This is a genomic window from Streptomyces sp. NPDC001492, assembly GCF_053597275.1.
In genome coordinates this window covers 54,326-110,427 of record NZ_JBSFHW010000022.1, presented here as the reverse complement: position 1 = coordinate 110,427, position 56,102 = coordinate 54,326, and the positions used below count along the sequence as shown (strand labels likewise).

General features: G+C 71.5%; 52 protein-coding genes and 2 pseudogenes (2 of these 54 running past the window's edge). 33 read left to right on the top strand and 21 right to left on the bottom strand.

All coding sequences use genetic code 11. The features are described from left to right. Window positions 1-1,511, bottom strand: partial view of a molybdopterin cofactor-binding domain-containing protein gene (locus ACWC1K_RS26995; protein WP_450835033.1) — the 5' portion only. The gene continues 577 nt to the left of window position 1, outside the view; 1,511 of the gene's 2,088 nt are visible here — the first part of the coding sequence; its start codon is at window positions 1,509-1,511; the stop codon falls past the left edge of the window. Between the two features lie 305 nt (window positions 1,512-1,816). On the opposite strand from ACWC1K_RS26995, the gene ACWC1K_RS26990 reads away from it, so the two are divergent. The 4 genes from ACWC1K_RS26990 to ACWC1K_RS26975 all read left to right on the top strand — a co-directional run bounded on the left by ACWC1K_RS26990 (window position 1,817) and on the right by ACWC1K_RS26975 (window position 5,410). Further along, complete coding sequence (locus tag ACWC1K_RS26990) at window positions 1,817-3,094, top strand: YhgE/Pip domain-containing protein (RefSeq protein WP_450834970.1); 1,278 nt, start codon at window positions 1,817-1,819, stop codon at window positions 3,092-3,094. A gap of 12 nt (window positions 3,095-3,106) precedes the next feature. Continuing rightward, a complete protein-coding gene (locus ACWC1K_RS26985; RefSeq protein WP_450834969.1) occupies window positions 3,107-3,640 on the top strand; it encodes an N-acetyltransferase family protein in 534 nt (177 codons plus the stop codon). 66 nt (window positions 3,641-3,706) lie between these two features. Beyond that, window positions 3,707-4,066, top strand: coding sequence for a DUF779 domain-containing protein (locus tag ACWC1K_RS26980; protein ID WP_450834967.1), 360 nt, complete (start codon window positions 3,707-3,709; stop codon window positions 4,064-4,066). A 192-nt stretch (window positions 4,067-4,258) separates the two neighbouring features. Next, window positions 4,259-5,410, top strand: coding sequence for a phosphodiester glycosidase family protein (locus tag ACWC1K_RS26975; RefSeq protein ID WP_450834965.1), 1,152 nt, complete (start codon window positions 4,259-4,261; stop codon window positions 5,408-5,410). A gap of 31 nt (window positions 5,411-5,441) precedes the next feature. On the opposite strand, the gene ACWC1K_RS26970 is transcribed toward ACWC1K_RS26975, so the two are convergent. The 6 genes from ACWC1K_RS26970 to ACWC1K_RS26945 form a co-directional block, all read right to left on the bottom strand. Further along, on the bottom strand, window positions 5,442-5,636 hold the full coding sequence (locus ACWC1K_RS26970; protein ID WP_351479258.1) for a hypothetical protein: 195 nt from the start codon (window positions 5,634-5,636) through the stop codon (window positions 5,442-5,444). A gap of 111 nt (window positions 5,637-5,747) precedes the next feature. After that, complete coding sequence (locus tag ACWC1K_RS26965) at window positions 5,748-6,608, bottom strand: phosphatidylinositol-specific phospholipase C/glycerophosphodiester phosphodiesterase family protein (protein WP_450834963.1); 861 nt, start codon at window positions 6,606-6,608, stop codon at window positions 5,748-5,750. Between the two features lie 181 nt (window positions 6,609-6,789). Then, window positions 6,790-7,872, bottom strand: coding sequence for an acyl-CoA dehydrogenase family protein (locus ACWC1K_RS26960; protein ID WP_450834961.1), 1,083 nt, complete (start codon window positions 7,870-7,872; stop codon window positions 6,790-6,792). Further along, the gene (locus tag ACWC1K_RS26955) at window positions 7,869-9,050 is read right to left on the bottom strand and encodes an acyl-CoA dehydrogenase family protein (protein WP_450834959.1); all 1,182 of its coding nucleotides are present in this window, start codon (window positions 9,048-9,050) and stop codon (window positions 7,869-7,871) included. The genes ACWC1K_RS26960 and ACWC1K_RS26955 overlap by 4 nt, the downstream gene beginning before the upstream one ends. Beyond that, entirely contained in the window at window positions 9,047-10,024 is a 978-nt protein-coding gene (locus ACWC1K_RS26950; protein WP_450834957.1) for an NADPH:quinone oxidoreductase family protein, read from the bottom strand. The genes ACWC1K_RS26955 and ACWC1K_RS26950 overlap by 4 nt, the downstream gene beginning before the upstream one ends. Window positions 10,025-10,367: 343 nt before the next feature. After that, window positions 10,368-10,865: an Lrp/AsnC family transcriptional regulator gene (locus ACWC1K_RS26945; protein ID WP_450834955.1), complete on the bottom strand. Its 498-nt coding sequence runs from the start codon at window positions 10,863-10,865 to the stop codon at window positions 10,368-10,370. A gap of 98 nt (window positions 10,866-10,963) precedes the next feature. On the opposite strand from ACWC1K_RS26945, the gene ACWC1K_RS26940 reads away from it, so the two are divergent. After that, window positions 10,964-12,193, top strand: coding sequence for a trans-sulfuration enzyme family protein (locus tag ACWC1K_RS26940; protein ID WP_450834953.1), 1,230 nt, complete (start codon window positions 10,964-10,966; stop codon window positions 12,191-12,193). 43 nt (window positions 12,194-12,236) lie between these two features. On the opposite strand, the gene ACWC1K_RS26935 is transcribed toward ACWC1K_RS26940, so the two are convergent. Beyond that, complete coding sequence (locus tag ACWC1K_RS26935) at window positions 12,237-13,952, bottom strand: IlvD/Edd family dehydratase (protein ID WP_450834951.1); 1,716 nt, start codon at window positions 13,950-13,952, stop codon at window positions 12,237-12,239. A gap of 47 nt (window positions 13,953-13,999) precedes the next feature. Here ACWC1K_RS26935 and ACWC1K_RS26930 point away from each other — a divergent pair, with 47 nt between their 5' ends. The 6 genes from ACWC1K_RS26930 (at window position 14,000) to ACWC1K_RS26905 (ending at window position 20,067) form a co-directional block, all read left to right on the top strand. After that, window positions 14,000-14,824, top strand: coding sequence for an IclR family transcriptional regulator (locus tag ACWC1K_RS26930; RefSeq protein ID WP_450834949.1), 825 nt, complete (start codon window positions 14,000-14,002; stop codon window positions 14,822-14,824). 67 nt (window positions 14,825-14,891) lie between these two features. Next, entirely contained in the window at window positions 14,892-15,752 is an 861-nt protein-coding gene (locus ACWC1K_RS26925) for a fumarylacetoacetate hydrolase family protein (RefSeq protein WP_450834947.1), read from the top strand. Window positions 15,753-15,763: 11 nt separating this feature from the next. Continuing rightward, window positions 15,764-16,780 (top strand): zinc-dependent alcohol dehydrogenase, encoded by a 1,017-nt coding sequence (locus tag ACWC1K_RS26920; protein ID WP_450834946.1) that lies wholly within the window; start codon window positions 15,764-15,766, stop codon window positions 16,778-16,780. Between the two features lie 106 nt (window positions 16,781-16,886). Then, on the top strand, window positions 16,887-18,515 hold the full coding sequence (locus ACWC1K_RS26915) for a serine/threonine-protein kinase (RefSeq protein ID WP_450834944.1): 1,629 nt from the start codon (window positions 16,887-16,889) through the stop codon (window positions 18,513-18,515). A gap of 122 nt (window positions 18,516-18,637) precedes the next feature. Next, the gene (locus ACWC1K_RS26910; RefSeq protein WP_450834942.1) at window positions 18,638-18,781 is read left to right on the top strand and encodes a hypothetical protein; all 144 of its coding nucleotides are present in this window, start codon (window positions 18,638-18,640) and stop codon (window positions 18,779-18,781) included. Window positions 18,782-18,924: 143 nt separating this feature from the next. Then, window positions 18,925-20,067: a LacI family DNA-binding transcriptional regulator gene (locus ACWC1K_RS26905; protein WP_450834940.1), complete on the top strand. Its 1,143-nt coding sequence runs from the start codon at window positions 18,925-18,927 to the stop codon at window positions 20,065-20,067. A 98-nt stretch (window positions 20,068-20,165) separates the two neighbouring features. Here ACWC1K_RS26905 and ACWC1K_RS26900 read toward each other — a convergent pair whose 3' ends face one another. After that, window positions 20,166-20,945: a hypothetical protein gene (locus ACWC1K_RS26900; RefSeq protein ID WP_450834938.1), complete on the bottom strand. Its 780-nt coding sequence runs from the start codon at window positions 20,943-20,945 to the stop codon at window positions 20,166-20,168. Window positions 20,946-21,054: 109 nt separating this feature from the next. Then, window positions 21,055-21,636: a helix-turn-helix domain-containing protein gene (locus ACWC1K_RS26895; protein WP_351479306.1), complete on the bottom strand. Its 582-nt coding sequence runs from the start codon at window positions 21,634-21,636 to the stop codon at window positions 21,055-21,057. 80 nt (window positions 21,637-21,716) lie between these two features. Here ACWC1K_RS26895 and ACWC1K_RS26890 point away from each other — a divergent pair, with 80 nt between their 5' ends. From ACWC1K_RS26890 to ACWC1K_RS26870, 5 genes are all read left to right on the top strand, one after another. Continuing rightward, on the top strand, window positions 21,717-22,658 hold the full coding sequence (locus tag ACWC1K_RS26890) for an NAD(P)/FAD-dependent oxidoreductase (RefSeq protein WP_450834936.1): 942 nt from the start codon (window positions 21,717-21,719) through the stop codon (window positions 22,656-22,658). A gap of 51 nt (window positions 22,659-22,709) precedes the next feature. Beyond that, on the top strand, window positions 22,710-24,248 hold the full coding sequence (locus tag ACWC1K_RS26885; protein WP_450834934.1) for an ATP-dependent DNA ligase: 1,539 nt from the start codon (window positions 22,710-22,712) through the stop codon (window positions 24,246-24,248). Beyond that, window positions 24,245-24,730 carry an NUDIX domain-containing protein gene (locus tag ACWC1K_RS26880; protein WP_450834932.1) on the top strand — a complete coding sequence of 162 codons (486 nt, stop codon included), beginning with the start codon at window positions 24,245-24,247 and terminating at the stop codon, window positions 24,728-24,730. Before ACWC1K_RS26885 ends, ACWC1K_RS26880 begins: the two co-directional genes overlap by 4 nt. Window positions 24,731-24,808: 78 nt before the next feature. Then, complete coding sequence (locus ACWC1K_RS26875; RefSeq protein ID WP_450834930.1) at window positions 24,809-26,203, top strand: NADP-dependent succinic semialdehyde dehydrogenase; 1,395 nt, start codon at window positions 24,809-24,811, stop codon at window positions 26,201-26,203. A 25-nt stretch (window positions 26,204-26,228) separates the two neighbouring features. Then, window positions 26,229-26,465: a DUF6213 family protein gene (locus ACWC1K_RS26870; RefSeq protein ID WP_351479321.1), complete on the top strand. Its 237-nt coding sequence runs from the start codon at window positions 26,229-26,231 to the stop codon at window positions 26,463-26,465. 6 nt (window positions 26,466-26,471) lie between these two features. Here ACWC1K_RS26870 and ACWC1K_RS26865 read toward each other — a convergent pair whose 3' ends face one another. Beyond that, window positions 26,472-27,137: a thiaminase II/PqqC family protein gene (locus tag ACWC1K_RS26865; RefSeq protein WP_450834928.1), complete on the bottom strand. Its 666-nt coding sequence runs from the start codon at window positions 27,135-27,137 to the stop codon at window positions 26,472-26,474. A gap of 171 nt (window positions 27,138-27,308) precedes the next feature. Between ACWC1K_RS26865 and ACWC1K_RS26860 the strand changes: the two are divergent. From ACWC1K_RS26860 to ACWC1K_RS26850, 3 genes and pseudogenes are all read left to right on the top strand, one after another. Then, window positions 27,309-28,385, top strand: a pseudogene (locus tag ACWC1K_RS26860) (type III polyketide synthase); the annotation flags it as partial. A gap of 7 nt (window positions 28,386-28,392) precedes the next feature. Continuing rightward, a complete protein-coding gene (locus tag ACWC1K_RS26855; RefSeq protein ID WP_450834926.1) occupies window positions 28,393-29,607 on the top strand; it encodes a cytochrome P450 in 1,215 nt (404 codons plus the stop codon). Between the two features lie 7 nt (window positions 29,608-29,614). Beyond that, complete coding sequence (locus ACWC1K_RS26850; protein ID WP_450834924.1) at window positions 29,615-30,136, top strand: cupin domain-containing protein; 522 nt, start codon at window positions 29,615-29,617, stop codon at window positions 30,134-30,136. 91 nt (window positions 30,137-30,227) lie between these two features. Here the strand turns inward: ACWC1K_RS26850 and ACWC1K_RS26845 are convergent, their stop codons facing one another. Then, complete coding sequence (locus ACWC1K_RS26845; RefSeq protein WP_450834922.1) at window positions 30,228-31,457, bottom strand: acyl-CoA dehydrogenase family protein; 1,230 nt, start codon at window positions 31,455-31,457, stop codon at window positions 30,228-30,230. Between the two features lie 185 nt (window positions 31,458-31,642). Between ACWC1K_RS26845 and ACWC1K_RS26840 the strand changes: the two genes are divergently transcribed. Continuing rightward, window positions 31,643-32,287, top strand: a complete 645-nt coding sequence (locus tag ACWC1K_RS26840) for a TetR family transcriptional regulator (RefSeq protein ID WP_450834920.1) — start codon at window positions 31,643-31,645, stop codon at window positions 32,285-32,287. Window positions 32,288-32,291: 4 nt separating this feature from the next. On the opposite strand, the gene def is transcribed toward ACWC1K_RS26840, so the two are convergent. After that, window positions 32,292-32,831 carry a peptide deformylase gene (def, locus tag ACWC1K_RS26835; protein ID WP_450834918.1) on the bottom strand — a complete coding sequence of 180 codons (540 nt, stop codon included), beginning with the start codon at window positions 32,829-32,831 and terminating at the stop codon, window positions 32,292-32,294. A gap of 113 nt (window positions 32,832-32,944) precedes the next feature. On the opposite strand from def, the gene ACWC1K_RS26830 reads away from it, so the two are divergent. From ACWC1K_RS26830 to ACWC1K_RS26800, 7 genes are all read left to right on the top strand, one after another. Next, window positions 32,945-34,183 carry a MurT ligase domain-containing protein gene (locus ACWC1K_RS26830; RefSeq protein WP_351479341.1) on the top strand — a complete coding sequence of 413 codons (1,239 nt, stop codon included), beginning with the start codon at window positions 32,945-32,947 and terminating at the stop codon, window positions 34,181-34,183. A gap of 16 nt (window positions 34,184-34,199) precedes the next feature. After that, window positions 34,200-34,928 (top strand): type 1 glutamine amidotransferase, encoded by a 729-nt coding sequence (locus ACWC1K_RS26825; protein ID WP_351479344.1) that lies wholly within the window; start codon window positions 34,200-34,202, stop codon window positions 34,926-34,928. A 180-nt stretch (window positions 34,929-35,108) separates the two neighbouring features. Continuing rightward, window positions 35,109-36,134: a 6-phosphofructokinase gene (locus ACWC1K_RS26820; protein ID WP_450834916.1), complete on the top strand. Its 1,026-nt coding sequence runs from the start codon at window positions 35,109-35,111 to the stop codon at window positions 36,132-36,134. 120 nt (window positions 36,135-36,254) lie between these two features. Continuing rightward, window positions 36,255-37,205, top strand: coding sequence for a cytochrome c oxidase assembly protein (locus tag ACWC1K_RS26815; protein WP_450834914.1), 951 nt, complete (start codon window positions 36,255-36,257; stop codon window positions 37,203-37,205). Window positions 37,206-37,272: 67 nt separating this feature from the next. Beyond that, window positions 37,273-38,676 carry a DUF6777 domain-containing protein gene (locus ACWC1K_RS26810; RefSeq protein WP_450835031.1) on the top strand — a complete coding sequence of 468 codons (1,404 nt, stop codon included), beginning with the start codon at window positions 37,273-37,275 and terminating at the stop codon, window positions 38,674-38,676. 28 nt (window positions 38,677-38,704) lie between these two features. Next, a complete protein-coding gene (locus tag ACWC1K_RS26805) occupies window positions 38,705-40,492 on the top strand; it encodes a protein kinase domain-containing protein (protein ID WP_450834912.1) in 1,788 nt (595 codons plus the stop codon). 13 nt (window positions 40,493-40,505) lie between these two features. Then, window positions 40,506-40,676 (top strand): hypothetical protein, encoded by a 171-nt coding sequence (locus ACWC1K_RS26800; protein WP_030928253.1) that lies wholly within the window; start codon window positions 40,506-40,508, stop codon window positions 40,674-40,676. A 21-nt stretch (window positions 40,677-40,697) separates the two neighbouring features. Here the strand turns inward: ACWC1K_RS26800 and ACWC1K_RS26795 are convergent, their stop codons facing one another. The 4 genes from ACWC1K_RS26795 to ACWC1K_RS26780 are packed head-to-tail and all read right to left on the bottom strand — an operon-like array spanning window position 40,698 to window position 44,732. Continuing rightward, window positions 40,698-41,912 (bottom strand): sensor histidine kinase, encoded by a 1,215-nt coding sequence (locus ACWC1K_RS26795; RefSeq protein ID WP_450834910.1) that lies wholly within the window; start codon window positions 41,910-41,912, stop codon window positions 40,698-40,700. Then, on the bottom strand, window positions 41,909-43,621 hold the full coding sequence (locus tag ACWC1K_RS26790; RefSeq protein ID WP_450834909.1) for a sodium/solute symporter: 1,713 nt from the start codon (window positions 43,619-43,621) through the stop codon (window positions 41,909-41,911). The genes ACWC1K_RS26795 and ACWC1K_RS26790 overlap by 4 nt, the downstream gene beginning before the upstream one ends. Continuing rightward, window positions 43,618-43,980 (bottom strand): hypothetical protein, encoded by a 363-nt coding sequence (locus ACWC1K_RS26785; protein WP_450835029.1) that lies wholly within the window; start codon window positions 43,978-43,980, stop codon window positions 43,618-43,620. Before ACWC1K_RS26785 ends, ACWC1K_RS26790 begins: the two co-directional genes overlap by 4 nt. A gap of 2 nt (window positions 43,981-43,982) precedes the next feature. After that, window positions 43,983-44,732, bottom strand: a complete 750-nt coding sequence (locus tag ACWC1K_RS26780; protein ID WP_450834907.1) for a LytR/AlgR family response regulator transcription factor — start codon at window positions 44,730-44,732, stop codon at window positions 43,983-43,985. 78 nt (window positions 44,733-44,810) lie between these two features. On the opposite strand from ACWC1K_RS26780, the gene ACWC1K_RS26775 reads away from it, so the two are divergent. The 6 genes and pseudogenes from ACWC1K_RS26775 to ACWC1K_RS26750 all read left to right on the top strand — a co-directional run bounded on the left by ACWC1K_RS26775 (window position 44,811) and on the right by ACWC1K_RS26750 (window position 52,357). Further along, the gene (locus ACWC1K_RS26775; RefSeq protein WP_450834906.1) at window positions 44,811-45,296 is read left to right on the top strand and encodes an Lrp/AsnC family transcriptional regulator; all 486 of its coding nucleotides are present in this window, start codon (window positions 44,811-44,813) and stop codon (window positions 45,294-45,296) included. A 154-nt stretch (window positions 45,297-45,450) separates the two neighbouring features. Next, window positions 45,451-46,263, top strand: coding sequence for a dimethylargininase (gene ddaH, locus ACWC1K_RS26770; protein ID WP_450834905.1), 813 nt, complete (start codon window positions 45,451-45,453; stop codon window positions 46,261-46,263). Then, window positions 46,260-47,480, top strand: coding sequence for an ornithine--oxo-acid transaminase (gene rocD, locus ACWC1K_RS26765; RefSeq protein WP_450834903.1), 1,221 nt, complete (start codon window positions 46,260-46,262; stop codon window positions 47,478-47,480). The genes ddaH and rocD overlap by 4 nt, the downstream gene beginning before the upstream one ends. A gap of 120 nt (window positions 47,481-47,600) precedes the next feature. After that, on the top strand, window positions 47,601-50,063 hold the full coding sequence (locus ACWC1K_RS26760; RefSeq protein WP_450834902.1) for a SpoIIE family protein phosphatase: 2,463 nt from the start codon (window positions 47,601-47,603) through the stop codon (window positions 50,061-50,063). 69 nt (window positions 50,064-50,132) lie between these two features. Continuing rightward, window positions 50,133-51,363 (top strand): annotated as a pseudogene (locus ACWC1K_RS26755) (PP2C family protein-serine/threonine phosphatase). A 262-nt stretch (window positions 51,364-51,625) separates the two neighbouring features. Beyond that, on the top strand, window positions 51,626-52,357 hold the full coding sequence (locus ACWC1K_RS26750) for a lysophospholipid acyltransferase family protein (protein ID WP_450834901.1): 732 nt from the start codon (window positions 51,626-51,628) through the stop codon (window positions 52,355-52,357). Between the two features lie 75 nt (window positions 52,358-52,432). Here ACWC1K_RS26750 and ACWC1K_RS26745 read toward each other — a convergent pair whose 3' ends face one another. From ACWC1K_RS26745 to ACWC1K_RS26730, 4 genes are all read right to left on the bottom strand, one after another. Further along, the gene (locus tag ACWC1K_RS26745; protein WP_450835028.1) at window positions 52,433-54,028 is read right to left on the bottom strand and encodes an alpha/beta hydrolase; all 1,596 of its coding nucleotides are present in this window, start codon (window positions 54,026-54,028) and stop codon (window positions 52,433-52,435) included. 139 nt (window positions 54,029-54,167) lie between these two features. Continuing rightward, complete coding sequence (locus ACWC1K_RS26740; RefSeq protein WP_450834899.1) at window positions 54,168-54,935, bottom strand: urease accessory protein UreD; 768 nt, start codon at window positions 54,933-54,935, stop codon at window positions 54,168-54,170. Further along, a complete protein-coding gene (gene ureG, locus ACWC1K_RS26735; protein WP_450834897.1) occupies window positions 54,923-55,600 on the bottom strand; it encodes an urease accessory protein UreG in 678 nt (225 codons plus the stop codon). Before ureG ends, ACWC1K_RS26740 begins: the two co-directional genes overlap by 13 nt. A gap of 165 nt (window positions 55,601-55,765) precedes the next feature. After that, window positions 55,766-56,102 carry the 3' portion of an urease accessory protein UreF gene (locus tag ACWC1K_RS26730; protein WP_450834895.1) on the bottom strand. Its footprint extends 338 nt past the window's final position, so the window shows 337 of its 675 coding nt (coding positions 339-675); the start codon falls outside the window, past its right edge; it ends in the stop codon at window positions 55,766-55,768.

The window sequence follows — 56,102 nt, the reverse complement described above, 5'->3', positions numbered from 1 at the left end:
GTGCGCACCATCCCGGAGTCCACCGACCGCCAGGCGCCCAGCGGGATCGCCAGTTCGATGCCGCCCGCGTCTTCGGAGAGACGGCCGAAGTTGTACAGCCCGGAGTCGCTGGGCAGCGGCCCGGCCGCCCGCACGGGCCCCGGACGTACGAAGGCCGCCGGGTTCGCGGTTTTCTTCCTGCCGGACGACTCGCCCACCCCGGCCATCACATGGCTGAAGGCGACCACCCTGCCGCCGGCGTGGCTGGCGCGGAAGCGGTGGTGGGTGGCGGGGCGCATCCGGCCGTGACGGGTGTCGTCGCCCCGGCTCCACATCAGCTTGACCGGCCGCTTGGCCGCCTTCGAGATCAGCGCCGCCTCGATGGCCGCGTCGAAGTTCAGCCGCCGTCCGAACGAGCCGCCGCCGCGCAGCACATGCACGGTGACCGCGGACGCCGGCAGTCCGGTCGCCGAGGCGATGCTGTCCCGGGCGTCCGTCGGGGTCTGGGAGGAGAACCAGATCTCGGCCTTGTGGGCGCGCACGTCCGCGATCGCGGTCAGCACCTCCATCGGGGCATGGCTGACGAAGGCGAACTCGAACTCCGCCTCGACCTGCGTCGATCCGCGCGGCGGAGAACCCAGGTGCGGGACGGCGGCCTTGAGCCGGGAGCGGATCTGCGCGTCGGACAGCGAGGCCAGCGGGCCCGGCGCCCACTTGATCTTCAGGGCGTCACGGGCCTGGAAGGCGTGGTGGAAGGACTCGGCCACCACGGCGACCCCGCCGGGGACCTCGACGACGGCGTGCACACCGGGCAGGGCGCGGGCCGCCCGGTCGTCGACCGAGACGAGCCTCCCGCCGAGCGTCGGCGGCCGGGCCACCACGGTCGGCTTCGCATCGGCCACGGTCAGGTCACCGGTGTACTTCGCCTTGCCGGTGACGATGTCCCGGGCGTCGATACGGCTCGTGGGCCGACCGATCAGCTGGTGCCGGGAGGCCGGTTTGGGCTTGGCGGACACGGACGTACGGCGGATCCGGGCGGCGCTCGCGCTGAGCGAGCCGAAGGTGGCGGTGCGGCCGTCCGGTGCGATCACCATCGTGTTGGAGGTGCGCAGGCTCCAGGCGGGCAGATGCCAGCGTCTGGCGGCGGCGGTGACCAGCCTGGCCCGTGCGGTGGCCGCGAGCCTGCGCGCCGGGCCGTACAGGGAGACGACCGAGTTCGAGCCGCCGGTGTACTGGTTGCCCTTGGTCCGGGCGTCGGCCAGGGGGATGTCGACGTCGGCCAGGCGGGCGTCCAGCTCCTCGGCGATCATCATGGCGACGGCGGTCGTGATGCCCTGGCCGACCTCGACCCGCGGCAGCCGTACGACGATCCTGTTGGCGTGGGTGACCTCCAGGACGAGCATCTCCTCGTCGGCGCCGGTCACCACCGTGTCGGAGGACCCGCGGCGGGGCTCGGAGCCCTGGGCCGAGGACGTGTCGCAGGCGAGCGGGGCGGCGATGGTCAGCGTGGCCGCGGACAGGGAGTACACCATGAACCGGCGGCGGGACACGGCGTGCCGTGGGGCGCCTGTGTCCGGGGCCGGGCCGGTGGGTGCGGCGGAGGACTCGATGCCGTCCAACAGACACTCCTCGCGGGTCGTCCGACTGATGGGTCAACAGGTATGAGGGGCCAGTCGGTCCGTGGGTTGCCTGAGAGCCGTCATGCCGCCGTGCGGTTCCGGCCTGTCGCGCGCGGCCTTGCTGCCTCCGCGCCCGCTCCTCCGTAGGCTCTGCTTGCTGCCCCACGGGGCACCGCCCGCCCTGCTGGGACGCTCCGACACCCGACCTACGGAGAACCATGGCCGACGCCAGCCCCCAGGCCCGTGCCGTCACACTGCTGGGCCGCCCCAAGCTGTGGCTCATGCCCACCGTCCTGACCGGACTGCTCGCCTTCCTGCTGGCCCTGCTCTACATGGGCGGCATCGTCAACCCGCAGCGCGATCTGCACCATCTGCCCATCGCCCTGGTCAACGCCGACACCGGCACACCGCCGGCCGGGCAGAAGCAGAACGCGGGCACGCAGATCGCCGCGGCCATCACCGCCGACACATCGAACGACAAGGCCGAGTGGCGGACGCGGAGCCTCGCCCAGGCCCAGGACGACCTCGACTCCGGCAAGGTCTACGGCGCCCTGGTCATCCCCTCCGACTTCACCGCGTCCATCACCGCGCTGACCACGCCCGGGGCCACCGCCCGGCCCACGATGACGGTGCTCACCAACCCCGGCAAGGGCAGCCTGGGTTCGTCCCTCGCCAGTCAGATCACCACGGCGGCGGCGCACCAGGCCTCGCAGACCATCGGCAGACAACTCACCGCTGCCGTCGGGAAGCAGGCGAACTCCACGACCAGGCTGCTGCTCGCCGACCCGGTGAACGTCGTCACCCAGGTCGGCCACCCGATCGGCAGCCACAGCGGCCTCGGGCTGAGCGCCTTCTACTACACGCTGCTGCTCGTGCTGGCGGGCTTCCTCGGCGGCAACGTCATCAGCAACGCCGTCGACACCGCCCTCGGCTACGCCGACAACGAGATCGGCCCCTGGCACACCCGCCGCCCCACCGTCCCGATCAACCGCACCCAGACGCTGCTGCTGAAGATGGCCATGACCGCGGGCATCACCGTCCTCAGCGTCTCCCTGGTCATGCTCGCCACCATCGGCATCCTGGGCATGGACGCCACCCACATCCCGCTGCTGTGGATCTACTCCTACTGCGCCTCCCTCGCCGTCGGCCTGGGTGTGCAGGCCATCAACGCGGCCTTCGGCGGCATCGGACAGCTGGTGTCCATGTTCGTGTTCATCGTCCTGGGCCTGCCGTCCTCGGGCGCCACCGTCCCCCTCCAGGCCATCCCGGGCTTCTACCGCTTCCTGTCCCACTTCGAGCCCATGCGCCAGCTCAGCGACGGCGTCCGCGCCATCCTGTACTTCGAGGCCCGCGGGGACGCCGGTCTGACCCGCTCCTGGATCATGATCGCGATCGGTGCGGCCCTGGGCCTGCTCTTCGGCTTCGCCATGACGCGCTACTACGACCGCAAGGGCCACCAGCGGCTGACGCCGCAGCCGGCCCAGGCCCCTACCTGATACCGGCTGATCTTGAGGACCACCGACCCGTCCCCTCTCGTCCGGCCTCGAACGGACGGTGACCTCGCCGTCTGCGTCGAGGTGTTGGCCGCCGTGCACCGGCACAGCGGCTATCCGGTCAACTGGCCCGACCGCCCCGCCGATTGGCTGACCACACGCTCCCAGCTGGCGGCCTGGGTGGCCGAACTCGACGGCTCCGTGGTCGGCCATCTCAGCCTGTCCCGGGCCACCGAGGGGGACGCGGCGGCCGCGGTGTGGGCCACCCGCACGGGCGTCGGCATCGACGTCACCGCCGTGGTCGGCCGGTTGTTCGTCTCCCCGGCCGCACGCGGGCACGGGCTGGGCGCCGCGCTGATGGCGCGGGCCGTCGCGCAGGCCCGGGCGCTGGGGCTGCACCCCGTGCTCGACGTCGTCGGCTCCGACACCGCGGCGACGGCCCTGTACGAGCGCCTGGGCTGGGAGCTGCTCGACGTCGTCGAGCAGCGCTGGGGACCGGAGCAGGTGGTGTCGCTGCGGTGCTATGCGGCGCCCGGGCCCTCCCGGTGACGGCCGACGCCGAAGGCGTGGCCGCGTGCAACCCTCTCGCAACCTCCGCCGTGCTGCCCTGGACCCATGCATGAGGAGACCCCGCGCGTCGAGCTCACCCCCGCCGCCGCCGACCTGCTGCGCCGGCTGCGCGCCACGCACGGCCCGCTGATGTTCCACCAGTCGGGCGGCTGCTGCGACGGCAGCGCGCCCATGTGCTACCCGGAGGGCGAGTTCCGCACCGGCGGCTCGGACGTGCTGCTCGCGGAGCTGCAGGTCGAGGGGGTGCCGGAGCCGGTGACGTTCTGGATGTCGCGCAGCCAGTACGAGGTCTGGAGCCACACCCGGCTGATCGTGGACGTCGTAGCAGGCCGCGGCAGCGGTTTCTCGCTGGAAGCACCCGAGGGGGTGCGTTTTCTCACTCGTTCTCGCGTAGTCGGCACATAGCCGTCCCGCGGACCACCACGATCTGGTGCACTTCCCCTGAGACCTGAGAAAGTTGACGATCCCTCAGGGGGAACTGTGAAGCACCGTCAAAAGCGTTTCGCAGCAGGCAGATCCGAGGCAACGGTCCGGACGTCGGTCAGATCGGCACTGGCGTTTCTCACGGCATTCGGCGCGCTGGCCGGTGCGGCCCTGGTGGGGGCGGCACCGGCCAGCGGTGTGGAGAGCGGCACCGCGCTCGCGCCGGGGGTCACCTACAAGCAGTTCGACGTCCAGGGCGCCAAGGGTGTGACCCACGCCCATCTGGTCACCGTCGACCTGCGCAACAGGCACGTACGCCTCGGCCTGCTGTATCCGGGAGCCGTGGCCGCACGTGCCGCCGTCTCCAGGATGGCCGACGCACAAGGGGCCGTCGCGGGCATCAACGGCGACTTCTTCAACATCTCCGAGTCCCAGCACCCGGGCGTCGAGGTCACGGGCGCGACCGACGGGCCGGCGATCGCGAACGGGCACGTGCTGAAGGCGTCGGTGCCGGACGGGCAGCGCTTCGGGCCGGTCCTGCCGCCGGGCACCAGCACCCGGGACGTGCTCGGCGTGGGCGTGGACCGCAGGGCGCGGCTGGACCGTCTGACCCTCGCCGGGTCGATCCGCACTCCGGCGGGACGGCTGGGGCTGGGCGGGCTGAACCAGTACGCGCTGCCGGAGGATTCGGTCGGCGCCTTCACCTCCGACTGGGGCAGCGTCTCCCGGGTGCGCGCCACCTGCGGCACGGACACCGACCGGGCGGCGGCCTGCAGCACGGACACCTACGAGGTGACGGTCCGGCGGGGCCGGGTCGTCGCCACCTCCGGCACTCCCGGCAAGGGCGCCATCGCCGCGGGGACCACGGTGCTCGTCGGCCGGGAGGCGGGCGCGCAGCGGCTGCGGAAGTTCTTCAAGGGCGAGCCGGTGAGGGTGACGCACCGGCTGGTCTCCGCCACCTCCCGGAAGGCCTACAGCTTCGCGCTCGGCGGCTATCCGGTCCTGAAGGGCGGCCAGCCACTCACGGGCCTGGACGACACGGCCGGGGCCGTGCGCACGGCCGTCGGCATCGCGAACGGCGGGAAGCGGCTGCTGCTGTTCGCACTGGACGGTGCGCCCGCCTACCGCAAGGGCCTGACGATCGCCGAAGTGGCCGACACCATGCGGGCGTTGGGCTCGACCGACGCCTTCAGCCTGGACGGCGGCGGATCGACGACCCTGGTGGCCCGCGTGCCCGGGGCGGCCGCCGTCTCCGTACGCAATCACCCGTCCGGCGACGCGGAACGGCCGGTCCCGAACGGCATCGGGGTGTTCTCCACGTCATGAACGCCAGTCAGCAGCCTCAGGCCCGGGAACCTCAGGGCCGGAGGCTGCTGACGATGCCCGCCGTCGCCGACACACCGCTGTGAATGGTGGGCGCGATGTTCGTGCCGGCCAGGTAGAAGCCCAGCAGCGTGCAGACCAGGGCGTGGGAGATCTTCAGTCCGCCGTTGCGGGTGAAGATCACCGCCAGGACCAGCAGCAGCACCACCACTGAGATGGAAATCGCCATTGTCAACCTCCTCCGCTGCGCCGCCACTTCCGGTTCGCGGCGTTCGGCCGCAAGTGTGGCGTAGCGGAGGGTTCGTCCGGGCGGCTGACCTGTCCGCCGAACGTGTGGTGTCTACGCCGCCCGGTGGGCGTCCAGGAACGCCTCGAGCCCGGCGAGGTCGTCGGTGTTGAAGTAGTCGACACCGGCGGCGAGCAGTTCCGTCCACAGGGCGTCGCGGGCGGGACCCGCGAGGTCGGGGGTGTTCCAGAAGCGCACCTTCTGGCCGCGCGCGTGCGCCTGGCCGATGATGCCGCGCAGCTTCTGCCGCTCGGCGTCGGGGAACGTGCCCTCTCCGAGCCAGGTGAAGTTGAGCTGCCAGTTGTCGCTGATCAGTGGGACGAAGGAGGCGGGCGCCGAGGTGCCGAGGTCGCTGAGCCGGCCGTCGTAGAAGGCCCGCCGTACGGTCTGGGCCTCCATGGGGACACGGGCGGCACGGTCGCCGGAGATCACGTTGGTGACCGCGCCGGCGTGCACACGGCCGTGGGCGCAGGTCGTGAACAGGTGCTTGTAGCGCCGGAGATGGCGGTCGAGTTCGAGGTAGGTCGACGAGCCCTCGGTCTTGATGTCGATGAGCAGCTGGAGCGGCCTGCGGTAGCCGCGGTACACGGAACCGTGGTTGGCCTTGACGATCGCGGCCAGCGGGTCGAGGTAGAGGGATTCGAGGGTGCGCTTGGGGTCGAGGTCGTCCGGGGTGTGGCCGATGAGAAGTTGGTCGCCGACGAGGAAGATGTCGGCCTCGACGCTGCCGAAGCGGTGGTCGAGGGCGTCGAAGAGGGGGCGCGGATGCTCGTAGTCGTTGTGGGCGTGGGCGTTCCACAACGGGGCACGGTGCTTGTGTTCACCGGCGAACGCGCTGCCGGCGGGCGGGGCGAGCACTGCCGCGAGCGTGGCGCCGAGCGCGGTGAGGGCTCTGCGGCGGGTGACGAGGGCCATGTTCTGCCTCCCTGTGGGGCGGGTCGGAACCACAGGGAGTATCGGGCGGAAACGGCCTCAATGGACCTGCCCATGCCAGGAGTTGGCCGGACTGCCCTTGTCCGTTCACTCCTTCCGCGGGGCGGCATGGAAAAGCCCGCCCCAGGTGGGGCGGGCTTCACCGGGTGACGCTCAGGGGGCGTCAGGGTGCCTGGAGGCCGACCAGTTCGGCCACGGCGGACCGGTGGGCGCCGGCCGTGCCGTAGGCGATCGAGTCGGACTTGGCCCGCTTGAGGTTGAGGTGGATCGGGTGCTCCCAGGTCATGCCGATGCCGGCGTGCAGCTGGAGCGCCTCCTCGGCGGCGTGCACCGCGACCGGCGCCGCGTACGCCTGCGCCACGGCCACCGCCACCTCGACATCCTCTCCGGTGGCGAGCGCGTCTGCCGCGTTGCGGGCGGCGGCGCGGAGGTTGACGACCTCCAGCCACAACTGGGCGAGGCGGTGCTTGAGCGCCTGGAAGCCGCCGACGGGCCGGTTGAACTGCTTGCGCTCCTTCAGATAGCGCACGGTCTCCGTCAACGCCCAGTCGGCGAGCCCGAACTGCTCGGAGGCGAGCAGCCCCGCCGCGGACCGCAGGGCACGTCGTACGGCGGGCTCGGCCTCACCGAGCCTGCGCGCCCGCGCCCCGTTCAGGGTGACGGTCGCGAGCGGCCGGGTGAGATCGAAGGACACCTGAGGGGTGACGGTCGCCTCGGAGGCGTCCACCGCGTACAGCCCGCCGTCCTCGGCCGGCACGAGCAGCACATCCGCGGCAGCCGCGTCCGCGATGCCGGTCAGCTCCCCGTGCAGGGTGCCGTTCTCCAGTCGTACGGCGGGAAAGGCGGTGCCGGGGGCCCGGTGCAGCGCGACCGCGAGCGCGCCGATGGCCCGCCCGGAGGCCAGCTGCCCGAGCAGTTCCTCGTCCCCGCACTCCAGCAGGGCCTCGGTGGCGACGACGGCGCTGGTGAGGTAGGGCACGGGGGCGACCGCGCGCCCCAGCTCCTCCAGTACGACGGCGACTTCGCGGTGCGTGGCGCCCTGGCCGCCCTGCGCCTCGGGCACCAGCAGGCCCGCCAGGCCCATGCCGTCGGCGAGGGCCTTCCAGGCGGCGAGGTCGTGCGGGGTGTCGGACTCGGTGCGCGCGATGACGCCGGGGGCGTCGCAGTGGTCGGCGAGGAGGTCCCGTACGGCGGACCGCAGCGCCTCTTCCTCCTCGGAGTAGAGAAGATCGGGCTGTGCGCTCATCGGGCGAGGTCCTTCCATGCGACGTCCTTGTCGGTGCGCGGCTCGGACGGGAGGCCCAGGACGCGTTCGGCGACGATGTTCAGCAGGACCTCGCTGGTCCCGCCCTCGATGCTGTTGCCCTTGGCGCGGAGGTAGCGGTAGCCGGCCTCGCGGCCGGTGAAGTCCACCAGTTCGGGGCGGCGCATGGTCCAGTCGTCGTACAGCAGGCCCTCCTCGCCGAGGAGTTCGACCTCCAGGCCGCTGATCTCCTGGTTGAGGCGGGCGAAGGCGAGCTTCATGCCGGCGCCCTCGGGGCCGGGCTGACCGGCGACGAGCTGCTGGCGCAGGCGTTCGGCGGTGAGCCGGGCGACCTCGGACTCCACCCACAGCTTCAGCAGCCGCTGGTGCAGGTCGTGGGTGCGCAGCTCGGGGCGCTCGCGCCAGGTCTTCGCGACCGGGGCGATCATCCCGCCCTCGCGGGGCAGCCGCATGCCGCCGATGGCGACGCGCTCGTTGTTCAGGGTGGTCTGGGCGACCCGCCAGCCGTCGCCGATCTCGCCGAGGCGGCGGGAGTCGGGGATGCGGACGTCGGTGAGGAACACCTCGTTGAACTCGGCCTCACCGGTGATCTGCCGCAGTGGACGCACATCGACGCCGGGGTCGGTCATGTCGCAGATGAAGTACGTGATGCCCGCGTGCTTGGGCACGTTCGGGTCGGTGCGGGCGATGAGGATGGCCCAGCGGGCGTTGTGCGCGCCGGACGTCCACACCTTCTGCCCGTTGACCACCCACTCGTCGCCCTCCCGTACGGCCCGGGTGCCGAGGGCTGCGAGGTCGGAGCCGGCGCCGGGCTCGCTGAACAGCTGGCACCACACCTCCTCGCCGATCCACAGGGGTCGCAGATAGCGCTGCTTCTGCTCCTCGGTGCCGTACTTGAGGATCGTCGGGGCGGCCATGCCGAGCCCGATGCCGTTGCGGCGCGCGTCGTTGTCGGGGGCGCCGGCGGCCTCCAGCTCGGCGTCCACGACGGCCTGCAGGGAGCGGGGCACACCGAGCCCGCCGAGGCCCTCCGGATAGTGCACCCAGGCCAGACCCGCGTCGAAGCGGGCCCCCAGGAAGTCCAGGCGGTCGGTGGTCGCCGGTGGGTGGGCGGCCAGCAACTCCTGTGTGCGGCTGCGCAGTTCGGCTGCGTCGGTCATGCGGCGGCTCCGTTCTCCAGGGACGGCAGGACGGCCACCCGGCCGGTGGTCACGCCGTCGGCGACACGCTGCACGGCGGCCGCGGCCCCGGCCAGCGGCACGCGCTCGCTGACCAGCGGCTTGATGGCGCCCCGGGCGGCCAGCTCGGTGAGCTGCTCGTGGCAGTGCGCGATCAGCTTCGGGTTCTTGGTGCCGTACAGGCCCCAGTGCAGGCCGAGGATCGAGTAGTTCTTCACCAGGGCGTGGTTGAGCCCCGGGCTGGGGATGACACCGCTGGCGAAGCCGACGACCACGATCCGGCCCTCGAAGGCGACGACCTTGGTCGACTGGGTGTAGGCCTCGCCGCCGACGGGGTCGTAGATGACGTCGGCGCCGCGGCCGCCCGTGGCCTCCTTGACGGCGGCGATGACGTCCTCGCTCTTGCGGTCGACGACGACGTCGCAGCCCGACTCCCTGGCCGCGGCCACCTTGTCGGCGCCGCCGACCACCCCGATGACCCGCGCCCCGGCCGCCTTGCCGAGCTGCACGGCCGCGCTGCCGACCCCTCCAGCGGCAGCGTGGACGAGCAGCGTCTCGCCTGCTTCGAGGTGAGCGCGACGGTGCAGACCGAACCAGCCGGTCTGGTAGCCGATGTGCAGGGCGGCGGCCTCGGCGTCGTCCAGCGACTCCGGCGCGGGCAGCAGGGTGGCGGCGTCCGCGAGGGCGTACTCCGCGAAACCACCGTGGGGCAGGGCGGGGTTGGCGATGACCCGCCGCCCGTCCTCGGTCTCCCCGCAGATCTCCACGCCCGGCGTGAACGGCAGCGGCGGGCGCACCTGGTAGTGGCCCCGGCACATCAGCACGTCCGGGAAGTTGATGTTCGCGGCACGCACCTTCAGCAGCACCTGGCCGTCGCCGGGCGTGGGCCGCTCCACCTCCTCGAGCCGCATCACCTCACTCGGCTCGCCGTTCTCGTGCACTTGCCATGCCTGCATGCGGTGCCTCCAGGGACTGCTCTGTCTGACCGGGGTCCATCGCATACTAAGCGGTCGCTTGCCCGGGAGGAAATACCTCCCACGGAACAACACCGGTCGAGTGCCGTGGGTGACGAGGGCGGCGCCTTCGCGGCCGGCCGACGCTGCCGCCCCGCACAGAGGGGACCGGGTCGGACTCCGAGCCGCCGAAGATGACCCACAACGGATCACCTACACGGCCGTGCGGCCGAACAACCGGAGCCTGTGGGCCGTCCCTGCCGACGGCGGCACGCCCGTGGTCATCGCCGAGGGAGGCCTCCCCACGCACGGCACCTGGCAACCAGCGGCCCCGCGCCGGCCCGGTTCACCCCGGCAGTACGCCCCGCCCGTCGCGGACCTCGAAGACCAGCTGGGTCTCGGTCTGCCGCACCATCGGGTGGACCGTCACGTGTTCCAGGATGAGGTCGCGCAGCTCCTCCGGGCTCGCCACGGCCACATGCAGGAGAAAGTCGTCGTCGCCGCCGACGTGCCACACCGTCAGGGCTCCCGGCACCTTGACCAGCCGGTCGTAGAGCGTGCGCACGTGTTCGCGGCTGTGGCTGCCGAGGCGGACCTTGATGATGGCGTGGATCGGGTGGCCGAGTGCGCCGAGGTCGAGCCGGGCGTTGATGCTCGTGATGACGCCGGACTCCCGCAGCGCACGGACCCGGTAGGCGCAGGTCGACTCGGCGACGCCCACCCGGGCCGCGAGCGCCGCGTTGGTCATCCGGCCGTCCTCCACGAGCGCGACCAGGATGGCCAGATCGGTGCCGTCGAGCCCCGCCGCAGCGGGTTGTGGTTTCTTCAGCGGCCGGCCTGCCATGAGCCCTCCTCTTGGCGAATCTGCACCAATATCGGGGATCGGCCACGCCTTCCACAATGACTCTTGCAGGACATTGCGGATCACCTCACTCTCTGGGCATGACCTCGTCGTATCTGCAATTCGACTCCCTGGCGGTCCACGCCGGCCGTGAGGACCTGACAGAGCTCGGCGTCCACGCCCTCCCCATCGACCTGTCGTCGACCAATCCGCTGCCGGACATCGACGCCGGCGGGCTGTCCTACGAGGCCATGGCGGGCGGAGGGACGCCGACCGCGGACGGCGGAGCCGTCTATGCGCGGCTCTGGAACCCGACCGTGGCGCGGTTCGAGTCGGCGCTGGCCCAGATGGAGCACGCCCGGGCCGCCGTGGCGTTCTCCTCGGGCATGGCGGCGATGACCGCGGCGATCCTGGCGACCGTGAAGGAGACCGGCCGCCGCCATGTCCTCGCCGTCCGCCCCCTCTACGGCGGCACGGACCATCTGCTGGCCTCCGGCCTCCTCGGTACGGAGGTGAGTTACTGCTCGGCGCCGGACGTCGCCGCCGCCATCCGTCCCGACACGGCGATGATCGTGCTGGAGACGCCCGCCAATCCGACCCTCGAACTGGTCGACATCCGTGCCGTGGTCGAGGCCGCCCAGGGCGTTCCCGTCCTCGTCGACAACACGTTCGCGACGCCCGTCCTGCAGAATCCTCTCGATCTCGGTGCCGCGATGGTCCTGCACAGCGCCACCAAGTACCTGGGCGGGCACGGCGACGTGATCGCCGGTGTCATCGCCTGCGGCGAGGAGCAGGCAGCCGCACTGCGCCGGGTCCGCGCGGTCACCGGCGGTCTGCTGCATCCGCTGGGCGCCTACCTCCTGCACCGCGGACTCGCCACGCTTCCGGTTCGGGTACGGGCCCAGCAGGCGAACGCCCGGCGCATCGCCGCGTGGCTGACGACCCACCCGAGCGTCGCCCGCGTCCACTACCCCGGGCTCGACGGAGACCCGCAGGGGCTGCTCGGCCGACAGCTGAAGGGCACGGGCGCGATGATCTCCGTCGACCTCCGCGGCGGCTACGAACAGGCCGTACACGCCACTTCGACGGTCAGCCTCTTCACCCATGCGGTGTCCCTGGGCGGCGTCGACTCGCTGATCCAGCACCCGGCCTCGCTGACGCACCGGCCCGTCGCCCCGGAGGCCCGCCCGGGCGCCGGCCTGCTCAGGCTCTCCATCGGCCTTGAGGACCCCGAGGACCTGATGGCCGACCTCGACCGAGCCCTCGCCGCACACCGGCCGATTCCCGTGGCGGCGGACCTGTCCCACGCATGGACCGCCGACACGGCGTGACCTGGAGGTGGGACGCCGGGGCGGCCGAGAAGAGGCATGTCGCTCAGTGCGACTCGCGGCTCACCTCCGAGCCGCTGGAGCCGACGAGGAAGTCAAGGTCGGCGCCCGTGTCGGCTTGCAGGACGTGGTCGACGTAGAGGCGTTCCCAGCCCCGGCGGGGGTTGGCGAAACCCGTGAGGGTCTCCTTGGTGGGGGTCCGGCGGACGAGTTCGTCGGCGGGTACCTCGACGTCGATGCGGCGGGCTTCGACGTCGAGGGAGATGACGTCCCCCGTGCGCACCAGTGCGAGGGGGCCGCCGGCCGCGGCTTCCGGGGCCACGTGCAGGACGACCGTGCCGTAGGCGGTGCCGCTCATGCGGCCGTCGCAGACGCGGACCATGTCGCGGACGCCCTGTTCGAGGAGCTTCTTCGGGAGCGGCATGTTCGAGACCTCGGGCATGCCGGGGTAGCCCTTGGGGCCGCAGCCGCGCAGGACCAGCACGCTGTCGGAGTCGACGTCGAGGTCCGGGTCGTCGATACGGGCGTGGAAGTCCTCGATCGAGTCGAAGACGACCGCCCGGCCGCGGTGGCGCAGCAGGTGCGGTGAGGCGGCGGCCGGTTTGACGAGGGCGCCGTCGGGGGCGAGGTTGCCGCGCAGGACGGCGATTCCGCCCTCGGCGACGAGCGGCTGGGCCCGGGGGCGGATGACGTCCTCGTCCCAGATCGGGGCGTCGTCGAGGTAGTCGGCCAGAGGGCTGCCGGTGACGGTCAGGGCCTCGGGGTCGAGCAGGTCGCGGACCTCGCGCAGCACCGCGAGGAGGCCGCCGGCGCGGTGGAAGTCCTCCATGAGGAAGCGGCCGGCCGGCTGGAGGTCGACGAGGACCGGTACCCGGGAGCCGATGCGGTCGAAGTCGTCGAGGGTCAGGTCGATGCCGAGGCGGCCCGCGATGGCGAGGAGATGGACGACCGCGTTGGTGGAACCTCCGACGGCGGCGAGCGCGACGATCGCGTTGTGGAAGGAGGCCCTGGTCAGGAAGGAAGCGGGCCGGCGGTCGGCGCCCACCATGTCCACCGCCAGCCGGCCGGTGCGGTGCGCGGCCTTCAGAAGCCGGCTGTCGGGGGCGGGAGTTCCGGCGGTACCGGGCACGACCGTGCCCAGGGCCTCGGCCACCAGGGCCATCGTCGAGGCCGTGCCCATGGTGTTGCAGTGGCCCCGGCTGCGGATCATCGACGACTCGGAGCGGGTGAACTCCTCCTGGGAGAGCGTGCCGCCGCGGACCTCCTCGGACAGCCGCCACACATCGGTGCCGCAGCCCAGGGGCATGCCGCGGAAGGTTCCGGTGAGCATGGGTCCGCCGGGGACGACGACGGCGGGCAGGTCGACGGAGGCGGCGGCCATCAGCAGCGAGGGGATCGTCTTGTCGCAGCCGCCGAGCAGGACGACGCCGTCCACGGGGTTGGCCCGCAGCATCTCCTCGGTGGCCATCGCCGCCATGTTGCGCCACAGCATGGCCGTGGGACGGACGTTCGTCTCGCCGAGCGACACCACCGGCAGATCCAGCGGGATCCCGCCCGCCTCGTACACGCCGTTGCGCACGGAGGCCGCCACCTCGTTCAGGTGGGCATTGCAGGGGGTCAGGTCCGAGGCGGTGTTGGCGATGGCGATCTGCGGGCGCCCGGTGAAGGCGTCGTCCGGTGCGCCCCGCCGCATCCAGGCCCGGTGGATGTAGGCGTTGCGGTCCTGGCCCTCGTACCACTGCGCGCTGCGGAGCGTCACCATGGAGCCTCTTCCAATAGTCGGTACGGCGCTCTAAAGTCCGGAACATCATGAAGCGTACGCAGACGTACGAGGGTCCGACAGACCCCGGCACGGACGGCTCGACCGGCGCCGACGGAAGCCGGCTCGTGGGGTCGGACCGCGTGCTCGCCGTCCTCAAGGAGCTTGCCCGGTATCCCGAGGGCGTGGGCCTCGAGGAGTTGACCCGGGTGATCGGCAGTCCCAAGCCGACCGTGCACCGGGCGCTCGCGGCCCTGCGCCGGGCGGGTCTGGCCGGTCAGGACGCCCGCGGCCACTACACGCTCGGGGACGAGTTCCTGCGGATGGCCTTCGCCCACCACGAGGCCCGGCCCGACCATGTCCGCGTCCGCCCGGTCCTGGAGGCACTGGCGCAGCGGTTCGGTGAGACCGCGCACTACGCGGTCCTCGACGGCCGTGAGGTCGTCTACCGCGCCAAGGTCGATCCGCCCAGCGGTGCCGTCCGGCTCACCTCGATGGTGGGCGGCCGCAACCCCGCGCACGCCACCGGAGTCGGAAAGCTGCTGCTGGCCCGCCACCTGGGGACCTTGGCGGAGGTCGAGGCATGGATCGGCGACTCTCCCCTGGTGCGGCGCACCCCGCGGACCCTGTGCACCGCCGACGCGCTTCACCGCGAGTTGCAGACCATCCGCGAGCGGGGCCACTCCCTCGACGACCAGGAGAACGAGCCGGGCGTCAACTGCCTCGCCCTGCCCGTGTACGCGACCTCGCCGAGGACGCCTTCCGGAGCCGTCAGTGTCAGTGCGCTGACCTACCGGACACCGCTGAGCACCCTGGTCGAAGCGACTGACGAGATCCGTGCGCTGCTCGGTCCCCTCGGCGAGCCCCACCGCTGAAGAGCCGCCGAGGCCGCCCCTCTTCCCCACCACCCATCCCGTCGAACCCACCCTGGAGACTGAGCTCGTGTACCTCATGCGCATCGGCGCCGCCGGCGCCGAAAAGCCCGTCGCCCGCATCGACGACGAGACCTACGTGGACCTCTCGGACGTCGTCACGGACTTCGACGAGGCGTTCTTCGGCGCGGGCGGCCTCGACCGCGTCCGTCCCGTCGTGACGGAGCGGGCGGCGGCCGGGCAGGTGTCGCGCTTCGCCGGGGAGCGCATCGGCGCTCCCGTCGCCCGCCCGCACCAGATCCTGTGCATCGGCCTCAACTACCGCGACCACGCGGCCGAGAGCGGCATGGCCGTGCCCGACGAGCCGATCCTGTTCACCAAGTCGCCCAACACCCTGGTCGGGCCCCACGACGACGTGCGGATCCCGCGCGGGTCCACCAAGACGGACTGGGAGGTGGAGCTCGGCATCGTCATCGGCAAACGCACCCGTTACCTGGACTCGGTCGAAGAGGCGCGCGAGGCCATCGCCGGCTATGTGGTCGTCAACGACGTCAGCGAGCGCTCCTTCCAGCTGGAGCGGGGCGGGCAGTGGGCCAAGGGCAAGTCCGCGGAGACCTTCAACCCCGCCGGTCCGTGGCTGGCCACCGCCGACGAGATCGAGGACGTCCTCGCGCTCGACATGTGGCTGGACGTCAACGGGGTGCGCCGGCAGACCGGCAACACCAAGACGATGATCTTCGACCCGTACTTCATCGTGCACTACCTCAGCCAGTTCCTGGTCCTGGAGCCCGGCGACCTGATCAACACCGGCACCCCGCCCGGCGTCGGCATGGGCCTCACTCCGCCCGTGTATCTCCAGCCGGGCGACGTGATGGAACTCGGCATCCAGCAGCTCGGCACCCAGCGGCAGCGCGTGCTCGGACCCCGGTGACGGGTCGCCCCATGCGCGCGTTCGTCCTGACCGGCCCCGGCAAGTACGCCGTACAGGAGGTCGCGGCGCCGGTGGCGGGCCCCGGCGAAGTCGTCGTCGACGTCGAACGGGTCGGCGTGTGCGGCACCGACGTGGAGTTCTTCACCGGCGCGATGGCGTATCTCCACCAGGGCCATGCCGCCTACCCGATGCGCCTCGGTCATGAGTGGGCGGGGCGGGTGGCGGCGCTCGGCGCCGGTGTCGACCCCGGCTGGCTCGGGCGCCGCGTCATGGGCGACACCATGCTCGGCTGCGGTGCGTGCCGCCGTTGTCTGCGCGGCCACCAGCACGTGTGCGAGAAGCGGCAGGAGGTCGGCGTACGCGGGAACCGGCCCGGCGCCCTGGCGGAGCAACTCGCGGTCCCTGCCTCCTCGTTGCACCTCCTGCCCGACTCCGTCGACGCCGTGCTCGGGGCGCTGGTGGAGCCGGGCGGCAACGCCCTGCGCGCCGCCGAGGCCGCCGCTCCCCGTCCCGGGGACCGCGCCCTGGTCCTGGGACCGGGGACCATCGGACTGCTGACCGCGATGTTCCTCCGTACGACCGGTGCGGAGGTCCACCTCATGGGCAGCACCGACAGCTCCCTCGCCTTCGCCCGCGCGCTGGGCTTCGAGCACGTCTGGGCGGAGGACTCCCTGCCGGACCTGCCCTTCGACGCGGTCGTCGACGCCTCGAACGCCGCCCATCTGCCGGACAGGGCCCTGGAGTTCGTCGAGCCGTCCGGCCGGGTCGTGTACATCGGGCTGGCCGGCGAACCCAGCAGGATCGACACCCGCACGCTCGCCCTCAAGGACGTCACCGCGGTGGGCGTCCTGTCCGCCTCTCCCGGCCTGGACGCCGCCATCCGCGCCTACGCCACGGGGTCGGTCGACCCCAGGCCGCTCGTCGCCGCCACCGTGGGCCTCGACGAGGCGGGCTGCGTACTCGCCGGCGAGCGCCCACCCGGCGCCGGCCCCGGCCCCAAGATCCATGTGGATCCCCGCTCGGACTGAGGCGTGAAACCCGGACAAGAGCCCTGTCACGGCCCAAGTGGGCCGATACGCTGGAGAACGGCCATGGACCGGGGGCGGGGCTGGGGGCGGGGGCATGGATCCACGGATGCAGCTGTCGGTGGGCGGGTACGTCTGCGAGCGTGAGCTGGGCCGGGGTGGGCAAGGGGTGGTGTGGCTCGCCCGGGACCGGGCGGGGCAGCCGGTGGTGGTGAAGTTCCTGCTGCCGGGCAAGGAGTACGACGAGGTCGCGCTGGCCCGCGTACGGCGGGAGTTCGGTGCGGCGAGCCGGGTCGGCGAGCTGGCCACGGCACGGGTCCTCGATGCCGACCTGACCGGGCGCAATCCGTACATCGTGAGCGAGTTCGTGCCGGGCCCCACCCTCCACCAGCATGTGGCCGCGGGCGGCCCGCTGTCCTCCGGGCGGCTGCAGTCCGTGGCGTTGGCGGTCGCGCACGCGTTGGCGCAGGTGCACCGGGTGGGTGTCGTGCACCGGGACATCAAACCGTCCAACATCCTGCTCTCCCCGGACGGGCCGCGGATCATCGACTTCGGCATCGCCCGCGACGACGGGCTGCTCGAGTCGGCGCTCACCACACCGGGCAGTGTGCTCGGCTCGCCCGCGTACATGTCGCCCGAGCAGGTCAGGTCGATGCGGGTCAGCGGCGCCACCGATGTGTTCTCCCTCGGCGGCACGCTGTACTTCGCCGCCACGGGGCGGCATCCCTTCGAGGGGGAGGGCGGCTACGAGGTGCTCGTCGCGGTGTGCGAGCGCGACCCGGATCTCTCGGCGGTGCCGGAGCCGGTCCGTTCGGTCATCGCCGACTGTCTGCGCAAGGACCCGGCTCAGCGGCCCACCGCGGCCCAGCTCGTCACCCGGCTCGCGGGGGCGGCGGAGGGCGCGCGGTCGCAGTCCGGGACGTCACAGCCACCGCTGCCGGCGGCCGGGCGCGGGAAGGGCGGCTTGCGCCTGGGCACGAGCGCCCGGCAGCTGCGGCTGTGGGGGTTCGCGGCCGGCAGTGCCGCGGCGGCGGTGCTGCTTGCCGTCGTGCTGAGCACCACCTCCTCGGGGGGAGCCCATGGCTCGGGCTCCCCTTCCTCGTCCGGGAGGCCGAAGAGCGCCGCAGGCTCCCAACCCCTGTCGTACACCGATGACTTGACCGATTCGGGCGACTGGTCGCACAAGGACCCGACCCTGGCGAAGATCACGCACCAGGGCGGGACCATGCTGGTGGACCCGAGGACCGAGCTGGAGGTGTGGCCGCAGGCGCCCTTCGAGCCGTCGTCGTTCGCGGTACGGCTGAGCACCCAGACGGAGTGGTACGGGGGCGAGGGCGGGGTCGGGCTGTGGTGCAACGGCTCGGGGGACTACCGGAAGGGCTCTCGCTGGGCGACCTACCTGACGACAGGTCAAGAGGCCCTGATCGTGCGGGAGTTCCGGTTCAAGGGGGCTTTCCAGCATGACCGGGTCGTCGAGGTCGACCTGGCGGATGTGGGTCTGAAGGTGGCGAGCCGGCAGCAGGTCGACATGGCGATGACCTGTTCCCCGGCCGGTGCGGGCCGGATCAGGGTCGAGCTCGGCGTGGACGGCACCCGGGTCGCCTCGTACACGGGGGCCGCCTTCGACGCGCGGGGCTGCGGTGTGGCCGCCTTCCACTACAGCGCGACCGACCCGCGGGGCACGGCCTTCCACGCGGGGTTCGAGCGCTTCACCGCCTCCGAGCTGCCCGGGAGCTGACAGCCGGCAGGAGCGGTGCCGCCACCGAGCGGCTGATTCCTCGGGCCGCGCGGCGTGTCCGGGCCGGCGGGGCGGCAGGCCCGGAGCAGGGTGGGCGGCACTGCCGTCATGGAGGAGGAACCGTGAAGCGTCGTGTCGTCGCCGTCCTGGCCGCTGCCGTCGCCGGGCTGATGCTGTTCGCGGTACCGGCCGCGGCCCAGGACGGCCGTGGTGACGTCGAGAGCAATGACTGGAACATCCCGCTCACCAACATCGGCATCCTGTAGCGCCGAGTCCGGCCCCCGCCCACTCGCCCCCAGCTCCGGATGCCTTTCGAACCCCTGACGCATGACAGCGCAGTCAGCCGCAGGGGTCGGCCCGGCCGCGAATGGCATGATTGAGCCCGATCGACGGGCCACCGGGAGGCACCATGGCGCGAGGGACAGGGCGGCGCGCAGGCTCCTCCGCACCGCGCAGCGTGGACGTCGCCCGGCTCGCGGGTGTCTCGCAGAAGACGGTCTCCCGGGTCTTCAACGACGAGCCGTACGTCTCGGCCGAGGTGCGCCGGCGGGTGCTCGACGTCGCCGAACAGCTCGGCTATCGGCTGAACAACGCCGCCCGCGCGCTGGCCTCCGGGCGCACCCGTTCGATCGGCGTGGTGACGCTGGGCACGGCACTGTACGGGCCGGCCTCGCTGCTCATGGGTGTCGAGCGGGTCGTCCGGGACACCGGTTACACGCTGCGCGTGGTCAACACGATGAAGGGCGACCCGGCGGGCCTCGCGGGTGCCGTGGACTCGCTGCTCGATCAGGGCGTGGACGGCATCGTCATCTCCGAACCGATCGACGAGCAGACCGACGGCACAGCGCCCTCCCTCCGCCTCGACGTTCCGGTCCTCGCCTTCGGCGCACCGCCGCCCGTCACCGCGCCGATGGTGCTGACCGCGGGCCACGGCGTCGACCTGATGGCCCGGACCGCCACCGAACACCTGCTGGCCCTCGGCCATGTGACGGTCCATCACCTCGCGGGTCCGCAGCGGTGGTACGCCGCCCGGGACCGATGCGAGGGGTGGCAGGCTGCCCTGACAGCGCAGGACCGGGAGGTGCCCGCGGTCGTCGGGGGCGACTGGTCGGCCGCCTCCGGCTACCGGGCGGGACGGAAGCTGGCCGAGGACGGCGGCGTCACCGCCGTCTTCGCGGCCAACGACGACATGGCGATCGGACTGATCCGCGCGCTGGGCGAGGCCGGCCGGCGCGTGCCGGGTGACGTCAGCGTCGTGGGCTTCGACGACATCCCGCTCGCCGCCTATGTGACGCCTCCCCTGACCACGGTGCGGCAGCCGTTCGACGCCGTGGCCCAGGAGGGGCTCAAGCGCCTGGTGCATGCCATCGAGAACCCGAAGGCAGAGTCCTTGGCGCCGAGTGGCCCATCGGTCGACCTCGTCGTCCGCGCCTCGACCGCGCCGCCACCGCCGAGCCGGAAAACCCCGGCCCGCGGGCCGCGCACCGCCTCCCGTGCCGACAGGACATCCCGTCCGCCTCTCGCAAGTGGCGGCCCGTCCACCGGGCACTGAACCCGTCCGCAGGCCGAGCCGACCACAGCCCTCGCGGACGACGCCGACCAGGCTGTGTGCGGCGCGGCGGCGCGCCGCCCTGCGCGGCAGACGTCCCCTCAGGAGCCGCAGCCGCCGACCCGCCTGCTGCTCAGCGCCACGTCGTCCATGTGCATGTCGTAAGAGGAGGGGCTGGGGTCGGCCTGGTACAACTGCCAGCCCAGCTTGAGCCTGTCGAAGTGAGGGAAGACGAAGTCGTCCTCGGTGCCGCCGTGTTGTTTCCTCGACACCGTCAACTCGGGCTGTTCCGCGCCGTCCAGGTAGACGGTGACGCGGTCGTCGGTCGCGTCGAGGTGGAATTCGACGCACTGCCAGGTTCCGGCCGTGGCGGGAGCGGAGGTCTTCCAGGCGGTCCAGTCGCCGGTGGGGCCGAGATCGGAGCCGACCCCCCAGAAGTTGCCCTGAGAGGTGGGAACGTACTGGCCGCCCAACGGCCGTACCAGCGTGGGGACATCGGATCCGGAAGCCTCCGCGATGGTCCAGTGCGCCCAGTCGGGAGCCTTGGGCAGGCGGTCCACGCGCAGTCGCAGCCGGGCCCAGAAGCTGTTGCCGGCGGGTGTGAGACCGGACAGTGCGAGGAAGGCGCGGCCGTTGCCCTCGGTGTGGAGCCGCAGTTCGTGTCCGTGGCCGGTGGCGCCGGGCTCGACGGTCAGCGAACCGTTGGAGGTGTCGGCGCTCCAGCCGCGGCCGGCGGTGACCGGCCCGAGGGGAAGGCGGTCGAAGTTCTCCCTGAAGAAGGTCTTGTGCGCGGTGGGGGTGGCGGAGGCGGTGGGGGGTATCGCGAGCAGCGCGGCCGATGCGGCCAACAACGCGGCTGCGATCTTCCTCATGCGTGTCATGCGCTCAGTGTGCAACACCTGTCACAGCAGTCACACAGGCCGGGGCCTACGAGAAGTGAAACGGCCAACGGACAGGCAGTGGCGGCGAGTTGTCGTATCGGCACGACCGTCATGACCTCTTCGGCCGCGCCCGCACATGCATCCGCTCCCCCTGCGGCCCGAACAGGCTCAGGAACTCCACCGGCCCCTCCCCCGTCGACCCGAACCAGTGCGGCACCCGTGTGTCGAACTCGGCCGCCTCGCCCGCGGCCATGACGACGTCGTGCTCGCCCAGCACCACCCGCAGCCGCCCGGACAGCACGTACAGCCACTCGTACCCCTCATGGGTGCGTGGTTCGGGCTCCTCCGTGCCCTGCGGTACCAGCACCTTGAAGGCCTGGAGGCCGCCGGGCTGCCGGGTGAGCGGCCAGAAGGTGCGGCCGTGCCGCACCAGGGGCTTGCCGCGCACCCGCGGGTCCCCCGCCGGCGGCGCGCCGACCAGCTCGTCCAGCGGCACCTGGTGCGCCCGCGCGATCGGCAGCAGCAGCTCCAGGCTCGGCCTGCGCAGTCCGGACTCCAGCCGGGACAGCGTGCTGACCGAGATGCCGGTCGCCGCCGACAGCCCGGCAAGCGTGGAACCCCGCTCCTTGCGGATCCGGCGCAGCCGGGGGCCGACCTCCGCGAGGACCTCGTCCGTGTCGTCGCCACTCATGGAAGACATTGCAGTTTCGGCAAACGGGTTTGTCAATGCGGCAGCGGCGGGGCGACCGTCGGGCGTGGAGGTGGTCACCCATGGCCGAGAAGCACAGCGAGCAGTACGAAGTGATCGTGATCGGAGGGGGCGCGGCCGGGCTCTCCGCCGCGCTGGTCCTGGGCCGGGCCCGGCGCCGCACGCTCGTCGTCGACGCGGGCGAGCCCCGCAACGCCCCCGCCGCCCATATGCACGGCTATCTCTCGCGGGACGGCATGCCACCCGCCGAGTTCCTGGCGATCGGCCGCGAGGAGATCGCACGGTACGGCGTGGAACTCGTCCGCGACCGGGCCGTGGACGTCACGAAGGGCGCGGAATTCGCGGTCGTCCTCGCGAGCGGCCGGACCGTGCGCGCACGGCGCCTCGTGATCGCCACGGGCCTGCGGGACGAGCTGCCGGGGGTGCCCGGCGTGGCCGAGCGCTTCGGCCGGGACGTGCTGCACTGCCCGTACTGCCACGGCTGGGAGGTCCGCGACCAGGCCTTCGGCGTACTGGCCACGACCCCGCTGAGCGTCCACCAGGCACTGATGGTGTCCCAGTGGTCGAAGGACGTGACGCTCTTCCTGCACACCGTGGCCGAGGAGGAGCTCTCGGACGACGACCTGCGCAGGCTCGCGGCGGCCGGGGTGAAGGTGGTGGCCGGCGAGGTCGCGGAGCTGGTGATCGAGGACGACCGCCTCGCAGCCGTACGCCTCGCGGACGGCACGACACACCCCCGCGAGGCCGTCTTCACGGCACCCCGCGCGCTCCCGCAGACGGATCTGCTGGAGCGGCTTGGGGCGGAACTGCGGGAGACGCCGTTCGGCGCGTACCCCGTGGTCGACCCGACCGGGCTCACCTCTGTGCCTGGCGTCTGGGCGGCCGGAAACGCGATGGGCTTCGCCGAGCAGGTCGTGAACGCGGCGGCGGGGGGCTACCGGGCGGGGGCCTACATCAACGGGGAGCTGCTGATGACCGACCTCGACACGGCCGTACCGGCATAGAACCACCGCCGTCCGGGTGTAGAGCGCCCGCCTCCGTTGGAGGATGGCTGCATGCTGCTTGCCCGCCTCGCCCACGTCTCCCAGGAGGTCGCCGCCACCTCGGCGCGGTCCCGGAAGATCGCGCTGCTCGCCGAGCTGTTCCGGGACGCCGAGGCGGACGACGTGCCGATCGTGATCCCGTATCTGGCGGGACGGCTGCCGCAGGGGCGGCTGGGCGTCGGCTGGAAGGTGCTCGGCCGCCCGGTCTCCCCGGCCGCCGAACCCACGCTCACCGTGCGGCAGGTGGACGCCCTCCTCAGCGAGCTGGGCAAGGTCTCGGGCACCGGCTCGCAGGCCGAACGGGCCCGGCTGGTCGGCGAGTTGATGGGAGCGGCCACCGAGGACGAGCAGCGGTTCCTGCTCGGACTGCTGACCGGTGAGGTACGACAGGGCGCCCTGGACGCCGTCGCCGTCGAAGGCCTGGCGCAGGCCACCGGGGCACCGTCCGCGGACGTACGCCGGGCGGTGATGCTCGCGGGTTCCCTGCAGACGGTGGCGCAGGGGCTGCTCGCCGAGGGCCCGGCGGCCCTGGACCGCTTCCGGCTCACCGTCGGCCGCCCGGTCCTGCCGATGCTGGCGCACAGCGCCTCCTCGGTGGCCGAGGCGGTCGACAAGCTGGGCGCGTGCGCGGTCGAGGAGAAGCTGGACGGCATCCGGGTGCAGGTCCACCGGGACGGCGACAGCGTACGGATCTACACCCGCACCCTCGACGACATCACCGACCGCCTCCCCGAACTCACCACGGCCGCCCTGGAGTTGGAGGTCCGGCGGTTCATCCTGGACGGCGAGGTGATCTCCTTCGGGGCGGACGGGCGGCCCCGGTCCTTCCAGGAGACGGCCGGGCGCGTCGGCTCGCGCGTGGACGTGGCGACGGCCGCCGAGACCGTCCCCGTCTCCCCCGTCTTCTTCGACGCGCTGTCCGTCGACGACCGCGACCTGCTCGACCTGCCCTTCGCCGAGCGGCACGCCGAACTGGCCCGGCTGGTCCCCGAGCCGATGCGGGTACGGCGCGCCCTGGTCTCGGGGCCGCAGGACGTGAGCGCGGCCGAGGACTTCCTCGCCGAGACCCTGGAGCGCGGCCACGAGGGCGTGGTCGTCAAGGCCCTCGACGCCGCCTACAGCGCGGGCCGGCGCGGCGCGTCCTGGCTGAAGGTCAAGCCCGTGCACACCCTCGACCTGGTGGTGCTCGCCGCCGAGTGGGGCCACGGCCGCCGCACCGGCAAGCTCTCCAACCTCCACCTCGGAGCCCGCAACCCCGACGGCTCCTTCGCCATGCTCGGCAAGACCTTCAAGGGGATGACCGACGCGATGCTCACCTGGCAGACCGAACGCCTCCAGGAGCTCGCCACGGGCACCAACGGCTACGTGGTGACCGTACGACCCGAACTCGTCGTCGAGATCGCCTACGACGGCCTGCAGAAGTCCACCCGCTACCCGGCCGGCGTCACCCTCCGCTTCGCCCGCGTGGTGCGCTACCGCGAGGACAAGCGCCCGGAGGAGGCGGACACGGTCGAGACACTGCTCGCGGCGCACCCGGAGGTGAGGCCATGAGCGGCAGGCGCAGCGCAGGTCTGCTGTTGTTCCGGCACACCGGTGGCGCTCTGGAGGTCCTCCTGGGCCACATGGGCGGGCCGTTCTTCGCCAAGCGCGACGCCGGGGCGTGGACCGTCCCGAAGGGTGAGTACGAGCCCGAGGAGGAGACGGCCTGGGAGGCGGCCCGCCGCGAGTTCCAGGAGGAGCTCGGTCTTGAGCCGCCCGACGGGGAGGCGGTGGCGCTGGGCGAGGTCCGGCAGACGGGCGGCAAGACCGTCACCGCCTGGGCGGTCGAGGCCGACCTGGACCCGGCGACGATCGTGCCCGGCACCTTCCGGATGGAGTGGCCGCCGAGGTCCGGGCAGACCCAGGAGTTCCCCGAGCTGGACCGGGTGGAGTGGTTCGGTCTGGACCGCGCGAAGAATGTGATCGTCAAGGCGCAGGCCGCGTTTCTCGACCGCCTGGCGGAGCACTCGGAGGAATCCGAGCCATCGGATTAACCGCACAGGCGCCCACGCGTTGCGGTCACCGGCAGCGCGCGGGAAGGTCGAACCAAGCCCGCCCCCAGGAGGTCAGCCATGCCCATCGCGACGGTGAACCCGGCGAACGGCGAGACGCTCAAGACGTACGAGGCCATGGGCGAGGAGGAGCTCGAGCGCCGGCTCCAGCTCGCGGAGGCGACGTTCCGCACGTACCGGACGACGCCCTTCGCCGAACGCGCCCGCCTCATGCACAGGGCCGCCGGTCTCCTCGACGAGATCCAGCAGGACATCGGCCGCGTCATGACCACCGAGATGGGCAAGCCGATCAAACAGGCGCGCGCGGAGGCCGCCAAGTGCGCCAAGGCGATGCGCTGGTACGCCGACCACGCCGAGGAACTCCTCGCCGACGAGGAGCCCTCGGAGTTCGACGTGAAGGACTCGGGCGCCTCCCGCGTCCGGGTCCGCTACCGGCCGCTCGGCCCCGTCCTCGCGGTGATGCCGTGGAACTTCCCGCTGTGGCAGGTGGTCCGGTTCGCGGCGCCCGCGCTGATGGCGGGCAATGTGGGCCTGCTCAAGCACGCCTCGAACGTCCCGCAGACCGCCCTCTTCCTGGAGGACCTCTTCCACCAGGCGGGCTACCCGGAGGGCTGCTTCCAGACCCTGCTGATCGGTTCCGGTGCCGTCGACGACATCCTGCGCGACGAACGCGTCAAGGCGGCCACCCTCACCGGGAGCGAACCCGCCGGGCGGGCGGTCGCCTCCACGGCCGGGGACATGGTCAAGAAGACGGTCCTTGAGCTGGGCGGCAGCGACCCCTACGTCGTCATGCCCTCCGCCGACCTCGACCGGGCCGCACAGATCGCGGTCACCGCGCGCGTGCAGAACAACGGGCAGTCGTGCATCGCCGCCAAACGGTTCATCGTGCACACGGACGTCTACGACGCCTTCGCCGAACGCTTCGTCGAGGGCATGAAGGCGCTGAAGGTCGGCGACCCGATGGAGGAGGACACCGACGTCGGGCCGCTCTCGAGCGAGCAGGGGCGCGACGACCTGGAGGAGCTCGTCGAGGACGCGCGGCGCAGCGGGGCCCAGGTGCTGTGCGGCGGCCATCGGCTGCGCCGGCCCGAGCTGCCCGGCTGGTACTACCCGCCGACCGTGCTGACCGGGATCACCCGGGAGATGCGCATCCACCGCGAGGAGGCCTTCGGGCCCGTCGCCACGCTGTACCGCGCGTCCGACCTCGACGAGGCCGTACTCATCGCCAACGATTCGCCGTTCGGCCTGAGTTCGAACGTGTGGACGCGGGACGAGGCGGAGGTGGACCGCTTCGTGCGGGACCTGGAGGCGGGCGCCGTGTACGTCAACGGGATGACCGCCTCCCACCCGGCGTTCCCGTTCGGCGGGGTCAAGCGGTCCGGTTACGGGCGTGAGCTGTCCGGGCACGGAATCCGGGAGTTCTGCAACATCACGACGGTTTGGCACGGTGCGTGAGTGCTGCGCGGCTAACATCCCGGTTGTGAACCGCGAAGTGACTCTGCCTCTGATCGTCGATGACCGCGGTGTCCTGCAGGTGGCTGCGGCTGATGTGAGCAAGCTGCTGCGGACGGTGGGGGGAAGGTGGCTGCACCTGGTCGAGGCCGGGGAGGCGGGGCTCGACGAGGACACAGTGGCGGCTTTGACCATTGAGCTGGCGAAGCTGGCCGATCGTATCGATGTGGCGTGTATTGCTCACAGCAGCGGGACTGCGCCGTAGGGGGTGTCACTCGGCCAGTTGCAGCAGCGTCGACCAGAACAATGACTCGTAGCTTTGCAGCAAGCGGCCGTACTCGTGTGCACGGTCCTCGTTCAGGAAGCCCGCGTCCAGGCCTGCCTGGACCGCTGCCGTTGCCCTCTCGTCCAACTCGGGGGCCGGCTGGGCGAAGAAGTCGAAGAACGCGCAGGCATCGTCACTGAAGCCGTAATGGGCGCGCAGGGACTGGGCGATGGTGGCGCAATAGCCGCCCCAGGCCGAGAAGTTGGCGGTGATGGCCAGGACCACGTCGGTCGGGGAGGCGTTGAGGGCGAGCCAGGCGACGTAGGACGGATAGGCCTGGCAGCCCGGCAGCGGCTCGTAGGCGAGCGTCCTGGCCTCGTCGATGCCGCATGCCCGCGCGAACGGCCGCAGCCGTTCGGCTGCCAGCGCCTCGCCGTCGGCGAGCATCCCGAAGAACGCGGCGGCCTCCGGTTCCTCCGCGGCCCGTTGCGCCAGATGGAGGAACGCCCGGCGGTCCGCCGGGATCACCCAGTGCTGTTCCAGTGCCAGCGTGGCGAGTGTGTCGCGGGAGGCCTCGCCCCGGGCGATGCGGGGGACGATCGGGTTGGCGTGCGGGTCCGGGGCCAGCTTCACGGTGGTCGTCTCCAGCAGTTCCGTGGCCGTACGCGTCATTGCGTCCTCCATGGGATCGGATGCGGGGCTCCTGCTTCGACCTTGGCACGGGGTCCCCGATACGGAGTAGTCCGGCGCGAGATCGTCGCCTCGTCGGGTGATCGTGGATGAACCACCCCCAGAGGTGAACCCTTTTCGACCCGGGGGCCGAAAGCCTTCCGGACGGCGAAAGCAGGACGGTTCATGGCGACTTTGTGCAGACCCTCGGTGTCCGTCCCAGAGCATGTGATCACGATGGAGGAGACGCTGGAGCTCGCACGCTCCCGGCACGCCGACCATCCGCAACTGCCGCTGGCCCTCCGGCTGATCGAGAACACCGGCGTTCGCACCCGGCACATCGTGCAGCCCATCGAAGAGACGCTGAAACATCCCGGATTCGAGGAGCGCAACAAGGTCTACCAGGCCGAGGCGAAAGCCCGGGTCCCCGCGGTCATACAGCGGGCGCTCGACGACGCGGAGCTGCTGACCAAGGACATCGACGTGATCATCTACGTGTCGTGCACGGGCTTCATGATGCCCTCGCTCACGGCCTGGCTGATCAACGAGATGGGCTTCGACAGCACCACCCGCCAGATACCCATAGCCCAGCTCGGTTGTGCGGCCGGCGGAGCCGCGATCAACCGGGCACACGACTTCTGCTCCGCCTACCCCGACGCCAATGCGCTGATCGTGGCCTGCGAGTTCTGCTCGCTGTGCTACCAGCCCACCGACCTGGGCGTCGGATCCCTGCTCTCCAACGGCCTGTTCGGCGACGGGATCGCCGCCGCGGTGGTGCGCGGACGGGGCGGCGAGGGCATCGAGCTGGTGCGCAACGGCTCGTACCTGATCCCCAAGACCGAGGAATGGATCATGTACGACGTCCGGGCCACCGGATTCCACTTCCTGCTGGACAAGCGGGTGCCGGGCACGATGGAACCGCTCGCGCCGGCCCTGCAGGAGCTGGCAGGTCTGCACGGCTGGGACGCCTCCGACCTGGACTTCTACATCATTCACGCCGGCGGCCCGCGCATTCTCGACGACCTCAGCAAGTTTCTGCAGGTCGATCCGCAGGCGTTCCGGTTCAGCCGGGCCACGCTCACCGAGTACGGCAACATCGCCAGCGCCGTCGTCCTCGACGCGCTGCGCCGGATGTTCGACGAGGGCGGAGCGAAGCACCGGGCGCGCGGGCTGCTGGCCGGTTTCGGGCCCGGCATCACCGCGGAGATGGCGCTGGGCCACTGGCACAGCCCCGACGACAGAACGGCATGAGTACGGCATGACTGAAGAGACCCTCACCGAGACCCTCCCCCCGATCCGGCACTGGCCGGCCCTCGACCTGACCGGTGTCGACTTCGACCCGGTGCTGGCCGAGCTGATGCGTGAGGGCCCCGTCACCCGCATCCAGCTGCCCAACGGCGAGGGCTGGGCCTGGCTGGTCACGCGCTACGACGACGTCCGCATGGTGACCAACGACCCCCGCTTCAGCCGTGAGGCGGTCATGGACCAGCCGGTCACCCGGCTCGCCCCGCACTTCATCCCGCAGCGCGGCGCGGTCGGCTTCCTCGATCCGCCGGACCACACCCGGCTGCGCCGCTCGGTGGCCGCCGCGTTCACGGCGAAGGGCGTGGAGCGGGTGCGCGAACGGTCGCGGCTGCTGCTGGACGAGCTGGTCGACGAGCTGTTGCAGGACGGCCCCCCTGCGGACCTCACCGCGACCGTCCTCACCCCCTTCCCCATCGCGGTGATCTGCGAGCTGATGGGCGTCCCGGCCGCCGACCGGCACGGCATGCACACCTGGACCCAGCTGATCCTGTCCTCCTCGCACGGCGCGAAGGTCAGCGAGAAGGCCAAGAACGAGATGGGCGCCTACTTCGCCGACCTCATCGCCCTGCGGGAGGGCAGCTCCGGCGAGGACGTGGCGTCCCTGCTCGGCGCCGCCGTCGGCCGCGAGGAGATCACCCTGGAGGAGGCCGTCGGTCTCGCCGTACTCCTGCAGATCGGCGGCGAGGCGGTCACCAACAACAGCGGCCAGATGTTCTACCTCCTGCTGACCCGCCCCGACCTGGCGGCGCACCTTCGCGCGGAGCCGGAGATCCGTCCCCAGGCCATCGACGAGCTGCTGCGCTACATCCCGCACCGCAACGCGGTCGGTCTCTCGCGCATCGCGATGCAGGACGTGGAGATCAGAGGCGTACGGATCCGCGCGGGCGACCCGATCTACGTCTCCTACCTGGCCGCCAACCGCGACCCGGACGTCTTCCCGGACCCGGAGACGATCGACTTCACCCGCGCCCCGAACCCTCATGTGTCGTTCGGCTTCGGCCCGCACTACTGCCCGGGCGGCATGCTGGCCCGGCTGGAGTCGCAGCTGCTCGTCGACGCGCTGCTGGACCGGGTTCCGGACCTGAGGCTCGCCGTACCACCCGGCCAAGTGCCGTTCAAGAAGGGGGCGTTGATCCGCGGTCCCGAAGCACTGCCGGTCACATGGTGAGCAGCCGGTGACGGCGACGGAGGGTCTGCTGGTACCGCCGGGCCACGGCCGGGTCGTGGAGACCCCGGCCCAGCGCGTCACGTTCAAGGTGACCGGCACGCACTCGCGCACGGCGTCCACCTTCGAGGTGGAGGTACCGCCCGGCTTCGACGTCGGCGCCCATGTGCACACGCGAAGCGAGGAGTTGTTCTACGTGCTCGAAGGCGAACTGGACGTCCTCGCCTTCGAGCCGCGGGTCCGGACCCCCGACAACTGGCAGCGCTGGGAGTCCGGTTCGGGCAGCCGCGTGGTCCGGGCAACCCCCGGCACGGTCATCGTCGTACCACCGGGCTGCCCGCACGCGTTCGCCAACCCGACGGACACCCCCGCGAAGATGTTCTTCCAGGCGTCCCCGCCCCCGGACCATGAGCGCTATTTCGAGGAACTGCTGGAGATCTTGGGCGGCGGGGGCCCACCGGACCATGCGGCGATCGAGGAGCTGAGGGCGAGGTACGACATCCAACAACTCACACCTCTGAAACACCGGTGACGGACGCGTCCCTCAAGGGGCGCGGGGCTGTATCGATGTGCGGCTCCGCCGCGTGGGCGCGACAAGCCCCCACACACCCGCAGCCCGCGTACTACCGAATGGACATCCCCGAAAGCGTCCTGGCAATCACCAGCCGCTGAATCTCACTCGTCCCCTCGAAGATCGTGTAAATCGCGGCATCCCGATGCATCCGCTCCACGGGGTACTCCCGCGTATAGCCATTCCCGCCAAGAATCTGCACCGCCTGCGCGGTGACCTTCTTGGCCGTCTCGCTGGCGAACAGCTTCGACATGGACCCCTCGGCAGCAGTGAACTGCTTGCCGTTGACGGCCATCCACGAGGCCCGCCACACCAGCAGCCGCGCCGCGTCGATCGACGTCCGCATGTCCGCGAGCTGGAAAGCAACACCCTGGTTGTCGATGATCGGCCGCCCGAACTGCTCACGCGTCTTCGCGTAGTCGAGAGCGACCTCGTACGCGGCCCGGGCGGTACCGACCGCCATCGCCCCGACCGCCGGGCGCGAGGCCTCGAACGTGGCCATGGCGGCGTTCTTCACGCGCTCGCCGTTGCCCGCCTTCGCCCGCTCCCGGGCCCGGGCGAGGCGCTCGTCGAGCTTCTCCTTGCCGCCGAGCAGGCAGGAGCCGGGGACGCGGACGTTCTCCAGGACGACCTCGGCGGTGTGCGAGGCGCGGATGCCGTGCTTCTTGAACTTCTGGCCCTGGGACAGGCCCGGTGTGTTCGGCGGGACGATGAAGGACGCATGGCCCTTGGAGCCGAGATCCGGGTCCACGACCGCGACCACGACGTGGACGTTGGCGATGCCGCCGTTGGTCGCCCAGGTCTTGGTGCCGTTGAGCACCCACTCGTCCTTGGCCTCGTCGTAGACGGCACGCGTACGCATGGAGGCCACGTCCGAACCGGCGTCGGGCTCGGAGGAGCAGAACGCGGCGACCTTGACATCGTTCGTGTCGCCGTACATCTGCGGGATCCAGGTGCCGATCTGTTCCTCGGTACCGTTGGCGAGAACGCCCACGGCGGCGAGCCCCGTGCCTACGATCGACAGGGCGATGCCCGCGTCGCCCCAGAACAGCTCCTCCATGGCCATCGGAATGCCCAGCCCGGTGGGGTCGAAGTACTGCTGGGCGTAGAAGTCGAGGGAGTAGATGCCTACCTTCGCGGCCTCCTGGATGACCGGCCAGGGAGTCTCCTCACGCTCGTCCCATTCGGCGGCCGCAGGGCGGATGACGTCGGCGGAGAAGCCGTGCAGCCAGTCCCGGACCTCCTTCTGTTCGTCGTTGAGCTCCATGGTGAACTCGGCCATGTCCCCTCCAGCGGCGGCGGTGCTCTTGCATGTTACTAGCGGTAACTCCAGTCTGTTACTCGCGGGTAGGAGAAGTCAACTCCTGATGGCGGGGCGGGACGGGTCGGCAGCCCGTTCGATGCAGGGGCCATGTTGAGTGTTAGTTTGCGCAGGCGTCACCGAATAAGCACGGGTGGGGAGAGCTCATGGACACCACGCAGCGGACCGAGCAGCAGCGGTCCGCCGACCGACGTCGGCGCGAGCTGCTGGAGGCCGCCGACAGAGTGGTGCTGCGCGACGGACCGCAGGCCTCGATGAACGCCATCGCCGCGGAGGCCGGCATCACCAAGCCGATCCTGTACCGGCACTTCGGCGACAAGAGCGGACTGTACGCCGCCTTGGCCAAGCGGCACACCGACGCGTTGCTGAACTCGCTCCGGGCGGCGCTGGACGCCCCGGCGGGCCGGCGGGAGCGGGTCGAGGCCACCCTCGACACCTATCTCGCGGCGATCGAGGCACGTCCGCAGGTGTACCGGTTCCTGATGCATCCGGCGGAGGGCAGCCCGGGCGGGGAGCAGGGCTTCGACGTCGGCAAGCATTCGATTCCGCTGCTGCGCCGGATGGGCGAGGAGCTGGCGCAGGTCATCGAGGACCGGCTGGATCTCGGGCCCGGGGGGCAGCAGCTGGCCCGGGTGTGGGGGCACGGGATAGTCGGGATGATGCATGCCGCCGGGGACTGGTGGCTGGGGGAACGACCTTGTTCTCGGGGGGAGTTGGTGCGGAGTCTTGCCGATCTGCTGTGGGGGCGGCTGGCTGCCGCCGGCGACAAGATAGGTGGTCCGGGGTTCTGAGGCCTCACCGGCGCCAAGACGCTCGCGTCACCTGGCGCATCAGCCTCCGGTGGCGCCAGCCCTTCAAGTGGTCCGCGTAAATCCGGCCCTCCAAGTGGTCGCACTCATGCTGCAGGCACCGTGCAAAAAAGCCCGTGCCGTGCACCGTCACCGGCTCTCCCGTCACCGTGAACCCCTCCACCACCGCATGGTCGTAGCGTTCCGTCCCCGCCTCCAGCCCCGGCAGGGACAGGCAGCCCTCCGGGCCGCGTACGACCACGCCGTCCTTCTCGACGAGCCGGGGGTTCACCACGTGGCCGACGTGGCGGACGTCCTCGTCGTCGGGGCAGTCGTACACGAAGACGCGCAAAGACTCACCGATCTGGTTCGCCGCCAGACCGACGCCCTGCGCCGCGTACATCGTCGCGAACAGGTTCTCCACGAGGGCTGCCAGTCCGGGGCCGAAGTCGGTTACCTCCTCGCACGGGGTGTGCAGGACCGGGTCCCCGAGCAGGGTGAGGGGCCGGACACGCCCTCGGGCGCCCGGAATGGAGCTGTTTCGCATGGCCGTCAGGGTACGGCGGTTCGGGACTGTGAATGGATCTCGATAGGCTGAGGTCCACACCACGTTGCCGTCAGGCAGATGCGCGGCGCGTACGCAAGGAGGATCGAGAACTCATGGCAGGCAACTCGGACCCGCTCACGCCGCGGGCCAAGCTGGCCGTGACCGCGGGCAAGGCGGTCGCGGCGGCATCGCGCGCCGCGGGGCGCGGGAGCGGTTCGGTGATCGGTGGCCGGGTGGCGCTCAAGCTCGACCCCGACCTCCTCGCGCGGCTCGCCCAGAACCTGGACGTCACCCTGGTCTCGGCCACCAACGGCAAGACCACCACCACCCGGCTGATCGCCGAGGCGCTGCGCGCCGCGGGCCCGGTCGTCTCCAACGCGCTCGGCGCCAACATGCCGGCCGGCATCACCTCGGCCCTCGCGGGCAGCTCGGACGCCCGGTTCGGGGTCATCGAGGTCGACGAGAAGTACCTCGCCGGGGTCGCCCGGGACACCGACCCGAAGTGCATCGCGCTGCTGAACCTCTCCCGCGACCAGCTCGACCGCGCCGCGGAGACCCGCATGCTGGCGGAGAACTGGCGTGAGGGGCTGGCCGGGTCGAAGGCGGTCATCGTCGCCAACGCCGACGACCCGCTGGTCGTGTGGGCCGCGTCCTCCTCCCCCAATGTGATCTGGGTCGCCGCCGGGCAGATGTGGAAGGACGACGCCTGGTCCTGCCCGTCCTGCGGTGGTGTGATGCAGCGCCCGGGCGACGACTGGTTCTGCGGTGAGTGCGGTTTCCGCCGCCCCACGCCGAGCTGGGCGCTCTCCGGGGACCACGTCCTCGACCCGCACGGCTCCGCCTGGCCGATCCATCTGCAGCTGCCCGGCCGCGCCAACAAGGCGAACGCGGCCAGCTCCGCCGCCGTGGCCGCCGTCTTCGGTGTGCCGCCGCAGGTCGCCCTGGAACGCATGTACCAGGTGCAGGCCGTCGCCGGGCGCTACGACGTGGTGCAGTTCCAGCAGCGCGACCTGAGGCTGCTGCTCGCGAAGAACCCGGCGGGCTGGCTCGAAACGTTCAGCCTGATCGATCCTCCGCCCACCCCGGTGATCCTCTCCGTGAACGCGCGCAGCGCCGACGGCACCGACACCTCCTGGCTGTGGGACGTCGACTACACGCGTCTGTCCGGCCACCCGATCTGTGTGATCGGCGACCGGAAGCTGGACCTCGCGGTGCGCCTGGAGGTCGCGAACCAGCAGTTCCAGGTCTGCGACGACCTCGACCAGGCGGTGCAGATGAGCCCGCCCGGCCGGATCGAGGTCATCGCCAACTACACCGCCTTCCAGGACCTGCGCCGCCGCGTGGGCAACTGACACTCAGGGGACTTTTGTGAGCGACAACCAGCTGCGGGTCGTCTGGATCTACCCCGACCTGCTCAGCACCTACGGCGACCAGGGCAACGTCCTCGTCGTGGAGCGCCGCGCCCGGCAGCGCCGCCTCGACGTGGCGCGTCTCGACGTGCGCAGCGACCAGGCGATCCCGACCTCCGGGGACATCTATCTGATCGGCGGCGGCGAGGACCGTCCGCAGCGGCTCGCGGCCGAGCGGCTGCGCCGGGACGGCGGACTGCACCGGGCCGTGGAGAACGGCGCGATCGTCTTCTCCGTCTGCGCCGGCTACCAGATCCTCGGCCACGAGTTCATCAACGACCTCGGCCAGCGCGAGCCCGGCCTCGGGCTCCTTGACGTGGTCTCGGTACGGGGTGAGGGCGACCGCTGCGTCGGTGACGTGCTCGCCGACATCGACCCGCGCCTCGGCCTGCCCCCGCTGACCGGCTTCGAGAACCACCAGGGCGTCACCCACCTCGGCCCGACGGCCCGCCCCTTCGCCCAGGTCAAGCTGGGCAACGGCAACGGCACGGGTGACGGCACGGAGGGCGCGTACAACGACACGGTCTTCGGTACGTACATGCACGGGCCCGTGCTGGCCCGTAACCCGCAGATCGCCGACCTGCTGCTGAAGCTGGCGCTCGACGTGAACGCGCTGCCCCCGACCGACGACCGCTGGTACGAGGCCCTGCGCAACGAGCGCATCGCGGCGGCCCAGCAGCCCGCCTGACACCTGGACGCAAGCTCCGCTCCACCGGCCCGTCTGACGCCCCGTCCGCACAGGTGAGCGGGGTCGTCCAGCAGGCGGACGCATGCTTCGGCCCCGCCCCCTCCTGCCGCTAGGGTGGCGGGGTTCGTGCCGGACGACGGGGTCCGGTCCCGGCCCACGTTGAGAAGGTTCTTTCGGGCTATGCGCATTGGTGTCCTCACGTCCGGCGGCGACTGCCCCGGCCTGAACGCCGTCATCCGGTCCGTCGTGCACCGCGCCGTCGTCGACCACGGCGACGAGGTCATCGGCTTCCGGGACGGCTGGAAAGGCCTCCTCGAGTGCGACTACCTCAAGCTGGACCTCGACGCGGTGGGCGGCATCCTGGCCCGCGGCGGCACGATTCTCGGCTCCTCCCGGGTCCAGCCCTCGCATCTGCGCGACGGCGTGGAGCGGGCCAAGGGCCATGTCGAGGAGCTCGGCCTCGACGCGATCATCCCCATCGGCGGTGAGGGCACGCTGAAGGCGGCCCGGCTGATGTACGACAGCGGGCTGCCGATCGTCGGCGTCCCGAAGACCATCGACAACGACATCGCGGTCACGGACGTCACCTTCGGCTTCGACACGGCCGTCGGTGTCGCGACCGAGGCCCTTGACCGGCTCAAGACCACCGCCGAGTCCCACCAGCGCGTCCTGGTCGTGGAGGTCATGGGCCGGCACACCGGCTGGATCGCACTGCACTCCGGCATGGCGGCCGGCGCGCACGCCATCGTCGTCCCCGAACGGCCCTTCGACATCGAGGAGTTGGCCAGGCGGGTCGGCGAGCGGTTCGAGGCCGGCAAGCGCTTCGCGATCGTCGTGGCAGCGGAGGGCGCCAAGCCGAAGGCCGGGTCCATGGAGTTCGACGAGGGCGGCAAGGACATCTACGGCCACGAGCGCTTCGCCGGGATCGCCCGCCAGCTCTCCATCGAGCTGGAGGAGCGGCTGGGGAAGGAAGCCCGGCCGGTCATCCTGGGGCACGTCCAGCGGGGCGGTACGCCGACGGCGTACGACCGTGTGCTGGCCACCCGCTTCGGCTGGCACGCGGTGGAGGCGGTGCACCGGGGCGAGTTCGGCAAGATGACCGCGCTGCGGGGGACCGACATCGAGATGGTCCCTCTGGCGGAGGCCGTCGAGACGCTGAAGACGGTTCCGTCGGAGCGGTACGACGAAGCGGAGTGCGTTCTGTAGTGCGCAGGTGATCTCGTACGGAATTGAAGAGTCCGCCCCCGGTCGCAGCAGCGACCGGGGGCGGTTCTACTCTGGGTCCGGACAGACAGCGCACAACCCCCACGAATCAGGAGCCGTTGGATGGATCACAGCGGGCACGGCATGACCATGGATCTGCCGCCGTTCACGCTGGGGCGGGGTCTTCAGTGGTCGGCGGACCCGTTCTTCCTCGTGGCCTGCCTGGTGGGGCTCGGGCTGTACGCGTACGGCGTGGTGCGGCTGCGGCGGCGCGGTGACAAGTGGTCGGCGGCGCGGACGGTGTCGTTCGTCCTCGGTGTGCTGACCATCGGGCTCGTGATGTGCACGAAGCTCAACGACTACGGCATGGTCATGTTCAGCGTGCACATGGTGCAGCACATGATCATCAGCATGCTGTCGCCGATCCTGATCCTGCTCGGCGCGCCCGTCACGCTCGCCCTGCGCGCACTGCCGACGGCGGGCAACGGCCGCAAGGGGCCGCGCGAGCTGCTGCTGATGCTGCTGCACAGCCGGTACATGCGGATCATCACGCATCCCGCGTTCACCATTCCGCTGTTCATCGCGAGCCTGTACGCGCTGTACTTCACACCGATCTTCGACTTCCTGATGGGCTCCAAGGCGGGGCACGTCGCGATGATGGTGCACTTCCTCGCCGTGGGCGTCGTGTTCTTCTGGCCGATCATCGGGGTGGACCCCGGGCCGCAGCGGCCGGGTTATCTGATGCGGATGCTGGAGCTGTTCGCGGGCATGCCGTTCCACGCGTTCTTCGGCATCGCGCTGATGATGGCGTCGACGCCGATGGTGGAGACGTTCAAGAACCCGCCCGCCTCGCTCGGCGTCGAGGCGCTCTCCGACCAGACCGCGGCCGGCGGCATCGCCTGGGCGTTCAGCGAGATTCCCTCCGTGCTGGTGCTGCTCGCCCTGCTGTTCCAGTGGTACGGCTCCGAGCAGCGGCAGGCCCGGCGCAAGGACCGGGCCGCCGACCGTGACGGCGACAAGGAACTCGAGGCATACAACGCCTATTTGGCCTCATTGAACGCACGCGGGCAATGAAGGCCTCGCCATTCGGAAGCATTCAGTAGCATGAAGTGCATGGGGGAAACCGCCGGGGGGAGCGGTGATGACACTTCGCGCATTTATGCAAGGGGCCGGGAAATCGGCGATTCGCAAGGTCGCCGTCCTGCTCGTTTTCGTACTGGCGCTCAGCGGTTGTGATCGAAGTACGCCGCTGCTCGCCGTGAAGGCGGTGGCCGCGGGAGTTCCCTCTCTCGCGCCTTTCTTCGACGAGGACAGCGGGCTGGGCCATGACGCCGCGATCAGGCCGCAGACGGCGCACGGCAGTCTGCAGCAGGGGGACACGCCCGGGCTGTACGGGGGCACGAGGAAGCCGACCATCTGCGACGTCAAGCGGCTCAGGGAATTCCTCACGGACCCCAGGAATCATCAGAAGGCGCAGGCGTGGGCCACTGCGCTGAACATCAGCGTCGATGAGATTCCGGGATACCTGGACCGGCTCACTCCAGTTCTCCTGCGTCACGACACCCTCGTGAAGAATCACGACTACAAGAAGGGAAAGGCTGTTCCCTTCGACTCCCTGCTGCAGGCGGGAATCGCCGTACTCGTCGATGAACAGGGACTTCCGGCTGTGAAGTGCTCGTGCGGAAATCCACTGCGGCCCTTCACGGGTGACACGAACAGGATTTCGGTCAAGTTCGGGGACGGGAACGAGAAGTGGCGGGGATATCAGCGTTCCTCGGTGGTCGCCGTGCGGCCGGCGCCGCGGAAAATGCAGCGGCTCGTTCTGGTCGACGTCGGCGATCCCGCCGTGGGCATCGACCGGCCCGTCGGCACCACGGGGGCACACGACAAGACCTTCGACACGCGCACGGAACGGGCGGTGCCCCGGCTCGCCGGGACGACGTTCGGGGACGCGAGCCGGCGGCTGGCCGAGGCGGGGCTCGCGGTCGGGTACGACGGGAAGGCGCGACCGCCCGACGACGCGCGGGTGACGGCGTCGGACCCGCCGGCCGGGAGCAAGCTGGGGTTCGGGGCGTACGTGACGCTGAGCGTGGCAGAGGGGACGTCCCACGGGCCGGCCACTCCCCCGCCGTCCGTGACGTCCGGGCCGTCCACAGCGCCGCCGTCATCGCCTTCGTCGTCCGGGTCGTCACCGGCCTCGCCGTCGTCGCCGTCCGGCAGCGGCCCCGGGCCGTCGTCCTCCGCGGCGTCGTCGAGCGCGCCGCCCGGTTCCAAGGCGCCCCCGTCGAGTGCGCCGCCCAGTTCGCCGTCGACGACGACCGGCTCACCCGCGAAGACCAGCGCCCCGGTCACCAGCAGCGCCCCACCACCGAGCAAACCGGTCACCAGCAGCGCCCCACCACCCAGCAAACCGGCGACGAGCAGCGCGCCCCCATCGAGCGCTCCGGTCACCACGAGCGCTCCGGCCACCAGCGGGCCGGCGAGCAGCGCGCCTGCCACGAGTGCGCCCGCGAGCTCCGGGCCCGCCTCGATCGCGATCACGTAGCGCCTCCGCAGAACCCGGGAGTCACCGGATGCATTCAGGATCACCCACGTCGGGAGTGGGCCGGGTCATCGCCGGCCGTTATCTGCTGCTGAACCGGCTCGGCAGCGGTGGCATGGGCCATGTGTGGCTCGCCCACGACCAGAGACTCGCCTGCGAGGTCGCGCTCAAGGAGATCGTGTTCCGGGACCCGGACCCGACCGCCGACGAGCGGGAGGCCCGGGTCGCCCGGGCACGCGCGGAGGCCCGGCACGCGGCAGGACTGCGCGGGCATCCTCATGTGGTGACGGTGCACGACGTGCTGGAGCACGAGGGGCTGCCCTGGATCGTCATGGAGTACGTGGCGGGCGCCGTCGACCTGAAGGAGCTGGTCGAGACGCGCGGTCCGCTCGCGCCCGCCGAGTGCGCCCGCATCGGGCTGGCCGTGCTGGACGCGCTGACCGCCGGGCACGAGCGGGGCGTCATGCACCGGGACGTGAAACCGGCGAACATCCTGCTCGCGCCGGACCGCTCCGGGGCGCCGTACGGGCGCATCCTGCTCACCGACTACGGCATCTCGGTGCAGCCGGACGCCGGCGAGACCCGGTACACGCTGGCGTCCGTGCTGGTGGGGACGTCGGGCTATCTGGCGCCGGAGCGGGCCACGGGCGGGCCGCCCACCCCGGCCGCCGATCTGTTCTCGCTGGGCTGCACGCTCTACCACGGAGTCGAGGGACAGGGCCCCTTCGAGCGCGAGTCGCACCTCGCCGAGGTCACCGCGGTGGTCATGGAGGAGCCGCGTCCGGCCCTGCGCGCCGGTGCGCTGGGGCCCGTACTGGAGGCGCTGCTGGTGAAGGATCCGGGGCGGCGGCCGTCCGCGACGGAGGCGGAGGCGGCGCTGTCGCGGATCGTCACGCCGCAGGCCGAGGCGTACGCCCGTACACAGACCGACCTGGGTTCGCAGCCGCCGTGGGCCGGGGTGGCGAGCGCCCCCGGGCCCCGTCCCGCCCACCGTCGCCGTGAGCTCCCGCGGGCGCTGCGGGCGGTTCTCGCCGTCGCGCTCGGTCTGGTGCTGGCGCTGGGCGGGGTCTGGTACGCCATGGCACACCAGAAGAGCGGCGGCGACGGGGCGGCCTCGCCGTACGGTTCGGCCGTGGGACTGTCCGCGCCGCTCAAGGACGGGGAGTGCGTGCTCGCCGACTGGCCGGGCGACCGTTTCCAGGGGGTGCCGCGGCTCACGCCGGATCCGGGCTGTCAGGACAAGGCTCCCGACGGGCAGGTGACGGCGTTCGTGCCGGCCGCGTCCGCTGACGAGGCGCACGAGCTGGGGCCCGCCCGGTGCGAGGAGCGGACGCAGGAGATCCGGGAGCGGCTGGCTGACGTCCGCAGCCTCGCCGTCGTGCCGACCGGGGCCGGGTTCGAGGCCGCGGGACGGCGCACCGCCTGTCTGGTGCTGGGCGCGCACGGGCCGGTCTACGGGCCGCTCGGCGATCGGCGCGAGGTGGGCTCGGACTTCACCGACACGGCGAACATGCAGCGCCGTGACTGTCTGCAGACCCGATCCAACCGGGACGCCCGGCTGGTCTCCTGCGGCGGCCCGCACGACGAGCAGGTGCTCGGTTTCACCCGGCTGGGCGAGGACGTCACGCTCACCGAGGCCCGTACGCGGTCGGATGCGGCCTGTGCGAAGGACGTGGCGCCGCGGGACTACGGCTTCGACCCGTCGGTCTACACGTCCGGCTCCTGGAGCAGCCAGGGCGCCTGGAAGTCGGGCACGCATTTCGTCGTCTGCACCGTCCGGAAGCAGAACGGGGGCACCATGGAGGGGAACGAATCCTGAGGAGGGTGTTGCGATGCCCGGTTCTACGGACGGTTCTACGAAGGCAATGGGGGCGATCACGGTCGGCGGCCTGGTCGTGGTGACCGCCTACACGGTGGCCCTCGGCTCCAACGGCTGGCTGTGGTTCGGCTGGGTGGTGCTGGGGTTGCTCACCCTCGGGATGGTCGCCTCGCGCAGCACATGACGCATCCGGGGCACATGGCGTTCATTGCTCGCTCAGCCGCCCGGCCGAGTGCACCCCCGGCTGGTATTTCGGCAGCCGGGCGGTGATCTTCATGCCCGCTCCCACGGCGGTCTCGATGACGAGCCCGTAGTCGTCGCCGTAGACCTGGCGAAGGCGGTCGTCGACGTTGGACAGTCCGATGCCGCCCGAGGGGCTGACCTCGCCGGCGAGAATGCGGCGCAGCAGGTCGGGGTCCATTCCGGCGCCGTCGTCCTCGATGACGACCAGGGCCTCGGCGCCGGCGTCCTGTGCGGTGATGCTGATGTGGCTCTTGCCGACGGACGCCGCCCTGCCCTCCAGGCCGTGCTTGACGGCGTTCTCGACGAGCGGCTGCAGGCACAGGAAGGGCAGGGCGACCGGCAGGACCTCGGGGGCGATCTGCAGGGTGACGGAGAGGCGGTCGCCGAAGCGTGCCCGCACCAGCGCCAAGTAGTGGTCGATGGCGTGCAGTTCGTCGGCGAGGGTGGTGAAGTCGCCGTGCCTGCGGAACGAGTAGCGGGTGAAGTCGGCGAATTCCAGGAGGAGTTCGCGGGCGCGTTCGGGGTCGGTGCGGACGAAGCTCGCTATCACCGCGAGCGAGTTGAAGATGAAGTGCGGGGAGATCTGGGCCCTGAGCGCCTTGATCTCGGCCTCGATCAGACGGGTGCGGGACTGGTCGAGGTCGGCCAGTTCCAGCTGGACGCTCACCCAGCGGGCGACCTCCCCGGCGGCCCGGACGAGGACGGCGGACTCGCGGGGCGCGCAGGCGACCAGGGCGCCGTGCACGCGGTCATCGACGGTGAGCGGGGCCACGACCGCCCAGCGCACCCGGCAGTCCGGGTCGGGGCACTTGAGGCGGAAGGCCTCGCCGCGGCCGCTCTCCAGCGGTCCGGCGAGGCGTTCCATGATCTCGTCGCGGTGGTGGCCGCCGACGCCGTCCCAGACCAGGACCTCCTTCTGGTCCGTCAGACACAGGGCGTCCGTGCCGAGGAGGGTGCGCAGCCGGCGGGCGGACTTGCGGGCGGTCTCCTCCGTCAGCCCGGCCCGCAGCGGGGGTGCGGCCAGGGAGGCGGTGTGCAGGGTCTGGAAGGTGGCGTGCTCGACGGGCGTGCCGAGGCCGCCGAGGCTCTCGGGGCGGGCGGTGCGCCGCCCCAGCCAGAACCCGGCGGCCAGCAGCGGCAGGACGGCCACGCACAGGCCGGCGAGGAATCCGCTCACGCCTTCACCTCCGCGCGCAGTTCCTCCGGCAGATGGAACCTCGCCAGGATCGCCTCCGTCCCGCCGGGCACCCGGCCCGGAGTCGCCAAGGACACCAGCACCATGGTGAGGAAGCCCAGCGGTACCGACCAGAGGGCGGGCCAGGCCAGTAAGGCGTGCAGCGAGCCCGTGCCGGGGAAGCCCGCCATCGTCGCGGCCACCGCCAGGAACGCCGAACCGCCGCCGATCAGCATCCCGGCGGCCGCGCCCGGCGGGGTCAGCCTGCGCCACCAGATGCCGAGGACGAGCAGCGGGCAGAAGGACGAAGCGGACACCGCGAAGGCCAGCCCGACCGCGTCGGCGACCGGCAGCCCGCCGACGATGACGCTGGCGGCGAGCGGCACCGCCATCGAGAGCACCGTGCCGAGCCTGAAGTGCCGTACGCCGCGCGTCGGCAGGACGTCCTGGGTGAGCACTCCGGCCACCGCCATGGTCAGCCCGGACGCCGTCGACAGGAACGCGGCGAAGGCGCCGCCCGCCACCAGCGCGCCCAGCAGGTCGCCGCCCACGCCGCCGATCATGCGGTCCGGCAGCAGCAGGACGGCGGCGTCCGCGTCGCCGGTGAGGGTGAGTTCGGGGGTGTAGAGCCGGCCGAGGGCGCCGTACAGGGGCGGCAGCAGGTAGAAGGCGCCGATCAGGCCGAGCACGGCCACGGTCGTGCGGCGGGCGGCGACGCCGTGCGGGCTGGTGTAGAAGCGGACGACGACGTGCGGCAGTCCCATGGTGCCGAGGAAGGTGGCGAGGATCAGCCCGTAGGTGGCGTACAGCGGGCGTTCCTCGCGGCTCGAGGCCAGCGAGGTCGACATGCCGCCGTTGGTGCCGCGGTCGGCGGTCGGGACGGTGGTGCCCCTGGCGAAGGTCAGCCGGGTGCCCCGCTCGATGTGGTGGGTGCCGGAGGGGAGTCGGATCCGCCCGGCGTCGTGGGTGCGGCCGTCGACCGTGCCGGTCACGGTGACGGTCAGCGGCCGGTCCAGCTTCAGGTCGAGGCTGTCCTCGACGCGTACGACGCGCTGCTCGCGGAAGGTCGCCGGCTCCTCGAAGGCGTGGCGGGGCGCGCCGTCGCCCTGCCAGGCGAGGACCAGGAACAGCGCGGGCACCAGCAGGGCGGTGAGCTTGAGCCAGTACTGGAAGGCCTGCACGAAGGTGATGCTGCGCATCCCGCCGGCGGCGACGGTGGCGACCACGACGACGGCCACGATGAGCCCGCCGAGCATATCGGGCGCACCGGTCAGCACGGTCAACGTCAGCCCGGCGCCCTGGAGTTGGGGCAGCAGATACAGCCAGCCGACGCCGACGACGAAGGCCCCGGCCAGCCGCCGTACCGCCTGCGAGGCCAGCCGGGCCTCGGCGAAGTCGGGCAGCGTGTAGGCGCCGGAGCGGCGCAGCGGGGCGGCGACGAACAGCAGCAGGACCAGATAGCCGGCGGTGTAGCCGACCGGGTACCAGAGCATGTCCGGGCCCTGCACCAGGACCAGGCCCGCGATGCCCAGGAAGGAGGCGGCGGAGAGGTACTCGCCGCTGATGGCGGCCGCGTTGAGGCGGGGGCCGACGGTGCGGGAGGCGACGTAGAAGTCGGAGGTCGTACGGGAGATGCGCAGGCCGAAGGCGCCGACCAGGACGGTCGCCACGACCACCAGAGCCACCGCCGGAACGGCGTAACTGGAGTTCACCGGTCTTCCACGAGCCGCACGAAGTCCCGTTCGTTGCGCTCGGCGCGCCGGACGTACCACAGGGCGAGCAGGACCATCGGGACGTAGAGGCAGAAGCCGAGGATCACCCATTCCAGGCGGCGGGCGTCCCGGGTGGCGGCGAAGACCAGCGGGAGCGGGCCTATCAGGAGGCCGAGGGACGCGAACACCGCGAGTGCGGCGCGGAGTTGGGTGCGCATGAGGGAGCGGACGTAGGTGTGGCCGAGGGTGGTCTGCTCGTCGATCTCGGTGCGCGGGCGGGAGTAGCCGGAGGCGCGGCGGGTGCGGCGGGGCGGGCCGGTGACGACGACGCGGCGCTCGGTGGGGTCCTGGCCCGGCACGGTCACGGCCTCCTCATCAGCAGGTCCCGCAGTTCGCGCGTATGCCGGCGGCTGACCTGGAGTTCCTCGGCGCCGACCAGGACGCTCACGGTGCCCGCGTCCAGGCGCAGTTCGCCGACGTGGCGCAGGGCGACCAGATGACGGCGGTGGATGCGGACGAAGCCCCGGGAGCGCCAGCGTTCCTCCAGGGTGGACAGCGGGATCCGTACGAGGTGGCTGCCCTTGTCGGTGTGCAGACGGGCGTAGTCGCCCTGGGCCTCGACGTGGGTGATGTCGTCGACGGCGACGAAGCGGGTCACACCGCCGAGTTCGACCGGAATCTGGTCGGGGTCGGGCTCGTGCACGGGGATGCGCGGGGCGGTGCCGGTGAGTTCGGCGGCCCGGCGGATCGCCTCCGCGAGGCGTTCCTTGCGGACGGGCTTGAGGACGTAGTCGACGGCCTTGAGGTCGAAGGCCTGTACGGCGAAGTCCTCGTGGGCGGTGACGAACACGACCAGCGGTGGGTTGGCGAAGCCGGTCAGCAGCCGGGCCAGGTCGAGTCCGTCGAGGCCGGGCATGTGGATGTCGAGGAAGACGACGTCGATGGCCTCGGGACCGCCCGGGCCGGACTGGAGCGCCCGGTTGATGCGGCGCAGCGCCTCGGTCGCGTCGCCTGCGCCCTCCGCGCTGCCGATGCGCGGGTCCGCGTTCAGCAGATACAGCAGTTCCTCCAGCGAGGGGCGTTCGTCGTCGACGGCGAGGGCGCGCAGCATGAACCCGGAGTGTAGGTGGAATCCGCACGGGTGGACATGTGCCGTGGTGTGGACGTCCGTGCTGGATACAGTGCCGACATGAACAGCAGGCCGGCCCCCTTCGACGAGCTCGACCGGAAGATCATCACCGCGTTGATGGCGAACGCCAGGACCAGCTTCGCCGAGATCGGTGCGGCCGTCGGGCTGTCGTCCACGGCGGTCAAGCGCCGGGTGGACCGGCTGCGCGAGACGGGCGTGATCACCGGGTTCACGGCCACCGTGCAGCCGGCGGCGCTGGGCTGGCGGACGGAGGCGTACGTCGAGGTGTACTGCGAGGGCGCGGCCCCGCCGCGGCGGCTCGCGGAGGTGGTCCGCAACCATCCGGAGATCACGGCGGCGATGACGGTGACCGGCGGCGCGGACGCGCTGCTGCACGTACGGGCGCGGGACGTGGACCACTTCGAGGAGGTCCTGGAGCGGATCCGCATCGAGCCCTTCATCCGCAAGACGATCAGTGTGATGGTGCTGTCCCATCTGCTCCCCGAGAGCCCGGAGGCGGGCGCCACCCACCCGGCTCCCGAATAAACGTCCGAGAACGCAGCAGCGCTGCGCAGAACCGGCCGAAGACGCAGCATTCCTGCGCGGACACGCAATTCTCATTCCTTGTCGCCCGACTCCGTCACTTCCTACCTTGGTGTCAACCCACCCTCGACACCGCAGGAAGCGGAGGAACCCCTCTGTGTCCGAATCCCGTGTGCCGCGCCGGCGGCGCTTCCTCGTCTGCGAACCCAGACACTTCGCCGTGCAGTACGCGATCAATCCCTGGATGCACCCCGACGTCCGCGTCGACGTGGACCTGGCCCAGGAGCAGTGGCAGGCGCTGATCGGTGCCTACCGGGCCCATGGCCACACCGTCGACACCCTGGAGCCGGCGCCCGGTCTCCCGGACATGGTCTTCGCCGCGAACTCGGCCGTCGTCGTCGACGGCCGCGTCTTCGGCTCCCTCTTCCACGCGCCCGAGCGGCGCCCGGAGTCCACGCACTACGACACCTGGTTCAAGGCGGCCGGCTTCGACGTCCACCGTCCCGAGGCCGTCTGCGAGGGCGAGGGCGACCTGGTCTGGACGGGCCGCTACGTCCTGGCCGGCACCGGGTTCCGTACGACCCGCGAGGCGCACCGCGAGGTCCAGGAGTTCTTCGGCCACCCGGTGATCAGCCTGACGCTGGTGGATCCGCGCTTCTACCACCTGGACACCGCGCTGTTCGTCCTGGACGACGACAACATCTCCTACTACCCGGAGGCGTTCTCCCCGGGCAGCCGCGAGGTGCTCGCCCGGCTGTACCCGGACGCGGTGCTCGCCACCCTCGACGACGCGCTGGCCTTCGGCCTCAACTCCGTCTCCGACGGCCGCAACGTCTTCATCGCGCCCCAGGCCGAGTCCCTCGCCACCGCGCTCGCCGACCGCGGCTATGCCCCCGTGCCCGTCGACCTGTCCGAGTTCCGCAAGGCGGGCGGCGGCATCAAGTGCTGCACTCAGGAGATCCGTTCATGACCGCTCCCGCGACCACGCGTTCGTCCGCCGAGCTGATCCGCGCCGAGGAACCGGTCCTGGCGCACAACTACCACCCGCTGCCCGTGGTCGTCGCCCGTGCCGAGGGCACCTGGGTGGAGGACGTCGAGGGCCGCCGCTACCTCGACATGCTGGCCGGCTACTCGGCCCTCAACTTCGGCCACCGCCACCCGGCGCTGACCGAGGCGGCCCACCGGCAGCTGGACCGCCTCACCCTCACCTCGCGCGCCTTCCACAACGACAGGCTCGCCGAGTTCGCCGAGCGGCTGGCCGAGCTGACCGGACTGGACATGGTCCTGCCGATGAACACGGGCGCCGAGGCGGTCGAGTCCGGTATCAAGGTGGCCCGCAAGTGGGCGTACGAGGTCAAGGGCGTCCCCGCCGACCAGGCGACGATCGTGGTCGCCGCGGAGAACTTCCACGGCCGTACGACGACCATCGTCAGCTTCTCCACGGACGAGACGGCCCGGGCGGGCTTCGGCCCCTTCACGCCGGGTTTCCGGATCGTGCCGTACAACGACCTGGCGGCGCTGGAGGCGGCGGTCGACGAGACCACGGCCGCGGTGCTGATCGAGCCCATCCAGGGCGAGGCGGGTGTCGTCATCCCGGATGACGGCTACCTGGCCGGGGTGCGTGAGCTGACCCGGCGCAAGGGCTGTCTGTTCATCGCGGACGAGATCCAGTCGGGGCTCGGCCGTACCGGCCGCACCCTCGCCGTCGAGCACGAGGGCGTCGTCCCGGACGTCCTGCTGCTGGGCAAGGCGCTGGGCGGCGGCATCGTCCCGGTCTCGGCGGTGGTCGGGCGCCGGGACGTGCTCGGCGTACTGCGTCCGGGCGAGCACGGCTCGACGTTCGGCGGCAACCCGCTGGCCGCCGCGGTCGGCACGGCCGTCGTGGAGCTGCTGGAGACGGGCGAGTACCAGCGCCGGGCCGCCGAGCTGGGCGTGGTCCTGCGCGGTGGTCTGGCCGCCCTGCTCGGCAAGGGCGTCGCCGGCTTCCGCGCCCGCGGCCTGTGGGCGGGCGTCGACGTCGACCCGGCCATCGGCACCGGCCGCGAGATCAGCGAACGCCTCCAGCGCGAGGGCGTCCTGGTCAAGGACACCCACGGCTCCACCATCCGGCTGGCGCCGCCTCTGACGATCACCGGAGAGGAACTGGAGTCCGCGCTCGGGGCACTGGAGAAGGTCCTGGGTTCGTGACCGGGGCGGGGGGCGCTCGGACCCCGCCCCCCGCTTTTCTCTGCGTCCTCACCGGTTGCCCGGAGGGTGAAGATGGGGACAAGAGGTGGTAGACCACTCTCAGCGACAGAGAGGTCGGCCGTGGGCACTGACGAGGAACAGGACCTTGCCCGGCAGCGGTTCGACGTGGCCGATGCCGCGCCTCTGCTGCTCGACGCCCAGGGCGTGGTGACCAGCTGGACCCGGGACGCCCGGCGGCTGCTGGACTACACCGCCAACGAGGTGGTCGGCACCCCGGTGACCGGCCTGCTGGCCACGGAGGATGCCGCACGGGTGCCCGAGGTGGCCGAGCGGTGCCGCCGGGACGGCGGCTGGGCGGGGCTGCTGACCGCCCGGCACAAGGACGGGCACCAGGTCCGGGTGATGGTCCGGATCACTCCGGCGGTGGGGCCGGGCGGCGGGGCGCACTGGCTGGTGCTGCTCTCCGACATGGCCGGGGCACGCGGCTGGGACATGAGCCGTGCGGTGCTGGAGCAGATGGTGACCGGCTCCCCCGTCGGCATAGCGGTCGTGGACGCGGATCTGCGGTGCGTCTGGTCGAACGCGGCCCTGGAGCGGTTCGGCGGCGGCTCCCCCGGGGAGCGGCTGGGCCGCCGGCTGGCGGAGATCCAGCCGGGCCTCGACTCCGAGGGCATCGAGGCACAGATGCGGCGCGTGCTGGAGACCGGCCGGCCGGTGGTCGGGTACGAGCATCTCGGCCATGTGCGCTCCGCACCGCTGCGGGAGACGGCGCACATGATGTCGTTCACCCGTCTCGAGGACGACCACGGCCACCCGATGGGCGTCTACTACACGGTCGTCGACATCACCGAGCGGCACCGCGCCCGGCAGCGGCTGTCCCTGCTCGACCGGGCCGGCGAGCAGATCGGCCGCAGCCTGGACATCGTGCGGACCGCTCAGGAGCTGGCCGACGTGGCCGTGCCGGGCTGCGCCGACTTCGTCTGCGTCGACCTGCTGGAGTGGGTGCTGCGGGGCGCTGAGCCGCCGACCGGACCGCTCAGCCCCACGGAGGCGGTGCCACTGCGGCGCGCCGGACACCAGTCGGTGAACCCGGGGGTCCCCGAGGCCGTCGTCGGGATCGGCGCGGTGGCCACCTATCTGCGCGGATCGCCCCCGATCCGCTGCCTGGCCACCGGCCTGTCCTGGCGCGAGGAGCGGCTCGACCCGCTGGCCAAGGAGTGGGCCACCGACCTGCCCGGCGACCGGACGGCCACGTTCCTGGAGCTGGGGCTGCACACCGTGATGGTCGTGCCGATCCGCGCGCGGGGCGTCACCCTGGGCGTCACCACGTTCTTCCGGCGCAGGCGTCAGGAGCCCTTCGACGAGGACGACCTCAGCCTGGCCGAGGACCTGGTCTCCCGGGCGGCGGTCTGTGTGGACAACGCCCGCCGCTACGCCCGCGAACGCAATGCGGCACTGGTGCTGCAGCGCAGCCTGCTCCCCCGCCGGCTGCCCGATCAGGACGCGGTGGAGGTGGCCGCCTGCTACCGGCCGGCCGACGAGCTGACCGGCCTGGGCGGCGACTGGTACGACCTCATCCCGCTGTCCGGCGCCCGCGTGGCGCTCGTCGTGGGCGAGGTACCGGGGCACGGGATCGACGCGGCCGCGGCCATGGGGCGCCTGCGGACCGCCGTACGCACCCTGGCGGCGCTGGATCTGCCGCCCGAGGAGGTGCTCGCGCACCTCGACGACCTGGTCGCGCAGACCGGCCGCGAGGAGGGCGGCGACCCGGACGCTCCGGAGGACGTCGACGTGCAGGTCGCAGGGTCCGGCTGTGTCTACGTCATCTACGACCCTGTCGACGGGCAGTGCACGATGGCCGCGGCCGGCCACCCCGCGCCCGCCGTCGTCCTGCCCGACGGCACCGTCAGCTTCGTGGACCTGCCGCAGGGGCCGCCGCTCGGCGTCGGCGGGCGGCCCTTCGAGGCGGTGGAGCTGGTGCTCGCCGAGGGCAGCACGCTCGCCCTGCACACCGACGGGCTGCTGGCCCGCGAGGACGACGACCGGCCCGTCGACGCGGACCGCGAGCGGCTGCGCCGGGCCCTGGAACGGATGGCGACCTCGCTCGACCTGCGCTGCCGGGCCGTGGTCGACGCGCTGATGCCGGACCGTCCGGACGACGACGTGGCCCTGCTGATGGCCCACACCAGGCTCCTGGGCGCCGACCAGGTCGCCGACTGGGACCTGCCCGCCGACCCGGCCGTCGTCGCCGACGCCCGCAAGGATGCCGCCCGGCAGCTGGCCGAGTGGGGCCTGGAGGAACTGGCCTTCACCACGGAACTCGTGGTCAGCGAGCTGGTCACCAACGCCATCCGGCACGCCGAAGGCCCCATCCGGCTCCGCCTGATCAGGGAACGCGCCCTGATCTGCGAGGTCTCCGACGGCGGCGCCACCGCGCCGCACATGCGCCATCCGCGTACCACCGACGAGGGCGGCCGCGGGCTGCTGCTGGTCTCGCAGTTCACCCAGCGGTGGGGCACCCGCTTCGTCCCCGAGGGGAAGGTCATCTGGGCCGAGCAGTCCCTGACCGATCCCCCGGCCTGACACACCAATACCGTGCATACGCCGCATCACGTGGGAAAATTACGTGAACCGGGCGGTGAGGCGGCAGCCATGAACGATGGGGAGATCGACTACGCGGCAGTGTTCCAGTGCCTGCCGGGGATGGTGGCGCTGCTGACGCCCGAGCTGGTGTTCGCGGACGCCAACGAGGAGTTCCTGCGGTTGGCCGGGCGCACCCGCGAGCAGGTCGTCGGCCGCTATCTTTTCGACGTCTTCCCCGACAACCCGAACGACCCCACGGCTTCCGGCATGCGCAATCTGGCGGCATCGCTGCAGCGGGTGCTGCAGACCGGCGAGCGCGACGCGATGGCCCTGCAGCGCTACGACGTCGAGAGCCCCGACCGGCCCGGCGAGTGGGAGGAGCGCTACTGGAGCCCGGTCAACGCCCCGGTGCTCGGCCCGGACGGCAAGGTGGTGCTGCTGGTGCACCGCGTCGAGGAGGTCACCGAGCTGATCAAGGCCAGGGGCGGTCCGCGGAGCAGCCGGGCCCGGGTGCTGGAGGCCGAGCTGTACACCCGCGCCCGCGAACTGCAGGATCTCAACGAACGGCTCCGGCAGGCCCACGCCCGCGAACGCGAGGTGGCCATCGCACTGCAGGAGGCGATGCTGCCCGCCCGCCGGCAGGCCCGCTACCAGCACGCCGCCGTGCGCTACCGGCCCGCCGTCGGATCGCTGAACGTCTGCGGGGACTGGTACGACCTGGTCGACCTGGTGGGCGGGCGCCGCATCGGCGTGGCGGTGGGCGACGTGGTCGGGCACGGCCTCGCGGCTGCCGGAGTCATGGGCCAGCTGCGCAGCGCGCTGAGCGCCGCCTCCCGCGTCGCCGAGGGCCCGGCCGAGGCGCTGAACGTCCTGGGCCGGTATGCGAACGTGGTCGACGGCGCCGAATCCGCCACCGCCGTCACGACGTTCATCGACTTCGACGAGCACACCATCACCTACAGCAGCGCCGGGCACCCGCCGCCCGTCCTCGTCCACGGCGACGGCCGTGTCGAGTTCCTCGACCAGGCCACCGACCCGCCGCTCGACGCCCGCCCCGACCCGATGCCGAGACCCCAGGCCTGCACGCGGTACGCCGAGGGCGCCACTCTCGTCCTCTACACCGACGGCCTGATCGAACGCAGACGCGAGGACATCGACACCGGCCTGGCCCGCCTCGCCGACGCGCTCGCCCGCCACCGCCACCGAGGACCCCGAACAGCTGGCCGACGCGGTCCTGCTGGAGCTGCTGCCGCCGGGGGGTGCGACCGATGACACCGCCCTGGTCATCGTGCGGTTGTGAGGGGAGGCAGACGGGGCGGCGCGCCGCAAGAGCCGGGCGTCCGCCAGCAGTTGAGCGCGATCACGCCATGATGTGTCATCAGGTTGCTGTCTACCAGTCGGTAACTGGAGGCTGGTGCGGCAGTTGTCCCCACGCGCGCGACGCGGCGTCCGCCGTGTTCCGGCGAACTGCGCCTGCACATAGACTGGCGATCCCACGACACGCCGGTTGACCTGCTGGAACGCGGCGGCCCAGGCGATCCGCCGGAGTGAGGAGCGACCCTTTGTTCTACTACGTGCTCAAATACGTGTTGTTGGGACCTCTGCTGAGACTGGTCTTCCGGCCTCGCATCGAAGGCCTCGAACACGTACCGGCCGAAGGCCCGGCGATCGTCGCCGGCAACCATCTGTCCTTCTCGGACCACTTCCTGATGCCGGCGATCCTCAAGCGCCGCATCACCTTCCTCGCGAAGAAGGAGTACTTCACAGGTCCCGGCATCAAGGGTCGCCTCACCGCGACGTTCTTCCGCAGCGCCGGGCAGATCCCGGTCGACCGCACCGGCAAGGAAGCGGGCCAGGCCGCCATCCGCGAGGGCCTCGGCGTACTGAGCAAGAACGAGCTGCTCGGCATCTACCCCGAGGGGACCCGCTCGCACGACGGCCGCCTGTACAAGGGCAAGGTCGGGGTGGCGGTGATGGCGCTGCGCGCCCAGGTGCCCGTCATCCCGTGCGCGATGATCGGCACCTTCGAGGCGCAGCCGCCCGGCAAGGTCATCCCGAACATCCACCCCGTCGTCATCCGCTTCGGCAAGCCCCTCGACTTCTCCCGCTATGCCGGCATGGAGAACGAGAAGGCCATCCTGCGCGCCATCACGGACGAGATCATGTACGCGATCCTGTCGCTGTCCGAGCAGGAGTACGTCGACGAGTACGCGGCCGTCGTCAAGGCGCAGCAGGCGGAGGCGGCCGGCGCCGCGGAGAAGGAGCGCCGCTTCCCGCGGATGCCGCTGGGATAGGGCGGAGCGAGCGCGAGGAAGGGGCGGCCGGAGTGTTCCGGGCCGCCCCTCGCTTCGTACTGGTAAGGCTGCCGGTTACGGCTTGGGCGTGGCGTGCGGGGTGCAGGTCACGTCCGCGGCGTCCAGCTTGCCGCTCAGGAGGTAGTCGTCCACCCTCTGATTGATGCACGGGTTGACCAGGCCGGTCACACCGTGCGAGCCCGCGTCCTTCTCGGTGATCAGGCGGGAGCCCTTGAAGCGGTGGTGCAGTTCGACGGCGCCGTCGTACGGGGTGGCGGCGTCATGCGTGGACTGCACGATCATGACCTGCGGCAGGCCCTTGTGGGTCTTGACGTTCACCGGGGTCTGCTGCTTGACCGGCCAGGTGGCGCACGGCAGGTTCATCCAGGCGTTGGCCCAGGTCATGAACGGGTAGTTCTTGTTGAGCTCGGTGTTGTCCTTGTCCCACTTCTTCCAGCTGGTGGGCCACTTGGCGTCGGTGCACTCGACGGCCGTGTAGACGGCGTTGCCGTTCTCCGCGGTGATGTTGCCCGCGGTGTCGGACATGTCGGGGGCGGCCGCGTCGACCAGCGCCTGGGTGTCGCCGGCGAAGTACTTGCTGAACGCCGTGGCGACCGGGACCCACGAGGAGTCGTAGTACGGGGCGCTCTGGAAGAAGGAGATCAGCTCGGCCGGGCCGACGACCCCGCCGAGCGGGCTCTTCTTGGCGGTGGCGCGCAGTTCGAGCCACTTCGCCTGGACCGCGTCGCGCGTGGTGCCGAGGTGGAAGGCGGCGTCGTTGGCGGCGACCCAGTCCTCCCAGTCCTTCCAGCGGCCCTCGAAGGCGACGTCCTGGTCCAGGTTGGCCTGGTACCAGATCTTCTCCCGCGCCGGGTCGACGACGCTGTCCACGATCATGCGGCGCAGGTGGCCCGGGAACATGGTGCCGTAGACGGCGCCGATGTAGGTGCCGTAGGAGACGCCCAGGTAGTTGAGCTTCTTCTCGCCGAGCGCGGCACGGATCACGTCCAGGTCGCGCACCGTGTTGGGCGTGGTCATCTGCGAGAGCATCGCCTTGCCGGTGCGCTCGGCGCAGCCCTTGGCGTACTCGGCGGCCAGCTTGCGCTGGGCCTGCTTGTCGGCCTCGGAGTCCGGCACCGGGTCGGCCTTGGGCGCCTTCACGAACTCCTGCGGGTCGATGCAGGAGATCGGCGCGGAGTGGCCGACACCGCGCGGGTCGAAGCCCACGAAGTCGTACGCCTTGGCCACGTTGGCCCACACCGGGTTCTTGGTCGTGACCCGGCGCGGGAAGCGCATGCCGGAGCCGCCGGGGCCACCCGGGTTGTAGACGAGGGCGCCCTGGCGCTCCTCCTTCGTCCCCGTGTTGCCGATGCGGTCGACGGCCAGCTTGATCTGCTTGCCGTACGGATGCGCGTAGTCGACCGGGACGCTGACGTACCCGCACTGGATGGGCTTCTCAAAACCCCAGTCGGCGGGGCAGTCCTGCCAGTCGATCCCGGCCTTCGCCGCCCGCTCGGCCGCGATGGCGGCACCGCGGGCCTCGCGGTCCTTGGCGGGCCGCGCGCCGGCGGTCGCGCTGGCACTCGGCGCCGCGACGGCGCCGGCTATGAGCGTCGCCGCGGCGAGCACTCCGGCCGAGCCGAGCGCCGCGGACCGCTTATTTCGCCTCATATCCCTCAAGTGGGACCTCCCCCAACGTCATTGCGATTGTCAGAGGGATCCTTTCGGCTGTGAACATGCCGAGAACAGGGGTTGTTGACCTTCTTTACCAATCCGATAAACGGTGACGCCTGTCCCGCTCAGCGGAACCTCACGCCACGGCGGCCAGCGCCTCGTCCAGCACCCGCCGCAGCCGCAGGGCATCGGCCGCCACGGCGCCGACGAGCACGGCGGGTCCGGCGAGCGGCATCACCACGGCACCCTCCCCCAGCACCCGGGCCGCCGGGGGCTCGGCCGCGAACTCGGGCCGTACCACGACCAGTTGTCCCACGGCCCGGTGTCCGCCCAGCACGGCCGGGCCGTCCCACCCGCCCGGCGCTCCGGGCCCGCAGGCCAGCTCCTGGTCGAGGATCACCCGCCCCTCGACGCACACCGTAAGACGACTGCTCAGCCGCCCGGGTTGCTCGCCGACCCGCCCGAGCACCTGTTCCTCGCGCAGCACGAGCCGGGCGGCACCGCCGAGCTCGACCCGCGTCCTGACATGCAGGTCACTTCCGTGCGCGGAGATCAGTTGCTCGGGCAGCCACTCCAGTTCGCCGCCGTCGGCGACGTCGAGCCGCACGTCGTAGCGCGCCTCGCCCTTGGCCTGCCCGGGCAGCGCGATCGTGGCGGCGGCCGACCCCACCCGCAGCCGTGCCCCGCTTCCCACCTCGGCCTCGACGGCGAACTCGTCCCCGCCGAGCGGCCCGCTCATCGCCCCGACGAGCATGACCCGCGCCTCGGCACCGCTGCCCCGCGTCCGCCGCAGCGCGAGCGGCCCCTCCCCCTGAAGCACGGGCAGGGCCGTACCGCCTCTCCCGTCGTCCCGGGCGACGATCCGAGCGGTGGCCCGCACCCCGCTCACGGTCACGCCGTCCACGCGGCGAGCTGCGCCCGCACCCACCCGGCGACGTCCGTCACCCCGGCCTCGCTCCTGAGCGACTGGAAGACGACGGGCAGTTCGGCCCGCTGTGCCTTGGCGTCGGCGGCCATCCGCTGGAGATCGGAGCCGACGTACGGCGCGAGGTCGGTCTTGTTGACGACCAGCAGATCGGCCGTGGTCACCCCCGGCCCGCCCTTCCGCGGAATGTCGTCGCCACCAGCCACATCAATGACAAAGATCTGGGCGTCGACGAGCCCCTTGGAGAAGGTCGCGGTGAGATTGTCCCCACCGGACTCGACCAGGATCAGATCCAGCGGCCCGACCTCGTCCTCCAGGTCCTCCACCGCCTCCAGGTTGGCGGAGATGTCGTCCCGGATCGCGGTGTGCGGACAGGCCCCCGTCTCCACGGCGGTGATCCGCTCGGGCGGCAGCACGGCTTCCCGAAGCAGAAACTCGGCGTCCTCGCGGGTGTAGATGTCATTGGTGACGACGGCAAGCGAGAGCTCGTCCCGCAGAGCCCGGCACAGCGCAGCAACAGTGGCTGTCTTCCCGGACCCGACGGGCCCTCCGAGCCCGATTCGCAGGGCCCGCCGCGAACCGTCCCGGCGGTGTGCGTCGGCGCTGACGGCGCCGGGACCGTCGTGATTGTGTTCCAGATGCATGGCTACGGCTCCTATTTCAGCCCGTCCGGCGCCACTTCAGCCCGTCCGGCGTTTGAGGACGAGGCCGTTCAGGCCGAAAGGGGGGTCTGGGGGCAAAGCCCCCAGGGTCGGGAATGGGAAGGGGCGGCGGGGGCGCGGCATCCATCAGCGGCTCCGCCGCGGGCCCTACGAGGCGAACAGCCGCACACCCCAGGCGGCATGCACCTCCGCAGAGATCTCCAGCAACGGCGCGGAAGCCGCAGGCAACGCATCGACCCCGTCGTCGACAACCGCCCGCGCCGCCTCCACCGCCCGATCCGCGACACGATCGACCTCCGGCGCCAGCCGAGCCAGCACCCCCGTCGCATCGAACGGATCAAGACTCAACAGCCGCACCGTCGCACTGGCCGGACCGCTGACACTCTCGTACGCCGCGCAGTAGGCCGCGTCCACGGCCTCCAAGCCCGCCGCCCGAGCGGCCACCCCGAGCACCACCGGCTGATGCGCCCCCTTGGGGAACTCC

Coding starts and splice junctions, on each gene's coding strand:
- ACWC1K_RS26855 (WP_450834926.1), top strand. CDS start 28,393: ATGACTGAAGAGACCCTCACCGAGACCCTCCCCCCGATCCGGCACTGG.
- ACWC1K_RS26805 (WP_450834912.1), top strand. CDS start 38,705: ATGCATTCAGGATCACCCACGTCGGGAGTGGGCCGGGTCATCGCCGGC.
- ACWC1K_RS26820 (WP_450834916.1), top strand. CDS start 35,109: ATGCGCATTGGTGTCCTCACGTCCGGCGGCGACTGCCCCGGCCTGAAC.
- ACWC1K_RS26780 (WP_450834907.1), bottom strand. CDS start 44,732: ATGCTGCGCGCCCTCGCCGTCGACGACGAACGCCCCTCGCTGGAGGAA.
- ACWC1K_RS26815 (WP_450834914.1), top strand. CDS start 36,255: ATGGATCACAGCGGGCACGGCATGACCATGGATCTGCCGCCGTTCACG.
- ureG (WP_450834897.1), bottom strand. CDS start 55,600: ATGCATCTGGAACACAATCACGACGGTCCCGGCGCCGTCAGCGCCGAC.
- ACWC1K_RS26875 (WP_450834930.1), top strand. CDS start 24,809: ATGCCCATCGCGACGGTGAACCCGGCGAACGGCGAGACGCTCAAGACG.
- ACWC1K_RS26900 (WP_450834938.1), bottom strand. CDS start 20,945: ATGACACGCATGAGGAAGATCGCAGCCGCGTTGTTGGCCGCATCGGCC.
- ACWC1K_RS26945 (WP_450834955.1), bottom strand. CDS start 10,865: ATGGCAGGCCGGCCGCTGAAGAAACCACAACCCGCTGCGGCGGGGCTC.
- ACWC1K_RS26915 (WP_450834944.1), top strand. CDS start 16,887: ATGCAGCTGTCGGTGGGCGGGTACGTCTGCGAGCGTGAGCTGGGCCGG.
- ACWC1K_RS26930 (WP_450834949.1), top strand. CDS start 14,000: ATGAAGCGTACGCAGACGTACGAGGGTCCGACAGACCCCGGCACGGAC.
- ACWC1K_RS26980 (WP_450834967.1), top strand. CDS start 3,707: ATGCATGAGGAGACCCCGCGCGTCGAGCTCACCCCCGCCGCCGCCGAC.
- ACWC1K_RS26990 (WP_450834970.1), top strand. CDS start 1,817: ATGGCCGACGCCAGCCCCCAGGCCCGTGCCGTCACACTGCTGGGCCGC.
- ACWC1K_RS26960 (WP_450834961.1), bottom strand. CDS start 7,872: ATGAGCGCACAGCCCGATCTTCTCTACTCCGAGGAGGAAGAGGCGCTG.
- ACWC1K_RS26950 (WP_450834957.1), bottom strand. CDS start 10,024: ATGCAGGCATGGCAAGTGCACGAGAACGGCGAGCCGAGTGAGGTGATG.
- ACWC1K_RS26970 (WP_351479258.1), bottom strand. CDS start 5,636: ATGGCGATTTCCATCTCAGTGGTGGTGCTGCTGCTGGTCCTGGCGGTG.
- ACWC1K_RS26920 (WP_450834946.1), top strand. CDS start 15,764: ATGCGCGCGTTCGTCCTGACCGGCCCCGGCAAGTACGCCGTACAGGAG.
- def (WP_450834918.1), bottom strand. CDS start 32,831: ATGCGAAACAGCTCCATTCCGGGCGCCCGAGGGCGTGTCCGGCCCCTC.
- ACWC1K_RS26885 (WP_450834934.1), top strand. CDS start 22,710: ATGCTGCTTGCCCGCCTCGCCCACGTCTCCCAGGAGGTCGCCGCCACC.
- ACWC1K_RS26810 (WP_450835031.1), top strand. CDS start 37,273: ATGACACTTCGCGCATTTATGCAAGGGGCCGGGAAATCGGCGATTCGC.
- ACWC1K_RS26955 (WP_450834959.1), bottom strand. CDS start 9,050: ATGACCGACGCAGCCGAACTGCGCAGCCGCACACAGGAGTTGCTGGCC.
- ACWC1K_RS26775 (WP_450834906.1), top strand. CDS start 44,811: ATGAACAGCAGGCCGGCCCCCTTCGACGAGCTCGACCGGAAGATCATC.
- ACWC1K_RS26890 (WP_450834936.1), top strand. CDS start 21,717: ATGGCCGAGAAGCACAGCGAGCAGTACGAAGTGATCGTGATCGGAGGG.
- ACWC1K_RS26940 (WP_450834953.1), top strand. CDS start 10,964: ATGACCTCGTCGTATCTGCAATTCGACTCCCTGGCGGTCCACGCCGGC.
- ACWC1K_RS26840 (WP_450834920.1), top strand. CDS start 31,643: ATGGACACCACGCAGCGGACCGAGCAGCAGCGGTCCGCCGACCGACGT.
- ACWC1K_RS26865 (WP_450834928.1), bottom strand. CDS start 27,137: ATGACGCGTACGGCCACGGAACTGCTGGAGACGACCACCGTGAAGCTG.
- ACWC1K_RS26965 (WP_450834963.1), bottom strand. CDS start 6,608: ATGGCCCTCGTCACCCGCCGCAGAGCCCTCACCGCGCTCGGCGCCACG.
- ACWC1K_RS26830 (WP_351479341.1), top strand. CDS start 32,945: ATGGCAGGCAACTCGGACCCGCTCACGCCGCGGGCCAAGCTGGCCGTG.
- ACWC1K_RS26935 (WP_450834951.1), bottom strand. CDS start 13,952: ATGGTGACGCTCCGCAGCGCGCAGTGGTACGAGGGCCAGGACCGCAAC.
- ACWC1K_RS26905 (WP_450834940.1), top strand. CDS start 18,925: ATGGCGCGAGGGACAGGGCGGCGCGCAGGCTCCTCCGCACCGCGCAGC.
- ACWC1K_RS26800 (WP_030928253.1), top strand. CDS start 40,506: ATGCCCGGTTCTACGGACGGTTCTACGAAGGCAATGGGGGCGATCACG.
- ACWC1K_RS26745 (WP_450835028.1), bottom strand. CDS start 54,028: ATGAGGCGAAATAAGCGGTCCGCGGCGCTCGGCTCGGCCGGAGTGCTC.
- ACWC1K_RS26895 (WP_351479306.1), bottom strand. CDS start 21,636: ATGAGTGGCGACGACACGGACGAGGTCCTCGCGGAGGTCGGCCCCCGG.
- ACWC1K_RS26845 (WP_450834922.1), bottom strand. CDS start 31,457: ATGGCCGAGTTCACCATGGAGCTCAACGACGAACAGAAGGAGGTCCGG.
- ACWC1K_RS26880 (WP_450834932.1), top strand. CDS start 24,245: ATGAGCGGCAGGCGCAGCGCAGGTCTGCTGTTGTTCCGGCACACCGGT.
- rocD (WP_450834903.1), top strand. CDS start 46,260: ATGACCGCTCCCGCGACCACGCGTTCGTCCGCCGAGCTGATCCGCGCC.